Origin of the sequence: Kitasatospora albolonga (assembly GCF_039535905.1) — a bacterium.
Taxonomy (GTDB): Bacteria; Actinomycetota; Actinomycetes; order Streptomycetales; family Streptomycetaceae; genus Kitasatospora; species Kitasatospora albolonga.
The window spans coordinates 1-56,723 of record NZ_BAAAYB010000075.1 but is presented as its reverse complement, the minus strand read 5'-3'; the positions used below and the strand labels follow the sequence as shown (position 1 = coordinate 56,723).

The 56,723-nt window shown below is 69.1% G+C and carries 30 protein-coding genes and 8 pseudogenes; 13 read left to right on the top strand and 25 right to left on the bottom strand.

Annotated elements, in window-relative coordinates:
- The first annotated feature begins 5,061 nt into the window (after positions 1-5,061).
- Positions 5,062-5,781 carry a helicase-related protein gene (locus ABD946_RS18210; protein WP_345284827.1) on the top strand — a complete coding sequence of 240 codons (720 nt, stop codon included), beginning with the start codon at positions 5,062-5,064 and terminating at the stop codon, positions 5,779-5,781.
- Positions 5,782-7,241: 1,460 nt separating this feature from the next.
- Complete coding sequence (locus tag ABD946_RS18205) at positions 7,242-7,577, top strand: hypothetical protein (RefSeq protein ID WP_345284825.1); 336 nt, start codon at positions 7,242-7,244, stop codon at positions 7,575-7,577.
- A 4,961-nt stretch (positions 7,578-12,538) separates the two neighbouring features.
- Here the strand turns inward: ABD946_RS18205 and ABD946_RS18200 are convergent.
- On the bottom strand, positions 12,539-13,807 hold the full coding sequence (locus ABD946_RS18200; RefSeq protein ID WP_345284823.1) for a TolB-like translocation protein: 1,269 nt from the start codon (positions 13,805-13,807) through the stop codon (positions 12,539-12,541).
- A gap of 197 nt (positions 13,808-14,004) precedes the next feature.
- Between ABD946_RS18200 and ABD946_RS18195 the strand changes: the two genes are divergently transcribed.
- A complete protein-coding gene (locus ABD946_RS18195) occupies positions 14,005-14,646 on the top strand; it encodes a hypothetical protein (protein WP_345284822.1) in 642 nt (213 codons plus the stop codon).
- A 399-nt stretch (positions 14,647-15,045) separates the two neighbouring features.
- Here the strand turns inward: ABD946_RS18195 and ABD946_RS18190 are convergent, their stop codons facing one another.
- The 4 genes from ABD946_RS18190 to ABD946_RS18175 are packed head-to-tail and all read right to left on the bottom strand — an operon-like array spanning position 15,046 to position 22,803.
- Complete coding sequence (locus tag ABD946_RS18190; protein ID WP_345284820.1) at positions 15,046-16,146, bottom strand: hypothetical protein; 1,101 nt, start codon at positions 16,144-16,146, stop codon at positions 15,046-15,048.
- Positions 16,143-18,026 carry a DrmB family protein gene (drmB, locus tag ABD946_RS18185; RefSeq protein ID WP_345284818.1) on the bottom strand — a complete coding sequence of 628 codons (1,884 nt, stop codon included), beginning with the start codon at positions 18,024-18,026 and terminating at the stop codon, positions 16,143-16,145. Before drmB ends, ABD946_RS18190 begins: the two co-directional genes overlap by 4 nt.
- A gap of 5 nt (positions 18,027-18,031) precedes the next feature.
- Complete coding sequence (locus ABD946_RS18180) at positions 18,032-21,190, bottom strand: helicase-related protein (protein ID WP_345284816.1); 3,159 nt, start codon at positions 21,188-21,190, stop codon at positions 18,032-18,034.
- The gene (locus ABD946_RS18175; RefSeq protein WP_345284814.1) at positions 21,187-22,803 is read right to left on the bottom strand and encodes an NERD domain-containing protein; all 1,617 of its coding nucleotides are present in this window, start codon (positions 22,801-22,803) and stop codon (positions 21,187-21,189) included. The genes ABD946_RS18180 and ABD946_RS18175 overlap by 4 nt, the downstream gene beginning before the upstream one ends.
- Before the next feature lie 146 nt (positions 22,804-22,949).
- On the opposite strand from ABD946_RS18175, the pseudogene ABD946_RS18170 reads away from it, so the two are divergent.
- The 4 genes and pseudogenes from ABD946_RS18170 to ABD946_RS18155 all read left to right on the top strand — a co-directional run.
- Positions 22,950-24,164, top strand: a pseudogene (locus tag ABD946_RS18170) (sigma-70 family RNA polymerase sigma factor); the annotation flags it as partial.
- 309 nt (positions 24,165-24,473) lie between these two features.
- Positions 24,474-26,378, top strand: a pseudogene (locus ABD946_RS18165) (transcriptional regulator); the annotation flags it as partial.
- Positions 26,375-27,367 carry a hypothetical protein gene (locus ABD946_RS18160; protein WP_345284813.1) on the top strand — a complete coding sequence of 331 codons (993 nt, stop codon included), beginning with the start codon at positions 26,375-26,377 and terminating at the stop codon, positions 27,365-27,367. The pseudogene ABD946_RS18165 and the gene ABD946_RS18160, both read left to right, overlap by 4 nt.
- Positions 27,364-28,251 (top strand): DUF6339 family protein, encoded by an 888-nt coding sequence (locus tag ABD946_RS18155; RefSeq protein ID WP_345284811.1) that lies wholly within the window; start codon positions 27,364-27,366, stop codon positions 28,249-28,251. The genes ABD946_RS18160 and ABD946_RS18155 overlap by 4 nt, the downstream gene beginning before the upstream one ends.
- Here ABD946_RS18155 and ABD946_RS18150 read toward each other — a convergent pair.
- The 3 genes from ABD946_RS18150 to glnA form a co-directional block, all read right to left on the bottom strand.
- On the bottom strand, positions 28,220-29,530 hold the full coding sequence (locus ABD946_RS18150; protein WP_380150190.1) for a DNA cytosine methyltransferase: 1,311 nt from the start codon (positions 29,528-29,530) through the stop codon (positions 28,220-28,222). The two genes, ABD946_RS18155 and ABD946_RS18150, sit on opposite strands and share 32 nt — an antisense overlap.
- A 121-nt stretch (positions 29,531-29,651) precedes the next feature.
- Positions 29,652-30,155 carry a very short patch repair endonuclease gene (locus tag ABD946_RS18145; RefSeq protein WP_380150191.1) on the bottom strand — a complete coding sequence of 168 codons (504 nt, stop codon included), beginning with the start codon at positions 30,153-30,155 and terminating at the stop codon, positions 29,652-29,654.
- A gap of 719 nt (positions 30,156-30,874) precedes the next feature.
- Complete coding sequence (gene glnA, locus ABD946_RS18140) at positions 30,875-32,287, bottom strand: type I glutamate--ammonia ligase (protein WP_345284807.1); 1,413 nt, start codon at positions 32,285-32,287, stop codon at positions 30,875-30,877.
- A gap of 260 nt (positions 32,288-32,547) precedes the next feature.
- On the opposite strand from glnA, the gene ABD946_RS18135 reads away from it, so the two are divergent.
- The gene (locus tag ABD946_RS18135; protein WP_345284805.1) at positions 32,548-33,015 is read left to right on the top strand and encodes an RDD family protein; all 468 of its coding nucleotides are present in this window, start codon (positions 32,548-32,550) and stop codon (positions 33,013-33,015) included.
- Between the two features lie 74 nt (positions 33,016-33,089).
- Here the strand turns inward: ABD946_RS18135 and ABD946_RS18130 are convergent, their stop codons facing one another.
- The 7 genes and pseudogenes from ABD946_RS18130 to ABD946_RS18100 all read right to left on the bottom strand — a co-directional run bounded on the left by ABD946_RS18130 (position 33,090) and on the right by ABD946_RS18100 (position 40,463).
- The gene (locus ABD946_RS18130) at positions 33,090-33,779 is read right to left on the bottom strand and encodes a DUF4191 domain-containing protein (RefSeq protein ID WP_345284803.1); all 690 of its coding nucleotides are present in this window, start codon (positions 33,777-33,779) and stop codon (positions 33,090-33,092) included.
- Positions 33,780-33,887: 108 nt separating this feature from the next.
- Positions 33,888-34,079 carry a hypothetical protein gene (locus ABD946_RS18125; protein WP_345284801.1) on the bottom strand — a complete coding sequence of 64 codons (192 nt, stop codon included), beginning with the start codon at positions 34,077-34,079 and terminating at the stop codon, positions 33,888-33,890.
- A 150-nt stretch (positions 34,080-34,229) separates the two neighbouring features.
- Positions 34,230-35,183, bottom strand: coding sequence for a lipoyl synthase (gene lipA / locus ABD946_RS18120; RefSeq protein ID WP_345284799.1), 954 nt, complete (start codon positions 35,181-35,183; stop codon positions 34,230-34,232).
- Positions 35,184-35,327: 144 nt separating this feature from the next.
- Entirely contained in the window at positions 35,328-36,098 is a 771-nt protein-coding gene (lipB, locus tag ABD946_RS18115; protein ID WP_380150215.1) for a lipoyl(octanoyl) transferase LipB, read from the bottom strand.
- A 224-nt stretch (positions 36,099-36,322) separates the two neighbouring features.
- Positions 36,323-38,237 (bottom strand): annotated as a pseudogene (locus ABD946_RS18110) (helix-turn-helix domain-containing protein).
- 69 nt (positions 38,238-38,306) lie between these two features.
- On the bottom strand, positions 38,307-39,662 hold the full coding sequence (locus tag ABD946_RS18105) for an MFS transporter (RefSeq protein WP_345284795.1): 1,356 nt from the start codon (positions 39,660-39,662) through the stop codon (positions 38,307-38,309).
- A 39-nt stretch (positions 39,663-39,701) separates the two neighbouring features.
- The gene (locus ABD946_RS18100; protein WP_345284793.1) at positions 39,702-40,463 is read right to left on the bottom strand and encodes a 3-hydroxybutyrate dehydrogenase; all 762 of its coding nucleotides are present in this window, start codon (positions 40,461-40,463) and stop codon (positions 39,702-39,704) included.
- Between the two features lie 297 nt (positions 40,464-40,760).
- On the opposite strand from ABD946_RS18100, the gene ABD946_RS18095 reads away from it, so the two are divergent.
- On the top strand, positions 40,761-42,458 hold the full coding sequence (locus tag ABD946_RS18095; protein ID WP_345284791.1) for an NsdA family TPR-like regulatory protein: 1,698 nt from the start codon (positions 40,761-40,763) through the stop codon (positions 42,456-42,458).
- A gap of 278 nt (positions 42,459-42,736) precedes the next feature.
- Here ABD946_RS18095 and ABD946_RS18090 read toward each other — a convergent pair whose 3' ends face one another.
- From ABD946_RS18090 to ABD946_RS18075, 4 genes are all read right to left on the bottom strand, one after another.
- Positions 42,737-42,907: a hypothetical protein gene (locus ABD946_RS18090; RefSeq protein WP_345284789.1), complete on the bottom strand. Its 171-nt coding sequence runs from the start codon at positions 42,905-42,907 to the stop codon at positions 42,737-42,739.
- Between the two features lie 74 nt (positions 42,908-42,981).
- Entirely contained in the window at positions 42,982-44,205 is a 1,224-nt protein-coding gene (locus ABD946_RS18085) for a cation:proton antiporter (protein ID WP_345284787.1), read from the bottom strand.
- A 340-nt stretch (positions 44,206-44,545) separates the two neighbouring features.
- Entirely contained in the window at positions 44,546-45,868 is a 1,323-nt protein-coding gene (locus tag ABD946_RS18080) for an FAD-dependent oxidoreductase (protein WP_345284785.1), read from the bottom strand.
- Positions 45,869-46,220: 352 nt separating this feature from the next.
- Positions 46,221-47,129: a TIGR01777 family oxidoreductase gene (locus ABD946_RS18075; protein WP_345284783.1), complete on the bottom strand. Its 909-nt coding sequence runs from the start codon at positions 47,127-47,129 to the stop codon at positions 46,221-46,223.
- Positions 47,130-47,261: 132 nt separating this feature from the next.
- Between ABD946_RS18075 and ABD946_RS18070 the strand changes: the two genes are divergently transcribed.
- The 3 genes from ABD946_RS18070 to pdxR all read left to right on the top strand — a co-directional run bounded on the left by ABD946_RS18070 (position 47,262) and on the right by pdxR (position 50,516).
- A complete protein-coding gene (locus tag ABD946_RS18070) occupies positions 47,262-47,759 on the top strand; it encodes a GNAT family N-acetyltransferase (protein ID WP_345284781.1) in 498 nt (165 codons plus the stop codon).
- Positions 47,760-47,833: 74 nt separating this feature from the next.
- Positions 47,834-48,748: a DUF2510 domain-containing protein gene (locus tag ABD946_RS18065; protein WP_345284779.1), complete on the top strand. Its 915-nt coding sequence runs from the start codon at positions 47,834-47,836 to the stop codon at positions 48,746-48,748.
- A gap of 172 nt (positions 48,749-48,920) precedes the next feature.
- The gene (pdxR, locus tag ABD946_RS18060; RefSeq protein ID WP_345284778.1) at positions 48,921-50,516 is read left to right on the top strand and encodes a MocR-like pyridoxine biosynthesis transcription factor PdxR; all 1,596 of its coding nucleotides are present in this window, start codon (positions 48,921-48,923) and stop codon (positions 50,514-50,516) included.
- On the opposite strand, the gene ABD946_RS18055 is transcribed toward pdxR, so the two are convergent.
- Both ABD946_RS18055 and ABD946_RS18050 read right to left on the bottom strand, forming a co-directional pair.
- Complete coding sequence (locus ABD946_RS18055; protein WP_345284776.1) at positions 50,482-50,793, bottom strand: phosphoribosylanthranilate isomerase; 312 nt, start codon at positions 50,791-50,793, stop codon at positions 50,482-50,484. The genes pdxR and ABD946_RS18055 overlap by 35 nt on opposite strands.
- Positions 50,784-51,047 carry a hypothetical protein gene (locus tag ABD946_RS18050; RefSeq protein ID WP_345284774.1) on the bottom strand — a complete coding sequence of 88 codons (264 nt, stop codon included), beginning with the start codon at positions 51,045-51,047 and terminating at the stop codon, positions 50,784-50,786. The genes ABD946_RS18055 and ABD946_RS18050 overlap by 10 nt, the downstream gene beginning before the upstream one ends.
- 167 nt (positions 51,048-51,214) lie before the next feature.
- Between ABD946_RS18050 and ABD946_RS18045 the strand changes: the two are divergent.
- A pseudogene (locus ABD946_RS18045) lies at positions 51,215-52,057 on the top strand (DMT family transporter); the annotation flags it as partial.
- An 83-nt stretch (positions 52,058-52,140) separates the two neighbouring features.
- Here the strand turns inward: ABD946_RS18045 and ABD946_RS18040 are convergent.
- The 4 pseudogenes from ABD946_RS18040 to ABD946_RS18025 form a co-directional block, all read right to left on the bottom strand.
- Positions 52,141-52,657 (bottom strand): annotated as a pseudogene (locus ABD946_RS18040) (DUF4240 domain-containing protein).
- Positions 52,658-52,813: 156 nt separating this feature from the next.
- Positions 52,814-54,527 (bottom strand): annotated as a pseudogene (gene sucB / locus ABD946_RS18035) (2-oxoglutarate dehydrogenase, E2 component, dihydrolipoamide succinyltransferase).
- Positions 54,528-54,590: 63 nt separating this feature from the next.
- Positions 54,591-55,983 (bottom strand): annotated as a pseudogene (gene lpdA, locus ABD946_RS18030) (dihydrolipoyl dehydrogenase).
- 379 nt (positions 55,984-56,362) lie between these two features.
- A pseudogene (locus ABD946_RS18025) lies at positions 56,363-56,723 on the bottom strand (leucyl aminopeptidase); the annotation flags it as partial.

Here is a 56,723-nt window from a genome sequence, read left to right as displayed (position 1 = left end):
GGTCGGGGGACGGCGCCCGAACCAGCTCCTCCTCGTCGGGGGCCCAGAGTCCACCCGGCTCTTGGCAACCGACATTCACCCATGTCGACAGCCTGTTCTGGTTGAGGGTGCGCGGCCTTATACAACCTTTGCCAGCCGCCCTGCCCTGGGCAGTCCACCCTCTTCCGCTTCGAACTCGGCTGATCAGACCGGCGAGGAAGGCCCATGTACGATGTCAGGCACGCGCTCTAACAGCGATCACCGCCGTTACACACCATAGATCGCCTCGTCACGTCGCGTCGGTGCCGCTGGCTGCCCTGTAGTTCATCACTCAAACGACCACTACTGACCAGCGACTCCTCGCCACGAGCCCCGCACGTCGAGGCCGGAACAGGAAGAAGTCGGTATAGTTGCAAGATCTGTCAGTGAGGGTGGGGTGAGAGTTGATGCGGATCATCCCTGAGTGAGATCTCGAACATGCAGGCGCATGCCAGGGCGCCGCAGAGCGCGCGAGCGTCTTCGCGGCGCTCAAGCGATCCCGCGAACGCCCAGAGCGTCGCGTTGCACTCGCGGTCCACCTCCACGACACGCCGGAAGCGCGCGTCCGTGAGATCGACTTCGTCTGTCATCACATGCCCGTGACAGCGTTGCTCCTCCTTCATCGAGTCAAGCGGCGGCCGCGCCGATCCGCCGAACAGTGACGGTCAGTGGTACTACGGGCGTCCGGAGGTGCCGATGAGCACGCCTGCCGTGAGAGCCTTTCGGCCCAGAGCCAGAGCGCATGCACAGCGTAATAACGCAGCAGTGTCAGCTCGGCGCGAGACGCGTCGGCAGATCGCATACGCACCCTCAAGGTCCCCGAGCGCGATACCCGGTGGATCACGCGCGACATCTCGACGACCGCGACGCACCGCACTTCTCTCATCCTCCTGATTCGAGCCCGGCCGAGTACCTGCGGCAGCAGGCCTACGACAGCGGGCGCTGGGCCTCGTGCTGAGGGCATGCGCCCGAGGCCACCCGCTTCTGGCGCACACGCAACGATGTGAAACGTACCGTGTCGTCGCATGACCGTGCAGAGAAGATTATGCTCAAGTGCGCGTGATACGACCCGACTTCGCACCTGGGTCGTACCGAACCGAGCGCCCCACGACTCGACCAAGAGCTGCGGACGTGGACCTCGAGCAGTTTCGCATCACCGAGGAACAGGCTGGACAGGACGGGCTACATGAGCTTGCCGGAGTCGTAACCCACCGTCCTCGATCTGGACGGAGGCGCCGGCACCGGCAAGACCTTCACTAGCGAGCTGAGGCTAGCACGTACGCAGCTTCTCCGCACACCGGCCAGCGTTTCTTCTCATCACGCCGTGAGCCCACCCTGACCACCCACCTGCGCCGCAGATCCTCTCCGACACGCCGGCTCACCGTCCTGACCGTGTATTCGATCGGTGGCAGGAGCGTCCGGAGTCGGACCTTCGACCACCCCATGATCGCTCGACGAAGCCAGGACCTGATGACGCTCGGACAATCATCCCTCGGTGTCACTGCGACAGGTCTTGGTCGACGGAGGGCGGGACTCTGAACAAACAAAACAGATGGCCCTAGGTGGCAATCTTCATGCTGAGACGGCATGAACAACCAGGTGCTCGCTCGAGCGTACGACCTTCGACCCCGAGGCGTGTGGACTATCACTGCCAGCCAGCGACACCCCGTACGGGCCTATGAAGCGAGCAACTGTCCGCACACAACACCGTGCTTAGATCGTCAGGGAAGTCAGGCGTACACGGCGCCGTACCTCGGTGTCGCGCCTCGGCCGGTGAAGGGAGCGCACCCTTGTTCGCAGAACTGCATCCAGGATGTCCGAAGACGAGGCTGCGCTCCTCGATGCCCTACAGCTCAACGACCTACCTGGAGCCGGAGATCGCCCCACAGGACATCACACTGCCTGTCGGTCGCATGAGCGACCTGGGAGTCGGGCTACACAAGCCGCCTCTCCAGCGTGCGCTCCAAGATCGAACGCCTTCACACCGAGACGTGGTCGGCTCCACACGTACCAGGCGCAGACTCACCTGCGTCCGTAATGACCGTCGCCGGCTTCAAGGCGACACTGAGAACACCACGTCGTCTGATCTCATCGACCTCGAGCCTCTCGCATCCGAGCACCTGGACGCTCGGCTCAGACAGCGACTCTACGTCCAGCCTGTAACCAGCGGGCCCCGCGCCCAAAGCTCTGCGAGATCGCCAATGCCGGTCCGACCAGGCGTCCGTCAGGAAGAGGCTCTCGGCGATCTGCGGGCATGGACGCTGATCACGCGAGGCGGGTAGCACCGCAACGTGACCGACGCCAGCAGCCGCGTCGCTCGATACCACCACCGCGGACACCATACGTCTCCTATCTTCGCCGTACAACTGGTCGGTCTTCGGCCCGAGGAGGAGAACACATTGTCGATCGCCCTGCGACTCGCCGCTACCTGCATGACGACACCCCACGCTGTACCCGCGTGTGTTCCTAACCATGCTCGATACACTGCGAGGCCCGAAGCGGGCTAGAGCTGTGACGTAGAGCGTCGACGAGTACGAGGCCGCGGTCGTGGCAGCAGAGAGCGTACTGAGCTTCGCCGACGATCCGCGTCCGCCAGAGGCCAACGCCTGCGCTCCACTCCTCACACGAGCCCTCGCTTCTACTCTTCTCACCCGATGCCACAGTCGTGGGATCGAGACCTCGATGAGTCACTGCGATGGCCTCGCGCTACCTGACGCTCACGTGAAGGCAGGGCACGACGACGCAGCTGGAAGCGCACCAAGCGCCCGGCTCACTCGACGACCGTGTGAGACCGTGGCAGCTCGGCACCCTCCGATTACTCCGATTTCCTGCTGAACGCGACACGGCCTGCTCCACGTACGCTGGGCCCGCCACCTCGGCGCCGGTCACCATTCGTCACCTGCGTTGCTGTGTCCACAGTGTCGCACAGGAGGAGGGAGCGTCACACAAGGACGCGGTTAGCGATGCTGCATGCTCTGTCAGGTCTCGCGCTCCGCGACCCACACGAGCGACGTGCCCACACGTGCTCGATACCCGAGCACTCGCTTCCGCAATTCTCAACAGCCGGGACAGAGAGGAGCAGGAGCTGGCGTGTCTCAGTACCGCGGCACCTCATCACCCGCCTGCAGTGGGCCACGGAGGTGCCAATGTCGTGTGCGGAAGCGACAGCTCGGCCGCTGACCACTCCTGCGTACGGAGCGTGATGCCGGACCAACAGGTCGCTCGCACACATCAAGTCCCCGACGGCAGGGACGCTAGCCGGCTCCTCAACCTCGGACCTCGCTACACTGTCTGAATCGACACGTCACGGTCGCACAGCCGCATCTACGGGACGGGCACTGAACTACTCTGGTTCATCCTCGGGTACGGCAAGTGGTTCGAGACCCAGCGACCAGTCCGACAAGACCGTCTGAGTCGTATGCCGAAGCGCGGTGAGGGCCGCCGCTCAGCAGCCGGCGCTCGCCTGCGCACCGGACTCGCGGCGCGGCGCGCATCGACGGATGGCGCTAGCCGGAGTGACCGCTGCCTCCTTACGTCGACGCCCACCGAACGTGGCCGGACAGCCTCGCCGGCCAAAGCGGTACGTATGCGCGCTCCAGATGCACTCCACAGCCGAGACCGAGCTGCAGCCAGCGCAGCAGAGTCGCAGGAACAGCGACGTCGGCTCAGCTCACCAGAACCTCCAGCCGGACTACGCCTGGCACCCGTTTCAGCTGCGCGCGCCTACTTCCTGCTCGTGCGTCGAGAGTCTGATGCATCCCGAGACCACGAGGACCGACGGACGGTCGCCCTCATCTGGTTCCTCGACGCGGCTTGGTGAAAGACCGACGAGACCTACGCTGCACTACTATCTCGCCTGTTGTTTCGAGATCCTCCGCCGTCGCTCCAGTACGGCTCTTTGTCGGGGCCAGCGTGGCACTGCCCCGTCGTACTCCGGCTACTGAGCCGGTACATCGCTCAGTCTGTTGACCACGCAGCAGATGTTCCAGCGCAACAGCCACTGCGAACTGCGCGCTGGAGTACATCAGAGCCGGACAACGACGGTGGGAACTGCGCCATGACCCGCGCGCAGGAACACATCAGTATCGGGAAACCGTGCCCCTATGGGCTTCACGGCCACTGGAGACGCCACGCCCCACAGAGCTCTTCCGCGACCGGACCGAACAGGAAACATCGACGCACGCCTGAAGCAGTCGCGCCCGAGCCGATGACACCGCTTCTCCGATGAGAGCGCTGCGCTGGTGCGGGATACCACGCTTTTAATAATATTTATTTACTACCGAGACTCGTCCGGAACGCAGCGGTCAGGGCCAGGACTTCGCCATCTCACGCGGACGGGGTGCATGAAACCTGGTTCTTCTTTGTCGCGCCAGTCATGTGCGTCTTCACGACCGGCTGTCCCGTCGCCGTGTGGTCGAGCAGATCTATCGGGAACCCGCCGACGTTCGTGCTAGGCACCGTGGACAAGTTCGCCCGGCTGGCTTGGGAGTCCGAGGCCGGCAACCTCTTCGGCAGGAACGCAGGCGAGCGCCGTCCTTGTGGATCCAGGACGAGTTGCACCTGCTGGCGGGTCCCTGGGGCCACGGTCGGTCTGTACGGAGTCCGCCGTCCTCGAACTCTGCTCCTGGCAGGGCCCACGGACCGAAGGTCATCGCGTCCACGGCGACGATCCGGCGCTCGCAGGACCAGATCCGAAGCCTCTATGCACGTCCCGTGCAGCTTTTCCCGCCTGCGGGTCTCGTGGCGGGTCACTCCTACTTCGCCTCACCCGACACGAAAGGCCCGGGCGCCTGTACGTCGGTGTGATGGCACAGGGCCACACCGCTTCCACTTCGCCGTCCACGTGGGCGCCGCTGGCCTCCAGGCTCCGATGGACCTGGGGGACGACGAGGCACGGCGAGATGCCTACTGGACCATGGTGGCCTACCACAACAGCCTCAGGGAACTCGGCCGGACCGTCACAATCGCGAGGGACGACATCCCGGCCCGACTGGAACACCTGACCAAGGACGACTCCGACGCCGCCGCTGGGACGACGACTCGGTGGTCGAACTCACCAGCAACGTTCCGCGAGCCGAGCAGCCGCGGCTGCTCGATCGGTTGGGAAGGCGGTTCGGGGAGAAAGGCAGTGTCTCCTTCCTCGCCACCACCAACATGCTGTCGGTCGGTGTCGACGTTCCCCGACTCGGCCTGATGCTCATGAACGGACAGCCCAAGACGACTTCCGAGTACATCCAGGCCACCAGTCGTGTGGGCCGACGCGACGTACCAGGACTGATCGTCACGTTGTTCCGATCGACCAAGCCTCGCGACCGCTCCCACTATGAGTCGTTCGGTGTCTACCACCGTTCGCTCTACCGGCACGTCGAACCCACCAGCGTCACCCCGTGGTCGCTCCCTCCCCGCGATCGCGCTCTGCACGCCGTGCTCACCATCCTCGTGACGCCCACTTGGGATCGGGCTTCGCCGCCGAGAATAGGTGCCGTGAGAAATCTGAGACACATGACGAGTCGCCCGGATCCGTGGATCTCATCATCGCCACGGACGGCGTGCCGACCCAGACGAGGCGAAGCCACGCGAGCACCTGGACCGGCGGATCGACGAGTGGCAGTCAGGAGCGAGAGAGCGCGCGGGTCGACGTGCGCGGCGTGCTGTAACTATCCGTCCGCCCCAGGGCCGCACCTTCAGCTCCCTCCTGACCGACTTCGGCAAGCAGGAGGGTCTGTGGGAGACGGCCCAATCGATGCGCAATGTCGACCGTGACTGCCTCGTCGTCGTCAGAGGAGCTTGAACGCTGTGAAGGACATCCGTCGCAAGGTCCGCAGGACACAGACCATCGTTCCGTTCGGGGTCGGCGGGATCATCGATCTCCGGGGCGAATCGTTCGTGGCTGCGACAACGGAGCTGGGCCAGGAGCGCCGAACCGGTGGACTCACCCCGGCTCGCGGCGAAGCTGCGAGTGGACGGATTCCGTTCGGCCCCCGTCATCCCGGCAGGGAAGGCGGCCTACACGAGCCGCAACGGACCGACGTACGTGCGTTTCCCGAGTGGCTCTCTGCCCCGTCTGCCGGGCAATGGCGTTCCTGGATAGACCATCAACTCGAGGAGAGGGACCGATTCCCACCTGTGGGCGGCTGGACGTGGCAGGCGAAGCTGGCGCCCAAGCGTTTTCATACCAGGTCTGATCGCGCGCGGCCACCTAAGGCCGACATCACTGGTTCCAGCTGGGCTCATTCGGCGCGCGAGAGGCGACGATGCAGCGACAGTGATTCGGTCGGCCAGCTCCGCTTCCTACGCAGCTACGTCCCACGAGTCGTCCGGTCTCGCAGCCCTGCACGTCGTGTGCGAGCACCTGCCACGCCCGGGGAGTCTACGCGGAGATCCAGCGGGTGAGGCCACAAGAGCGTCCTGCGAGTTGGGGATGAACGCTGTCCTGCGGAGACCCTACCCTTGGGCAGGACGAGACCCGACGAGACCACGGTTTCCTGCGAGGCGGACGCCTCGGCTGAGCACAGTCGCGGTGCTGCAAACGTCCTACTTACTGGTCGTTGCCCACTCCGCGATCGACATCCGGGCCCCGAGCGGCCCGTCGGAGCGACGACCCCGCGGACCCCAAGCGGTCGATCACAGCAGCTTCTGGCCCAACTACCGAGACCACACACGGCAGTCCGATCGCCGACCATTTCCGGCATCATCGCTGCCGAGTCAGGGTCTCGGAGAGGTTGTCGAAGCAATCGGGCGCCGCACCAATCGAGCAGGGCGACCCCGTCGTGTCGCCGTTCGCGCTCGGACGAGGCACCTCAGCATCCGGCCGCATGGGCGCCTTCTCCGTCTCCGGAGAGTCTGTGCCCGGGTCGAAGAGACGTTCTCCGGTCGCCGGACGCGTGTCACGACGTCGACAGCACCGGTCCCGTCTCTCGATGCAGGAGCTGGACAGACGGTCGGCCCAATCCGTCGTCGTGGCGGACACGAGTAGGCGCTGAGGCTCGGCGCTCGAAGGACTGCTCCCGACTACGAACCCACTCCGCGACCACGACGAGGGCGGTCGAGCTGTCCTCACGGTCGACCCGCGAGGCGGGCGAATGGCTTGCACCGACCGTGGAGACGCTGACGGCTGGATGGGAGTCTTCGTCTCCACTGGAACGACAGGATCCGCGCGTGGCGCGCCTAGGGAGCGACTGAGTCGAACCGTCAACTGCCTCTGCGAGCCCGACGGATCGAGCGTGGGAATCTGGTACGCTTCGTTCAAGGTAGACCGGCTGAGAGGACACAGTCGCGGACCGTTGCGTGCTGCTAAAATGGCGAAGTGCCAGCGCTTCGTCGATGTGACCTGTGCCATGGCACGCTGGCCCACCACTTCATCCGTCAGCTCGTCCTACGACAGCGGCTACAACGCGCGCATCCTGCGAGAGCGTGTCTCTGCCCGGAGCATCCCACAGGACAGCACGTATCCGCCGCAGGCCGGCGTGTTCATCTACACGGCCGCCGGGGACGCCGAGGGGACGCTCGGCGGGCTCGTCCGTCAGGGTCGGCCACCGTATCTGGGGGAGAGACTCTGACTCGCCTGCTCGAATCAGCCCAGTGTGTTCGCAGGTCCGCTGTGCGCCGACTCGACGGCCGGTCGCTGGCCAACCTGAAACCGCGCGGCGTGCCACGCGTGCACCTTGCTCCCGGAACCTGCTGCGAGATCGACAACTCCCTCCTGGACCGGACTCTGCTGATCGGCGACAACGAGGTTCCCGGCTTCTTCCAGGAGGTTCTGCGGGCGCCCTGCTGGAGTCGGCCGAGGCAGTAGAAGGATCATGACATTCCTTCACTGCTGGAACTCGGTGGCGACCAGCGCGCAGTGGTCGAACTGCCGTTTCGGGGAAACCACGTCGTCACCGGTCCTCCTGGCGGAGGAAAGACTGTGATGGCCGTCTACCGTGCTTGGGCACTGGCCACGGCCGGTCGAGACGTCGTCCTCCTCACCCGCTACAACTGCTGCACCAGTACATCGTGCAACTGGCCCCGAGCTGACCGGGACGCCACGCGTGACCACGTGCGCCCGGTGGCTCAAGGCCTTGTGGCGGAGAAAATTCGAAAGCGAACCGCCACGGTCCGCCGAGGACGAGCGGTGCTACGACTGGGTCGAGATGCAGCGGAGCTGCGTGTTGCGGGGCGTCGGGGTGATGGCACACTCGTCGTCGACGAAGGCCAGAATCTACCGCTCGGCTTCTACCGCCTCTGCCGCGTCCTCGGTGTCGACGTCACAGTCTTCGCGGACGAGAACCAACGCATCGGCACTGAGGAGACGACGCTGTCCGAGATCTGTCGAACACTCGGCGCGCCCGGCTGCTCCGATGGAATTGCGAGAGGATCACCGGAGCAGCCGTGAGATCGCCAATGCTGGCGTCGGAGTTCCGCGTGGAGGACCGAACCGGGTTGCCCTTGCCGACGCGTTTCCGGCAGCCTGCCCGTTGTCATGCCGATTCCGTCCCTCGAAGGTCTCCTCACCGGAATCGTGCAGTACTTCAACGCCCATAAGGACCGAAGCATCGGAATCATCTGCAGGTCGGTCCAGATGATCCGAGAGATCCAGGCGGGCTGCGTCCTCCCCGTGGGCTCGATAAAAAGACCCAGGCGTACGTCTTCGACGACCACTACCGCAACTCCATGGACTTCTCGACCCATCCCATCAGAATCGTCAGCACGATGAGCATGAAGGGCCTGGAGTTCGACAGTGTTTTCGTTCGACCTGGACAGCTACACGGAGGACCCGACTGGTGTCGAGGCACGCCTCCGCTTCCTCGTGCTCTGCACCCGAGCCCGCGAGGATTTGCACTTCGCTCATCGTGGAACTCATGAACCCCCATCACGGCAGCGGTCCCCGACGCCCTGCTGGCACGTCACCACGGTTGACAGCGCCCGTTCCCTCCGGCTCTCTACCAGAGCCGTACGGATTGCCCTGGAAATCGATGGCGAGCAGCACCTCGTCCGAAGGCGACGTTACGTCTCCGCACCTGTTACTTGAGGATGGTCGCCGAGGACCAGGCTCTCCGGCTCCTCGCGGTTTCCGCTAGACGCTTCTCACCACATCTCATCGTCAAGGACTCGAGTGTGCATGGTGTGTAAATGATCTTCCACGCGCCCATAATCTGAGCAGGTCAGAGGCATGTTCGATCAGAACTACGACCTTGTAGAGGCGCTTTCGGGCTGCTGGGACGCAGTTCGCCGTGACGTTTCCGCAGTGCAGGGACTTACTGTGTCTGCGGAAATGCATTATCGTGGGGCAGTGGCCGTGCCCGTTGCTGCGGCTGCCACTTCCGAGGCTCGCTTCGGCCTTGTTGGGGGAAGCGGTCCACGCGGGCGGTGTGAGTCCCAGCCGCGAGGAACTCGTCGCGTGCCCGGACCTGCGAGGAGGACCGCGTCGGGCGTGCGCGGTCGTCCGGGTCCGGGTCGGTCCTGAGCGGAGCTCGAGGGGTTGTTTTTTTGATGGTATAGCGCGACTGTATGTGGTGGCCGCGGGATTAGTCGGTGGTTGTAGCTGAGTGGTCTTTTGGTGCCTGGTGCGGTGTTCTCGGCGGATTTCGTTACGGTGACGGAAGGCGTGCCGATATTTCGGCATGGTTATCGTCGGGCATGGGAGCGTGGGCGTTTCTCCGTCCTAGGTTCATGTGACCGCGACGACGGGCTTTGGCGTGCTCGGCGGGTCGTCAGGCTTTGTTCGGGTCAGCGGGAGCCTGTCTCTCCGGCGTGTGGGCGTACCTCGCGTCCGTACTGGGGACGCTGATCAAGTATGTGTGTCGGTGTCGGGGAACGAGCCCACGCGGCAGTCGCCGACGGGGCAGCGGGCTGTGGGTCGGGGATCCTACATCTATGACATATCGAGGTTGACTGCCAGCTCCTTCTGCTACACGCTGCGAGTCTCCGGTCGGGAGTCGCTGCTAACTATACACCGGCATGGCCGCCTATTACTCTCTTCTCGGCCGGCGCACCTTGTCCATTGTGTGTATCGCCAATCTCTACACGCTAGCCCGTGCCATACTATGTATTCTCGTTAGACTCCACGCTTACGGCAGGAAAAACTCATCGGGCAGCCAGTAGCAGTAAAGGCTACGCCCGTGATTTCCTGTTGTGACACAGAAACGTCAGACACCACTTGGCGGCAATGTTCTAACAGTAGCCTTCCAGTGAGGGTTTTTACGTGCCAAAGTATACTCATCATACTCGCATAGGGCACTAATTCCGCAGGTATATGCGCGTCTCAGGTGAGGGCCCGTCGTCTCCCACGAGCGGCTAGACACGATTCTGCACATGTAGTAGTGTTGTTCGATCACGTCTGATCTGGTGTACCACCGTTTTGCGTGTTCTGTATTTGCTCGTTGTTTTTACAGCGCTCCGGGAATGGTACACTTCCATCGTGTCGGTGGCCCAAGCGCGTGGTTTAGCGGCGGGTCTGTCCGGTTTGGAGCGGTTGTGTCGCTTGTCATCCAGCGGCTGCCGTGTTTTGGTGGACAGTTTTTCTTTCTTCTCGTGGGAGTCCGAAGCCACGGTTGGTGCGGGTTGCTGGGATTCCCACGAGCGTGGGCGCAGTATGCGGGCAGCCAGGTTTGCCGTTCTTCGGGCGCCGGGGAGAGGGTCTACGGTCGATGCCGTGTATTGGGTGTTGGTTCCTTGTGATGGAGTTTGTATGACACGGGGTACGGCTCGTGGCATTTATTCACGGAGATCGAGCGCGTTCCTTCCTTTGCCTCTGCGTCTTGTTGTCTGACCGTGGGCGACAGATTGCTGTCGGACTAGTGCGCACTCCCTTTTGCAGGGGGTTGGTTAGCTTTACCGTGTGCGGGATTCCTGTTCATGATGTCTGGATGTTGTCACCTAGTGCCACGACGGGCGGGCGCCTGTGGGTCTATCGCCCCGTCGTGACCGCTGCGACGGCGGCCAGCGCGATTCTGCCGGATGAGCATAGTGTAACATGTGTTCGTATTCATGTTCGGGTCTGCGGGCAGTCCTGCGTGCGGGCCGAGGGAGTGAACACGGGTTGTCACACGCGCTGCGCATACGGCGGTTGGTCGCCATGGTTCGGCCAACCATGGCCACGCTCTTGCTATATTACAGTTGGGGCCTTACTCTTCATGCGTGTTCGCCTCACCGGGAGCGCGGACGGTGACGCGCCGTCTTTCGCATTTGATCCGCATCTCGCGTCCTGGCTGCACGGTACACGCGCTGATGTTCCTTACTCGACTTGCACGACAGGTACACGAGGCACCCAACGGTTCTTCTATGTTATGTATTGGACTCGGCCTGCCACCTTTCGCGATCTTTATCCGCATGCGACAAAATGTCCGTTACGCGCAATACGTGGTAGGTCTTGTTCCGAGTTTATCTCGTTAATGCCGAGTTGATGTCCGCACGGACGCTGTCGGCCCTCGCATCCAAGACACCTAGTGTCATTTCTTTATCACGTTTATTAACGCCAGTGCTGTGTGTGACTCGAGACAGATGGCCAGTCCTGGACTGTGTTTGGTCCCACAACCCCTGGATCACTTCTGCACGAGCGAACCGTGTTGCTCGTTGCTCTCTGTGTCGGCATTATGCTTTCTTACTACCCATTGACGGTTGTCCATATTGCTAGAGCGTATTTGGATGGTATGTCAGAGCTTGGTGCTCTTAAGACCGGCAGCACAGGCGCGCCAGTTAACCTTGGGGCCCGGCCGACCTGCGCTCGCGTGTCGTTATCACCCGGCGTGGTAGAGCTCCTCACCCCTCCCACTCACGTGTGTGGTTGGTCTGCTCCTGACTCCTAGTGCTGACCGACGCCGCGACGGCGGACATGGACACTATGCGTACACGCCAAGGAGCTAGACTGTGCTCCAGCCGACCGCGTTGAGTACCCATGCTGTTCCAGGCGTACAACGCACTCGAGTGTTACCACTTGAGAGTTGCGCGACCCCAGTGCTGAGGCCAGGCCCTCGTCTTAGGATTTCCCATGACGGCACCCGCGACTATGGGATGTCGACGATGACCTGCACTGTACGCGTTGTGAGGATGGCCGATTCCCGTTCTTATTCGGATCACGAGCATTCGTCCGTATTCCTGATACTACGGGTCGCGGTTCAACAGATTTCGGACGTGTCCGAGGGCGACGGCGATTTCCGGCCATCTTAAGTCTTCCATGTCGAGCTGATACTCGTGGCGCTGACGTGGCCGTTCGCGCGGATGTGTAGCACGAGTGGATTGTCGTTGACGTGGTTTTGCATGTTGTCGTTTGTGCGGTGTTCTCGTCCTGCCTCGTGTACGGATTCAGCACCCACTGTGAGTGTGTATATATCTCTTCCTCGTCATATGTACCTCCGTTTTGTTCGTTGGTGTTGTAGATGAGATCTACTTCTACGTGTGATAGCTATTTGCCATCATCAACAATCACATTTTCACTATCACTACTTTGCCTTGACATTAATTCTGTCAAACGACGCCCTCGGCTACCTCCCCACCCACGTCGCCCACGAGTACCAGCTCGACCTGGGCTGAGGACCGGTCACGCGCCCTCGGCCGTCATCTTGTTGACCGCGGCCCGGAGTCGGAGCCAGCTCGGATCCGTCGGGTCGGCCTCCTCCACCGTCGACAGGTCATCGTCCTCCCAGGTCCGGGTGCCGTCGGTCAGGACGAGGCCGGCCTCCGGGTCGCCCTCGGCGGGAACCTCGGAGGTGGCCGCCAGGAACGCGGCGACCGCGGCTCCGGCGAGCTCCTTGCTGTCCACGGTGGCCGCCGCCGTCGCGGCGTCGGTCAGCACGGAGAGCAGGAGCAGCCCACCACCATCGGTGGCGGTGAGGAGCTCGCCCGCCGGGGTCGCCGCGAGCGCGGTCAGCCGGGCCCCGGGCGGGCCGCCGTGCTCCGTCGTGGCGCCGCTCTCGACCTCCACCTCGAGCAGGGAACCGTCGGGAGTGGCGATCCAGAGCACGCCCGGGCGCTCGGCGAAGGCCAGGTTGTACCCCGCCCAGGACTCCATCTGCGCGAGCCACCCGGGCGGATACGGGAAGCCGGGGTCGGGGTCGCCCAGCGGCGCGGACAGCACGCGCCGGAGCGAGGGGAACGCGAAGACCTCCACGTAGTTGCCGTACGCGTTGCCGCGGATCGCGAAGTGGCGGCCGTCCGCGCTGAAGACCGGGGCCTCGTAGCCGTCGCAGTCCAGGATCAGCGCGTGCCGCAGCCACCTCATCGCGGACGGCGCGTCACCGTCGCCGCTCCCGGTGGAGGCGAACACGCAGAAGGTGGCCCCCTGGTCACTGGCCAGGGTGGCCACCAGCCCGCCGCCGGGATGCACCGTGACCCCGGTGTCCCACCTCGGCCCGCCGCCGACGGCCCCGGACCCGAGGTCGATCACGTCCGAGCTCTCCCAGTCCTCGGCCCCGTCCCGGTACGACGGCGAGGCCCACAGCGCCCGCCCGTCCGGACTGAACGCCAGACAGCGGTACGAGGAGCCCCCACCGATGACGGACACCCCGTCAGGAGTCCACTGCCACAGCTCTTCCCCCGTCGCCACGACCAGCAGCGCCCGCTCCGGATGCCACGCCGCCGCCGGCATCAACTCCATCCGGTCCCACCCGACGGCATCGCCGTAACCCTCGTCCCCGGCGCCCACGAACCCGAGCTCCCGCAGCTGCGCCCCCTCGTGGTCCCACACCCGCACCACCGGGCGTTCGGACTCCCACACGGCCACCAACGGCAGCCGCGGATGACACACCAACCGCTCCACCGAAGACCCGCCGCCGACCAACGCCCTTGCCACGACCTGGAGATCCGTCACGCCGACACGCTAACCAGCGTCACCGACAGCGGCACCCCGACGGCGATCGAGCCCTCGGGGCCCGGGCACCCACCTCCGCAGGTCCTGCGAACGCCCGGTGCGGATGATCGTTGCCGACCTCCTGGAGGCGCTGGGAGACTGGCGCCATGGTGTCTGACGTTTCGTCACGGTCCCGAGCCTGTCGCGCGGCGCCCGAGGTGGTCCTGCCGGAGCGGGTCGACGGGGATGGTGGACGGCTGCGGGAGGAGTTCAACCAGGCGGTGCGCCGGCCCGAGGAGTTCGGCGGCCTGCCGGAGGTGGCGCGCCTCCTCGACCGGCTCGCAGCGGGCGAGCGGCGTCCCTCGGGTCAGGTGTGGATCCCCGACACCAACGCCCGCCTGGCCCCGTCGGCGCTGCTGCGGGGCTCGTTCCCCGACTCCGACACCTACGTGATCGCGTCCCAGTACGGCGAGGACGCCCACCGCCGGGGCTGGCTCCGGCTGGACCGAAGCCTGACGCCCGCCGAGCACGCCGCCGTCGTCGACCGGGCCGTGACCTGGACGGAGAGCGACCGCTCCCTGCCCGACGTCCTGGCCGAATTCGGCCCGCCGTCCGTCACGTTCGGTCCGCCGGACCCGCACCGGCCCAAGACCCTCAGCTACGCCACCGACGATCCCGCGGCCCCCGTCGTCGCCTTCCACCTCGGCTCCGCGCGGACCGACCCGGACCCGGACGACCGGACGCCGCCCGACGCGGTCCTCCTCGCGGTCCGGGTCCGCGACGAGTTCCTCGGCGGCTGGGAACTCACACCGACCGGCGTGGACCGCTTCCACCAAAGGCCGGAGCGAGCCTCGGAGTGAGCGCCGCAGCACGGGCCGGCCACTGCCCCACGACATGCATTTCCGCAGGCCAGGAGAGTCCCTGACCTGCGGAAACGTCAACGGGCCCGAACTGCGTCCAGCAGCCCGGAGGCGCCTCTACAGGTCGTAGTTCTGATCGAACATGCCTCTGACCTGCTCAGATGATGGGCGCGTGGAAGATCATTTCACAACCAGTGCACACTCGGAGTCCTTGACGATGAGATGTGGTGAGAAGCGTCTAGCGGAAACCGCGAGGAGCCGGAGAGCCTGGTCCTCGGCGACCATCCTCAAGTAACAGGTGCGGAGACGTAACGTCGCCTTCGACGAGGTGCTGCTCGCCATCGATTTCCAGGGCAATCCGTACGGCTCTGGTAGAGGAGCCGGAGGGAACGGGCGCTGTCAACCGTGGTGACGTGCCAGCAGGGCGTCGGGGACCGCTGCCGTGATGGGGGGTTCATGAGTTCCACGATGAGCGAAGTGCAAATCCTCGCGGGCTCGGGTGCAGAGCACGAGGAAGCGGAGGCGTGCCTCGACACCAGTCGGGTCCTCCGTGTAGCTGTCCAGGTCGGGAACGAAAACACTGTCGAACTCCAGGCCCTTCATGCTCATCGTGCTGACGATTCTGATGGGATGGGTCGAGAAGTCCATGGAGTTGCGGTAGTGGTCGTCGAAGACGTACGCCTGGGTCTTTTTATCGAGCCCACGGGACGCCAGCCCGCCCTGGATCTCTCGGATCATCTGGACCGACCTGCAGATGATTCCGATGCTTCGGTCCTTATGGGCGTTGAAGTACTGCACGATTCCGGTGAGGAGACCTTCGAGGGACGGAATCCGCATGACAACGGGCAGGCTGCCGGAACGCGTCGGCAAGGGCAACCCGGTTCGGTCCTCCACGCGGAACTCCGACGCCAGCATGGCGATCTCACGGCTGCTCCGGTGATCCTCTCGCAATTCCATCGGAGCAGCCGGCGCGCCGAGTGTTCGACAGATCTCGGACAGCGTCGTCTCCTCAGTGCCGATGCGTTGGTTCTCGTCCGCGAAGACTGTGACGTCGACACCGAGGACGCGGCAGAGGCGGTAGAAGCCGAGCGGTAGATTCTGGCCTTCGTCGACGACGAGGTGTGCCATCACCCCGACGCCCCGCAACACGCAGCTCCGCTGCATCTCGACCCAGTCGTAGCACCGCTCGTCCTCGGCGGACCGTGGCGGTTCGCTTTCGAATTTCTCCCGCCACAAGGCCTTGAGCCACCGGGCGCACGTGGTCACGCGTGGCGTCCCGGTCAGCTCCGGGGCCAGTTGCACGATGTACTGGTGCAGCAGGTTGTAGCGGGTGAGGAGGACGACGTCTCGACCGGCCGTGGCCAGTGCCCAAGCACGGTAGACGGCCATCACAGTCTTTCCTCCGCCAGGAGGACCGGTGACGACGTGGTTTCCCCGAAACGGCAGTTCGACCACTGCGCGCTGGTCGCCACCGAGTTCCAGCAGTGAAGGGAATGTCATGATCCTTCTACTGCCTCGGCCGACTCCAGCAGGGCCGCCCGCAGAACCTCCTGGAAGAAGCCGGGAACCTCGTTGTCGCCGATCAGCAGAGTCCGGTCCAGGAGGGAGTTGTCGATCTCGCAGCAGGTCTCCGGGAGCAAGGTGCACGCGTGGCACGCCGCGCGGTTCAGGTTGGCCAGCGACCGGCCCGTCGAGTCGGCGCACAGCGGATCCTGCGAACACCACTGGGCTGATTCGAGCAGGCGAGTCAGAGTCTCCCCCAGATACGGTGGCCGACCCTGACGGACGAGCCCGCCGAGCGTCCCCTCGGCGTCCCCGGCGGCCGTGTAGATGAACACGCCGGCCTGCGGCGGATACGTGCTGTCTGTGGGATGGCTCCGGGCATAGACACGCTCTCGCAAGGATGCCGCGTTGTAGCCGCTGTCGTAGGACAGCTGACGGATGAAGTGGTGGGCCAGCGTGTGCAGCATGACGAAGCGCGGCAGCAGCACCGGTCCCGACTTGTCCCTCAGCCGGTCTACCTTGAACGAAGCGTCCAGATCCCGCTCGATCCGTCGGGTCCAGAGGCGGACCGGTTCGAGTCGCTCCCAGGCGCTCACGCGGTCCTCGTCCAGGGAGACGAAGATCCCTTCGCCGTAGGTCTCCACGGCGGGCAGCCATTTCGCCCGCCTCGCGGTGTCGACCGAGACCAGTCGACCGCCCTCGTCGTTGTCGCCGGAGTGGGGTTCGTAGCGGGAGAAGCCTTCGAGCGCCCGGACCTCGCGCACCTTGTCCGCCACGACGACGGAGGCGACCGTCTTGTCCAGCTCCTGCATCGAGAGCGGGGCGGTGCTGTCGACGTCGAGACGCGTCCGGCGAACGGAGAACGTCTTCGACCCGGGCACAGACTCCGGAACGGAGAAGGCCGCCCATTCGGCGATGCTGAGGTGCTCGTCCGAGCCGAACGGCGACGACGGGGTGCCCTGCTCGGAGGTGCGGCGCCCGATTGCTTCGACAACCTCCTCCGAGACCCCTGACTCGGCAGCGATGATGGCCCGGAAATGGTCGGCGATCGGACTGCCGTAGTGGTCTCGGTAGTTGGGCCAGAAGCTGCTGTTGACGACCGCTTGGGTCGCGGGGTCGTGCTCCGACGGGCCGCTCGGGGCCGGGATGTCGATCGCGGAGTGGACGACCGGGAAGTAGACGTTGGCAGCACCGCGCTGTACTGCCTGAGGGGTCTCCTCGCAGGAAACCGGCTCGTCGGTCTCGTCCTGCCAGGGATGGGTCCCGCGGCAGTTCATCCCCAACCTCCGCAGGACGCTCTTGTGGCTGATCTCCGCGAGATCCCGCCGGGCGTGGCAGGTCTCGCACACGACGTGCAGGGCTTCGAGACCGGACGACTCGGGGGTGGCGAGGAAGCGGAGCTGGCCGGACCGACACTGTCGCTGATCGTGCCTCTCGCTCGCCGAATGAGCCCAGCGGAACCAGTTGATGTCGGCCAGGTGGCCGGCGCGACAGACCTGGATGAAACGCATGGGCGCCAGCTTCGGCCTGCCGGGGCAGCGCCCACAGGTGGGAATCCGGTCCTTCTCCTCGAGTGAGGTCTTCCAGAACGCCATTGCCCGGCAGACGGGGCAGAAGAGCCACTTCGGGAAACGCACGTACGTCGGTCCGTTGCGGCTCGTGTAGGCCGCCTTCCCTGCCGGGATGACGGGGGCCGAACGGAATCCGTCCACTCGCAGCTTCGCCGCGAGCCGGGGTGAGTCCACCGGTTCGGCGCTCCTGGCCCAGCTCCGGGTGTCCGCAGCCACGAACGATTCGCCCCGGAGATCGATGATCCCGCCGACCCCGAACGGAACGATGGTCTGTGTCCTGCGGACCTTGCGACGGATGTCCTTCACAGCGTTCAAGCTCCTCTGACGACGACGAGGCAGTCACGGTCGACATTGCGCATCGATTGGGCCGTCTCCCACAGACCCTCCTGCTTGCCGAAGTCGGTCAGGAGGGAGCTGAAGGTGCGGCCCTGGGGACGGTAGTACAGCCGCCCGCCGTCGCCCCGCGCGCTCTCGGCTTCCTGCTGCCACTCGTCGATCCGCCTGTCCAGGTGCTCCGCCGTGGCTTCGGCCTCGTCTGGGTCGGCACGCCGTACGTGGTCGATGATGAGATCCCGGATCCGGGCGACCTCGTCCATGTGCTCCAGGATTTCCCCGGCCCTATTCTCGGCGGCGAGCCCGATCCCGTGGCGCACGAGGATGGTGAGCACGGCGTGCAGAGCGCGATCGCGGGACGGGAGCGACCACGGGGTGACGCTGGTGGGTTCGACGTGCCGGTAGAGCGAACGGTGGTAGACACCGAACGACTCATAGTGGGAGCGGTCGCGAGGCTTGGTCGATCGGAACAACGTGACGATCAGTCCTGGTACGTCGCGTCGGCCCACACGACTGGTGGCCTGGATGTACTCGGAAGTCGTCTTGGGCTGTCCGTTCATGAGCATCAGGCCGAGTCGGGGAACGTCGACACCGACCGACAGCATGTTGGTGGTGGCGAGGAAGGAGACACTGCCTTTCTCCCCGAACCGCCTTCCCAACCGATCGAGCAGCCGCGGCTGCTCGGCTCGCGGAACGTTGCTGGTGAGTTCGACCACCGAGTCGTCGTCCAGCCGGCGGCGTCGGGAGTCGTCCTTGGTCAGGTGTTCCAGTCGGGCCGGGATGTCGTCCCTCGCGATTGTGACGGTCCGGCCGAGTTCCCTGAGGCTGTTGTGGTAGGCCACCATGGTCCAGTAGGCATCTCGCCGTGCCTCGTCGTCCCCCAGGTCCATCGGAGCCTGGAGGCCAGCGGCGCCCACGTGGACGGTCGAAGTGGAAGCGGTGTGGCCCTGTGCCATCACACCGACGTACAGGCGCCCGGGCCTTTCGTGGTCGGGTGAGGCGAAGTAGGAGTGACCCGCCACGAGACCCGCAGGCGGGAAAAGCTGCACGGGACGTGCATAGAGGCTTCGGATCTGGTCCTGCGAGCGCCGGATCGTCGCCGTGGACGCGATGACCTTCGGTGCCGTGCCCTGCCAGGAGCAGAGTTCGAGGACGGCGGACTCGTACAGACCGACCGTGGTCCCCAGGGGACCCGCCAGCAGGTGCAACTCGTCCTGGATCACCAAGGACGGCGCTCGCCTGCCGTTCCTGCCGAAGAGGTTGCCGGCCTCGGACTCCCAAGCCAGCCGGGCGAACTTGTCCACGGTGCCTAGCACGAACGTCGGCGGTTCCCGATAGATCTGCTCGTCCACCACGGCGACGGGCAGCCGGTCGTGGAAGACGCACGACTGGCGCGGACAGAAGAACCAGGTTTCACCCCCGTCCGCGTGGATGCCGAAGTCCTGGCCCTGACCGCTGCGTTCAGGGACGATCTCGGTACCGCACCAGGGGCAGCGCTCCAGCAGGAAGCGGTCATCCGGCTCGGGCGACTGCTTCAGGGTGTCGAGTTCCTGTTCGGCGGCGGAGATCCTGTTGGGCGTCGTCTCCTGGCCGACCCAGAGCCCGATACTGATGGGTTCCTGCCCGAGGTCATGGCGCAGCCCACCGTCGTGTCCGGCTCTGATGTACTCCAGCGCGCAGATCGCAGTGGCTGTGCGCTGGAACTGCTGCGTGGTCAACAGACTGAGCGTGTACCGGCTCAGTACCGCGGTGCCACCGCCCGCGACACCGTACTGGAGCCGACGGCGGAGGATCTCGAAACAGGCGGTGAGCAGGTAGGTCTCGGTCTTTCCACCACCGGTCGGGAACCAGATGAGGTCGACCGTCCGTCGGTCCTCGTGGTCCGGGATCATCAGACTCTCGACCACGAGCAGGAAGTAGGCGAGCTGAAACGGGTGCCAGGCGTAGTCGGTGGGAGGTTCTGTGAGCTGGACCGCGTCGCTGTTCCTGCGCCTGCGACTGCCTGCCAGCTCGGGTCGGCTGTGGAGCATCTGGAGCGCCATAGCCCGGTTGGCCAGGCGGAAGGCTTCCCGGGCCCGTTCCCCGGTGGGCGTCGACGAAGTGAGCGCGGTCACTCCGGAGGCCATCCGGTCGAGCGCCGCGCCGATCCGGGCCAGCAGACGCCCGGCTGGAGCGGCGGCCCACCGCGGCAACGACTCGGCTTCGGACTGCTGGGTCTCGAACCACTTGCGGTACCCGAGGATGAACGAGTTCAGCCCGTCCCGTAGATCCTCGACCGTGAGGTCGGGATTCGACAGGTACGCGAGGTTGAGGACCGGCAGGTCCCGGGGGCCGTCGGGCTTGATGTGTGCGACGACCTGTTCCGGCATCACCTCCGTACGCAGGGTGGTCACCGGGCCGGAGCTGTCGTCCCACACGACAGCACATCCGTGGCCCACTGCACGGGTGATGATGTGCCGGTACTGGACACGCAGCTCCTGCTCCTCCTCGTCCCGGCTGTTGAGGCGGGTGCTCGGGTATTCGAGCACGGTGCCGTCGCTCGTGGTGGCGCGGAGCGAGACCTGGAAGAGCATCAGCTCCCGGTCCTTGTGACGGCTCTCCTCCTCCCTGTGCGCATTGGACAGCACGCAGGTGACGAGGTGACCGGCGCCGAAGGTGCGCCAGCGGACGTGGAGCAGGCCGTGTCCGTTCAAGCAGGAAATCGGAGAATCGGAGCCGAGCTCCACGGTCTCGGTCGTCGAGAGCCGCCGCTGGCGCTTCCAGCTGCGTCGCCCGCCTTCACGGAGCGTCAGGTAGCGCGAGGCCTCGCAGACGATCTCGATCCGACTGGCATCGGTGAAGAAGGAGAAGCCGAGGGAGGAAGGGAGCCAGGCGTTGGCCTCGGCGACCGGATCGTCGGCGAAGCCGTCCTCCTCGCCCGACCCGGCCTCGGACTCGTCGAAGCTCTCCTCACCCTCGGCCACCGCGTGTTCGAGCATGGAGGAACCACGCGGGTACAGCGTGCCCATCAGGTAGCGGCGGTCCGGCGGATCGACAATGTGTTCCTCCTCCTCGGGCCCGGGGCCGACCAGTTGACGGCGAAGATAGGAGACGTAGGTGTCCCGGTGGGTGGAGAGCGACGGCTCGGCGTCGGTCACTTCGGTGCTCCCCCTCGCGTGATCACGGCCATCCCCAGATCGCCGAGCCTCTTCCTGACGCCTGGTCGGCATGCGACCCAGAGTTGGGCGCGGGCCCTGGTACAGGCGACGTAGAGCGCGTCGAGCCGGCCGTCCAGGTGCTCGGGCTCGAGGTCGATGAGACAGACGACGTGGTTCTCGTGTCCCTTGAAGTCGGCGACGGACGACCAGGTGAGTCTGCGCCTGGTACGTGTGGAGCCGACCACGTCGGTGAAGCGTTCGATCTTGGACGCACGCTGGGAGAGGCGGGCGGAGCCCGACTCCCAGTCGCCTGCGACCGACAGCAGTGTGATGTCCTGTGGGGCGATCTCCTGCTCCAGGAGGTCGTTGACGTAGGCATCGAGGAGCGCGGCCTCGTCTTGGACATCCTGGACGTTCTGGAACAAGGGGCGCTCCCCTTCACCGGCCGAGGCGACACCGAGGTCGGCGCCCGTGTACGCCTGGACCTCCTTGACGATCTGCACGGTGTTGCGGCAGTTTCGCTTCATAGGCCCGTACGGTGTGCCCATGCCCAGCAGGAAGTCCCACGCCTCGGGGTCGAAGGTCGTCGGAGCGAGCACCTGGTTGTTCTGGTCCAGCATGAAGATCCACCGGCCCTGTTCGAGCCCGCCCGTCGACAGACCGTCCAGGACACCGAGATTGTCGAAGGTCATCAGGTCCTGGGCTTCGTCGACGATCAGGTGGTCGAAGGTCCGACTCCGGACCTCCGCCAACCGATCGAACGGCAGGACGGTGACCGGGTGGTCGGAGAGGATCTGGGCCAGGTGGGTGGTCAGGGTGGGGCTCACGGCGGTGAAGAGAACGCTGCCGGTGGCGGAGCTGCGTCGTGCAGCCTCAGCTGCTAGGAAGGTCTTGCCGGTGCCGGCGCCTCCGGTCCAGACGAGGCGGGGGTTCGACTCCAGCTCGTCCAGCCTGTCCAGCTGTTCCTCGGTGAGGCGCTCGAAGGCCACGTCCAGGTCGGTCAGTCGGGCGCGCAGGTTCGGTACGAGGTCGAAGTCCGGGCGTACCGCCTTGAGCATCTTCTCGCGCAGCGACGCCGGTACGGGGGTTTCCCCCCACCAGTTGCGTGTGCGCCAGAAGCGGGTGGCCCGGGCGATGCCCTCAGCGAGCCCGCGCCCGCTGTCGTAGGCCTTGCTGCCCAGGTACTGCCCGGGCTCGAATTCGGTGGTCCGGTCGAGGTCGATGTCCGGCGTGATCACCAGGTATCCGCTCGGGACCTTGAGGGTGCGTAGATCGCCGACGCGCTCGCCGAGCTGCCGCTCGAACGCGTGCATGCCCCCGCTGGCCTGGGCGAAAGGGCTCTCACCGGCGTGCTCATCGGCACCGGACGGCCCGTAGTACCACTTACCGTCCTGTTGGCGGACCCGGCCGCCCTTGACTTCGATGAAGAGGAGCAGCTCCGGCATGATGACGACGAAGTCGATCTCACCGACGCGCTTCCGGGCGTGTCGTGGGAGGTGGACCGAGTGCAACGCGACGCTCTGGGCGTCCGGGATCGCCTTGAGCGCCGCGAAGACGCTCCGCTCCGCCCGGCTGCGCGTGCTGTTCGAGATCTCACTCGGGATGATCCGCATCAACTCTCCCCACCCTCACCGACAGATCTTCAACATACCGACTTCCGGCCCTCGAGTGCGGGCCGTGGCGAGGAGTCGCTGGCAGTAGTGGTCGTTTGAGTGATGAACTACGGGCAGACACGGACGGACGGACGGACGAGGCGATCATGGTGAACGGCGGTGGATCCGGTGAGCGCGTGCCTGACATCGACTGGGCCTTCCTCGCCGGTCTGATCAGTCGGTTCGAAGCGGAAGGGGTGGACGCCCGGCAGGCGCTGGCAAAGGTTGTAAAGGCCGCGCACCTCAACCAGGAACAGGCTGTCGACCTGTGGAAGTCGGTTGCCAAGAGCCGGGTGGACTCTGCCCCCGACGAGGAGGAGCGGTTCGGGCCCGGGCCCGCCGACCGATCCGAAGCGGCGTTCGTCGAGGATGCGGAGGACGCCGACCTAGTCGGCCCCGATGACGAGGAGGAGACTCCGGACCTCGATCAGTTCCGGGGTACGGTGCGTGTGCACGACTTGGAAGCGGCACGCCACCTGGCCCGGCTCGTGCTCCGCGTCGATCGAAGGCACCCGGATCCGGATGCGCGTCTGTTGAGCGCAGAGGAGGAGGTGGGACTCTCCCTTCTCTTCCGCGACGGCATCGCGGCGGAGGAAGAACTGCCGGAGGGTTATGTTGCTTCTCTCGCACGCGACGATGAGCCGTATCAGGCCTTTTCCGCGATGATTGCCCACAACCGCCGGTTGGTCGTGAAGACGGCGCTGACGCTGGGATACCGGGCGGATCACCCCGATCACGACGATCTCGTGCAACACGGCATGATCGGTCTGATCCGGGCTGTCGAGAAGTTCGACATATCCGTCGGATGCAAGTTCTCGACCTACGCCACCTGGTGGATCCGTCAGCGCATCACCCGTGCAGTGGCCGACGAAGGGTCGGCCATCCGGCTTCCGGTCTACATCTGGACCGAGATCGACAAGCTTCGGAGGAGAGAGCGGGAGTTCCTCGAGCGAGGAGCCCGACCGACCGCCCTCGATCTCTCGCTCGCATGTGACTTGCCCCTGGAAAAGGTGAACGAGTACCTGGGACTCAGTCGACGAATGGTCTTCTCGATGGACCAGCCCGCCGGTGAGGGCGTGACGCTCGGACAGTTGATGGTCCTCGACACGGCATCGGTCCCGGGGCCGGAGCACGCGCTGTGGTCGCGGTTCCAACGCCAGGAGCTCCTTCAGTGGTTCGAGGACTGCGGACTGGAGGAACGGGACCGCGAAGTGCTGTTTCTGAGGTTCGGATTCGTCGACGGCCGGCAGTGGATCCTGGACGATATCGGCAAACGCTTCAATGTCACACGCGAGCGCATTCGACAGATCGAGAGCAGGGCACTGAAGGACCTCGGGGTCCTGCTCGGCCTGCGGCCGGATAATGCCGCTTCTGAGCGGCGGCGGTCGAGGGCGGCCGCGAAGCGCGCAGCCCTCGAACACGCCGCGCGGGGCGGAACCCGGGGGCGTCGCGGCACGGTCGGCAAAGCGGGAGCAAAGCGCAGTTCCGAGGGAAGAGAGGGAACGGTGATCTCGAAGGAGACCGAGTCCGGTCCGCAGACGGCCGGGCCGGCAGGCGAGCACGGAGTCGATGCCACGGACCTCAGGGTGGCGATGTCGCCGACCGGGGTCGAGGGTTCTTCGGGTGGCACCGGTGTGTCGCCTGTCTGGTACCACCGTCCTGGTCACAAGGACGGTGGGCGGGAGTTCGGCAACGCAGCTGCGTTCGCCTTCGAGGCGGATCTGGAAGTACTGGCACGCGAAGCCACGCAGAACAGTCTGGATGAGCGTGATCGGCGGAACGATCGCCCGGTCAGGGTCCGTTACACGCTCCACGAGCTGACCGGGGACCATCTGGCCCGATTCCGCGACGCGATCGGTTGGGACGACCTTAGGCCTCACTACGAGGCCGCCGCAGCACAGGACCAGAAGGTCGGACGTGTCATCAGCACTGGCCTGCGCGAGATGTCCGAGCGGGAACGGCTGGTCCTGCTCCGCATCGACGACTACAACGCGAGCGGCCTGACCGGCGACGACTACGAGGACGGCCGGTTTGCCGCCGTGGTCCGGCGCCAGCTCGACAGCCGGAAGGCGGACGCCTCGGCCGGCGGATCGTACGGCCTTGGGAAGGCGACCTTGTGGGCCACCAGTCGGCTCGGCCTCGTGCTCATGAACTCGACGCTTTCCGAACCGCACGAGGGACACACCAGGCGTAGGTTGATCGGACGGCTCGACTTGCCGTGGCGGGAGGTGGCTGGTGAGAGATTTGCGGGTCCCGCCTGGTTGGGGCAGCCCGACCAGGCGGCGGAGAACACGAGTGTCGTCCGCTCCTGGTGGGCGGACGAGGAGACGGCCGAAAGCCTGCACCTCACCAGGGAGCACGACGACCCAGGGACGTCCTTCCTGATCGTGGGAGCGCACGATGTGGCCAGCCTCGTCGGTGCCGGACCGGACGGTGACGGCGACCCGGGTGACGACGAGGACAGTCTGGAGCGCATGCATCAGCGTCTGGTCGGTGCGCTGGGGCGCAACTTCTGGGCCGCGATGACGGCGGGAGGGAATCGTCCCCCGCTTCTGGAGGCGTCGGTCCGAACGCTGCGCAACGGCGTGGCACACATCGCGGAAGAGCGGGTCGATCCCCAGTTGCACCAGCCCGCTCGTACCCGCGCGCTCCAGGCCTTCCTGGCCGGTACCACGGTGGACCGGCTCACCGCGGCGGGGCAGGTGGCTCTCACCACGGTGCGGTTGAACCTCCCCGACCGAGAGGGTCTCGCCGGCGCCGCGGGCGAGCACCGAGCGGTCCTGCTGGTCACCGATGCCACGGACGCCGATGGCAGGATCAACCAGGTCACCGCGATGCGCGGAAACCGTATGACGGTCAGGACCAGCCGGGTGCCGGGGCTCCCGATCGGGACCAATCCGTTCCAGGCTGTGCTGCTTGCGGGTCGGGCGGCAGGGGAGGATGCACCGTTCGCCGTCGAGGCGGAGGAGTTCCTGCGTGCCTCGGAGCCGCCGGAGCACAACAAGTGGGGTCAGACCGACGAACTGAGAACGCGCTACTCGCCGTCCGCGCACCGGCGGATCGCGGCGATGACGTCGGAGATCAACAAGGCGGTGCAGCAGCTCGTGGCAGTCGCCAGGAAGGACAAGCGCGACGGCACGAGCAGGGTGAGCAAACGACTGAAGATCTCGGGAAAGCCCGCCACCAAGGTCAGGGGCACGGTCACGCCGCCCAGGCTCGACGATCTGGAAGCCGTCATCGACTCCTCCGGAGCCTGGCAGATCACCGCGGTGGTCAAGGTGTCGCCGGGCGAGATGGCGTGGGCCATGAGCCCCGTGGCAAAGGTGGAAGTGCGTTCCGGACCGCGCCCGTTGATCCGATGGTCCGAGCTGGCCGCCGTCAGCAACTGCGAACTGGTCGACGGTGTCCTGCACTTCGCAGCGGGTGCGCGCCGCGCGGTGTTCCGCGGCGTCACCGACGTGTCGACGCATCCGGTACGAGCCGGGCTGGCCGGACTCGTCGTCGAACTTCAGGAGAGCAAGGAGGCCGAGGTATGAGGGCTTATGCCTACCCCCGGTTGACCGGTCCGGTGGCAACCAGGGTCACGGCGGTTCGGCTGCGCGGTCCAGGCGATGGCCGGGAACACCTGGAGTCCCGTGGGTGGTCGGTGGTCGAGCAGGTCGTCGCGCTCGGTATGGCGGAGCGGGACGACTGGCACACGGCCAGACTCTCACTGGCGGTGACAGTGCCCGCTCGGGAGATCGAGACGAAGAAGCACTGGTCGGACATCGCCGTTGTCGCGGTACTGGCGGAAGGGGTCACCAACGCCCGAACGGTGGCCCGGTTGATGCCCGGCACGGATGGCGGCCAGGAATGGACCGGCGAGATCGAACTCGACCGGGACAGCCACGTCGACCGGGCATCCCTTTCCGTGCATGTGGTTGCCACGGTGGGAGGTGTGGCAGGCAGGATTATCGGGTCCACAGCTCAGGACTGGCTCGTCGACGTGATCTCCGACGCACCGCTGAGAGATCGTCAACTGGACGTCACCACCGTCAGCTTCGCTCGCGGCAAGGAGTGGTTGAGGCCCTTCAGGGAAGTTCCCTGGATAGTGGATATTTCCGGGCGGATGCCCGCAGTGCGTCTGAACTCCGACTTCGAAGGGTTCGCGGCACTCGTTCAGAGCCCGGGTTCGAAGATGGAGACCATGGTGGGCGAGATGCTGCTAGCGCAGATGTGTGCAGATGTGTGGACAGCGGTGTTTCATACGGCCATCGGCGACCTGGAGATCGAGGAGGACGGGACCCCCCTCTTCCCGCCGGACTGGCGGGGCGCGGTTCTCCGGGAGATGCTTCCGGACGTCGTCCCCGGGCGATCGGCCGAGGCGGCCCTGCGCGAAGTCCACGACAGGCGTATCGGCGAGGGAAGCTGGACCGATCTGCAACCGCGGATCCAATACGCCGCGGCTCGTCGCGCCGATGTTCCCAAGGTCCTGACCTCTGCTGTCCGTGATATCGAACGATTCGAGCAGGAGACCCACGCGTGACTTCCCGACCGGAGCACCTGCCGGAGCGGCTTGCTCTGATCTCCGATGCGCAGGCTTCCGAGTTCCTGACGGCAGGGGTGCTCGAGGGGCAGGACGACATTCGTTCCATCGCCCTGAACAAGGCGGCGGAGCCGCTGCCTGGCGATGACATGCGAGCGGAGTTGTACCGTGTCCGGGACCTGATCGACGACGCGATGAGCATGTTCCGCTCCGAGCGGCCGACTGCGGCGGACGCGTGGTTGGCGCCGAGACTGCACGAAACCCTTCGACTGACTCGCAGGGAAGCCGCGGAGAAGGGATTCTGGACCTACCTGGCCCTCGGAGTGGCACCCGACTACGTCGTGTGGCGTCATCTGCCCGACCCGAGGGCTGACGGGGCACCCCGCGCCGTGGCCAGGGACAGGTTTGTCGGCCCGCACTACAAGCAGGCATTCGCCAGGCTCTGGTGGACAGCCGAGTTGTTCCGTGACGGCCCGGACTATCGGCCGGTTGTCGTCGCGTGCGGTAACCAGGACATGCTCAATTCCGCGGTGCGGCTCGATGTCATCGACCATCGCCCGACCGCTCAGGCCCTGGTCCGACTCCTGGAGCGGGGAACAGTGCGGACCGGCCGAGAGATCAATGCGTTGATGCCGGCGATCAACGCCGCAGCGGCCACCCTGATGTACGACGTCATCGCCCCCGACGTCGATCGTGACGGAGAGGCCGTGCGTGAGTGGATCGAGGGAGCGGCCTCCGCTCTTCCCGCTCCGCGGAACACCTTGCCCGACGGACCAGAGGAGGAGCGGGTCCCGGACGATGCGGTGCGGCACCTGGTCGCTCAATTCGAGGATCTGTTCTCCGACGTCTCGGTCAGGGGGCGGGCTTCCGGCGAGTCCGGCTGACCTTGTGGCTGTCCTCGGGGCATCGGGCCCGGTCACCGCATCCGATGTCACGTAGAAGGGCGGTCAGGTCGTCGCTCGCCTCCGGCCAGGTCGTCGAGTCCGCCAACTGTGCGTCCGAGGGAGCAGTGCCACGCAGTGCATGGCTGAGGACGTGCATTCCGAGCCGGGGCGGCACGGCGTTTCCGACTTGCTGCGCCTGGTCGTTGCCCGACCAGGGGAAGTTGTGCGGGAAGGTCTGCAACACTCCGGACTCGGCGATCGTGAAACGATCGAATTTGTTCTCTTCGTAGTCCATGGGTGTCCGGTAGATCTTGTTGCGGGATACCTTTCCGGTGACGGTGAAGGCGGGTTCGGAGGACAACCGCTGACCACGCTTCTTCGGGTTGCCATTGGAGCCGTAGTTGGATACGACGAAGAAATTCGTCCGACCCTTGGAGTGGAACCTGGACATGTCGATCGACGATCCTGGCAGCATGTCAGCGGCATCGAGCGCTTCCGCCATGGAGACCCACTTGTCTGTGGGACGGGAATCGATCGTGAATGCCTCTTCCTGACCTGTCTTGTTCCTTCCACGACGTACGTCGAAGGAACGGTGCGTCGTGCTGGGCCGTGAGACGGCACCGGCGCCCACGAGGCGCGCGATGAGCACCGCTCGAGTGCGTGTCTGGGGGACCCCGAACTGCTCGGTTTTCAACTCCCAGCAGTCCGCCTCGTACTTGACGCCTGCGAGCCGTCCCTCGCCACTGCGCAGAAGTTGGGCGTAGACGTCCCACAAGGGCAGCACCGCTGGCACCTGTTCCAGGACGATCACCCGATAGGGGTCACGGCCCTCGGTCTCTATCGCCTTGAGCAGCCAGCGGAGAGGCTCCAACACCAGTGCAGTGCGTGGATCCACCTTCAGGGAATGCAGGTCCTCGTCGATTCGGGCTTCGTTCTCGCCGGAGACGAGTCGGTGGATGAACTCCTTCACCGTGTCGAGTGCTGCCCTTCCGGCACCGCGTCCCGCCACGGAGAAGGACTGGCACGGGGGGCCGCCGGCCAACACGTCGACCGACCGAGGGATCTCGTCGAAGCGTGTCCGGCGCATGACGCTGACATCGGCGTGGAACGTCGGCAGACCGGCCGCATAACGGGTTTCGCAGGCGTTCCGATCCCATTCGATGCCGATGCTCTTGTGCCCCAGGAAGTGCGCGGCCACATCAAGACCGCCGGGACCTGCGAAGAGGTCCAAGATGCGGACTCCATCAAGAGGGTCGATCTGTGTTCCTGGGCTGCTCATGGGGCTGAAGTCTATCCGGCCGCAGTGACGGAGCCGACGGTGCGGGCCGGTGCGTCGATCGGCCAGCTGTGCGCACAGGGGTACGCCGAGCGTCAGGCGCCCTTGGCCTGTCGAGTCCGCACTACCGGGGCCGCTTCTCCGCGTGCTGTCCCCTTGCCGCGGCGGTGTTGTCCAAGGTCCGAGGGCTCTTTGCGAGGAGTCGTGCGGCTGCCTTCTCCTCCTCCACGGCCGTGGCGACCGCGCACGCGACGGTGTCCGGTGACTCGTGCTCCCAGAAGCGCATGACCGTCCAACCTTCGGATATCAGCTGGGCGTTCGTCTCCAGATCCCGTGCGATGTTGCGGTCGAGCTTCTGCCGCCACCAGTCTGCGTTCGCCTTGGGGCTCGTGGCGTGCTCCGGGCAACCGTGCCAGAAGCAGCCGTCGATGAGAACGGCCAACCTGGCTCGCGTGAACGCGATGTCGATCTTGCGTCGGCGCATGCCGGGCACGGGAAAGTGGGTGCGATAGCGGTAACCCGAGGCATGGAGGAGCTTTCGTACGGCTTGCTCGGCCGCGGTGTCGCGGTTGGTCTGGCGACTCATCCGGGCCGAGGCGTCAGGACTGGAGGGCGGTACAGCTGGCATGCCTCCATTGTCCCGTTCTCATGGCGTGCGCCAGCACCGCGTGCCCCACGGTTGCCGAGATGCCTCACCCCAATGCCGCCAGCACGATCGCGAAGCAGACCACCGCGACGGTGTAGCCCAGCGGGCCGGCCCCGCCGCCGGGGGTGTGGAGCGGGGACGCAGACCGAAGGCGAAGAGGGTGGAGAGGCCGACGGCGATGATTTTCCACCGTTCGGGAATCGTGCGCCGAGGCCCGGTCGGCCGGTTGGAATTGGTTCGCTGGCGGGCCGCGGTGACGGGCAGACCCGGCAGGCGAGGCTGGTGCGGGGCGGCTCTGGCGTACGAGTGGGCAGCCTGGAGCGCTTGCTTGCCCTCGTCGATGAGTTGGACTACTGCTACGCAATGCGCTCGACGGGGAGACCCGGCCGAGCGCAGGCGCGGGCTACTCGCGTCTTGATCAACCACGTGATGCAGTGGTTCCTCGGGTCGGTTCGCCAAGCGGCAGTCCGGACGACGACGCACAGGCAACGCCTATTCATCGTCAAGTCGCTGACGGCTGTGCGGTGGCGGTTCAGGCCGCTGAGGGGGTTTGCGTCGAGATCGAACTCGGTGCACTCTCATTTCACGCCGCGAGCCTTCGACGGCAGCTTTTCCCGTTGAGGTTTCCGCAGGTCAGGACTGTGCCTGACCTGCGGAAACAGTGAGAGATCAACCTGCGTTTCCGCAGGTCGGAGCGGGTCCTACAGGTCGTAGTACAGCTCGAACTCGTGCGGGTGCGGGCGCAGCGCGATCGGGGCGATCTCGTGGGTGCGCTTGTAGTCGATCCAGGTCTCGATCAGGTCGGGCGTGAAGACGCCGCCCGCGAGCAGGTACTCGTGGTCGGCCTCCAGGGCGTCGAGGACGGCGCCGAGGGAGTTGGGGACCTGGGGGACGGAGGCGTGCTCGTCGGGGGCCAGCTCGTAGAGGTCCTTGTCGACGGGCTCGAGGGGCTCGATCTTGTTCTTGATGCCGTCGAGGCCGGCCATCAGCATGGCGGCGAAGGCCAGGTACGGGTTGGAGGCCGGGTCGGGGGCGCGGAACTCGATGCGCTTGGCCTTGGCGTTGGAGCCGGTGATCGGGATGCGGATCGCGGCGGAGCGGTTGCGCTGGGAGTAGACCAGGTTGACCGGGGCCTCGAAGCCGGGGACCAGGCGGTGGTAGGAGTTCACCGAGGGGTTGGTGAAGGCGAGCAGCGAGGCGGCGTGCTTGAGGATGCCGCCGATGTAGTAGCGGGCGGTGTCGGAGAGGCCCGCGTAGCCCTGCTCGTCGTAGAAGAGTGGGGAGCCGTCGCTCCACAGGGACTGGTGGACGTGCATGCCGGAGCCGTTGTCGCCGAAGATCGGCTTGGGCATGAAGGTGGCGGTCTTGCCGTTCCGCCAGGCCACGTTCTTGATGATGTACTTGAACAGCATCAGGTCGTCGGCGGAGTGCAGCAGGGTGTTGAACTTGTAGTTGATCTCGGCCTGGCCGGCGGTGCCCACCTCGTGGTGCTGGCGCTCCACCTCCAGCCCGGCGGCGGCGAGTTCGAGCGACATCTCGGCGCGCAGGTCGGCGAAGTGGTCGACCGGCGGGGTGGGGAAGTAGCCGCCCTTGTACTTGACCTTGTAGCCGCGCACGTCGCCGGTCTCGGAGCCGGAGTTCCAGGCGCCGGCCTCGGAGTCGATGTGGTAGTACGAGGCGTTCGCGCTGGTCTCGAAGCGGACCGAGTCGAAGACGTAGAACTCGGCCTCGGGCCCGAAGTAGGCGGTGTCGGCGATGCCGGAGGAGGCCAGGTAGGCCTCGGCCTTGCGGGCGACGTTGCGCGGGTCGCGGCTGTAGGCCTCGCCGGTGATCGGGTCCTGGATGAAGAAGTTGATGTTGAGGTGCTTGTCCTTGCGGAACGGGTCCAGCCGGGCGGTGGCCAGGTCGGGGACGAGCGCCATGTCGGACTCGTGGATGGCCTGGAAGCCGCGGATCGACGAGCCGTCGAACATCAGGGTCTCGGACGGGTCGAAGGTCGCCGCTGGCACGGAGAAGTGCTGCATGACGCCCGGCAGGTCGCAGAACCTCACGTCGACGAACTTGATGTCGTTGTCCGCGATGTACTGCTTGACCTCGGCGGCGTTGTTGAACATCCATCCTCCTCAGCGAGCGCGTTTTAGGGGTCAACCCTAGGAATCGGCCGTTTCCGGCTGGTGACCCTTTCGTTTCCTAGATGTTAACCGGGCTGCTCAAGGGGGAGTCAAAGGCGTACGGTTCCGGGCAAATCAGCACCCGTGGACGGCAGGTGCCCGACAAGTGGTCCAGACCACTCAGTGAAGGCCGCCGAGAGCGATTCACCCGCTCGGGGGGAGGGGCCCGAAGATCGCCGGGACTGCCCGGATAGTGTGGATTCGTGGACACCAGAGAAGCGTTGGGATCGTGGATCGACGGACCGAAGGCCGCCGCCGAGAAGATGGGCGCCGACTTCGGGTACCGGGGTGAGCGCCTCGGGCTGCCCAAGGAGGGCCCCGGCTCGCTGGCCGGCCCGGGCCGGCGGATCGGCGCGCTGTTCGTGGACGGCTGGCTGTGCAGCCTGGTCTCCTTCGGGCTGATCGCCCAGGGCGCCCCGGGGTCGGCCAACATGTGGACCACCCCGCTCTACTACGCCGTCGCCGTGCTCCTGCTCTCCACCACCGGGACGACGGTCGGCAAGCGGCTGTTCGGCCTGCGGGTGGTCCGGCTGGACGGCGGGCGGGCGAGCATCCCCCAGGTGCTGCTGCGCACCCTGCTGCTCGTCCTGGTGATCCCGGCGGTGGTCTGGGACCGCGACACCCGAGGGCTGCACGACAAGGCCGTGCGCACCGTCGAGGTGCGGATCTGACCGGACGCCGGAGCAAGTGAACGGCCCCGCCGCGAGAGTCTCGCGGCGGGGCCGTGGCGTTGGTGGGGGAGCGGTCAGCGGACCTGGCCGCCCTTGGGCATCCGTGCGCCCTTGGGCATCGGGCCCTTGGGGATCGGAGCCTTGGAGAGCAGGTCGCCCAGCGCGCGCAGGCGGTCGTTGGTCTCGGTGACCTGGCCCGGGGTGATGGAGCGCGGCAGGCGCATCAGGTGCACCTGGAGCTTCTTCAGCGGCACCTCGCCCTCGCCGTTGCCCACCACGATGTCGTGCACCGGGATGTCGCCGACCACGCGGGCCATCTTCTTCTTCTCGGCGGCCAGCAGGGCGCGCACCCGGTTCGGGTTGCCCTCGCCGATCAGCGCGATGCCGGGGCGGCCGATCGCGCGGTAGACGGCGTCCTGGTTGCGGGTGACCGCGACCGGGGTCGGGTTGGCGCTCCAGCCGCGGCGGATGTTGTTCAGCACGGCCGCGACGGCGCCCGGCTGACCCTCCATCTGGCCGAAGGCGGCCCGCTCGGCGCGTCGCCCGAAGACGATCGCCATGGCCAGGAAGGCCACGATGAAGCCGAGGATGCCCAGGTAGATCGGGTGGTCGATCGCAAAGCCGATGGCGAGGAACACGCCGAAGGTGAGCAGACCGACGGCCGCGATGATCAGGCCGATCTTGGTGTCGACCTTCTTGGTCATGGTGTACGCCTGGCGGATCTGCTTGAGCCGCCCAGGGGTTTCGGATGTTTGCCTCGCCATACCGCTCATGGTACGTGGCGGGAGCACGGGATATCCAAGGGCGCCCCCAAACTGCAACCCGGACGCGCCCCCGACGGGTGCCCGCCGGCCGTCCGGCGACCGCGCAGGTCAGGCGTGGCGGCGCTGTCCGTCGGCCTCGGCGGGGAAGAGCCCGGCCACCTCGGCGCGGTCCGCGGCGTGCTGCCGGTTCTCCACGACCGCCGACCAGGCGTTGCGGCGGGCCCTCAGCTGGCCGCCGGCCAGCAGGGCACGCTCGGTGCGACGCAGTGCGTAAACCAGGACTCCGGTCTTCTTCTGCATGCTGTCAGGGTCCCCCTCCTGTGTTGCCGGGCGGTGACCGAACGGTCAAAGCCCGATGAAAAGCCCGCAGGAACGGACCTGAACGGTCCGCGGTGCTCCGGAACGGCGGGAGGCCGGGGCGTTCGCCCCGGCCTCCCGCCGTACGTCCGATCAGACCGCCGCGCGCTCGCGGTGCTCCAGCGCCTGCCGGTACAGCCGCCCGGCGCGGTACGAGGAGCGGACCAGCGGGCCCGACATGACGCCGGCGAAGCCCAGCTCCTCGGCCTCCTCCTGGAGCTCGACGAACTCCTGCGGCTTCACCCAGCGCTCGACGGGGTGGTGCCGCACCGAGGGGCGCAGGTACTGGGTGATGGTGATCAGCTCGCAGCCGGCCCCGACCAGGTCGGCCAGCGCCTGGCTGACCTCCTCGCGGGTCTCGCCCATGCCCAGGATGAGGTTGGACTTGGTGACCAGCCCGGCCGCGCGGGCCTGGGTGATGACGTCCAGCGAGCGCTCGTAGCGGAAGGCGGGGCGGATCCGCTTGAAGATCCGGGGCACCGTCTCGACGTTGTGCGCGAGCACCTCGGGGCGGGAGGAGAAGACCTCGGCCAGCTGCTCGGGCACGGCGTTGAAGTCCGGGATGAGCAGCTCGACGCCGGTGCGGCCGGCCTCGCGGCCGGCGGTCATCGCGTGCACCTGGCGGACGGTCTCGGCGTACAGCCAGGCGCCGCCGTCCTCCAGGTCGTCGCGGGCGACGCCGGTGATGGTGGCGTAGTTGAGGTCCATCGTGACGATGGACTCGGCGACCCGGCGCGGCTCGTCCCGGTCGAAGTCGGCGGGCTTGCCGGTGTCGATCTGGCAGAAGTCGCAGCGGCGGGTGCACTGGTCACCGCCGATGAGGAAGGTGGCCTCGCGGTCCTCCCAGCACTCGAAGATGTTGGGGCAGCCGGCCTCCTGGCAGACCGTGTGCAGCCCCTCCTTCTTCACCAGCGACTGGAGGGCGTTGTACTCGGGCCCCATCTTGGCTCGGGTCTTGATCCACTCGGGCTTCCGCTCGATGGGGGTCTCGCTGTTGCGGACCTCCAGGCGGAGGAGCTTCCTGCCGTCGGGCGCGACAGCGGACACGTGCGACTCCTAGAACTAGACGGGGTACCCCTAGGGTACGCCTGTGCTTGTGCGGGTTTCACCGGGCGCGGGCCCTGTATTCGCAGGGACGACAGCGCGTGACGGGCGGGTGGCATTCCCGCGCGGAGCGGGGTGCCGGGGGCCTCAGCGGGCCAGGGCGGGCTCCGGCAGCTCGGCCAGCACCTCGCGCAGGTGCCGCTCCACCACCGGCAGGGCTGCGGCGACGCCGAAGTCGCGGCCCAGTTCGGAACTGATCGAACCGACCCCGGCGTCCCGGATCCCGCAGGGCACGATCCGGTCGAACCATGTCATGTCGGGGTCGCAGTTGAGCGCGAAGCCGTGCATCGTGACGCCCCGGGCGACCCGGACGCCGATCGCCGCCAGCTTGCGGTCGTCGCCGCGCTGGCCCGCGTTGGAGGGCGCGTACTCGGGGCCCGCCAGGCGCGGGTCGATGCCGAGCGGCAGGCCCATCCGCAGGGTCAGCTTGCCGATCTCGACCACCTCGGACGGGTCCACCACCGCGCCGGGGATCTCGGCGCCGAGCTTCCAGACGCCGCTGCGGCCCTCGATCCGGGTGGTGGCGATGCCGACCTCGCCGCAGGCGCGGATCAGTGCCTCCTCCAGGCGGCGCACGTACGCGACCACGTCGATCGGGTCCGGCAGCTTCACGATCGGGTAGCCGACCAGCTGGCCCGGGCCGTGCCAGGTGATCTCGCCGCCCCGGTTGACCTGCACCACGGGGGTGCCGTCCAGGGGGTAGTCCTCGGGGTTGGTGCGCTTGCCGGCGGTGTACACCGGCTGGTGCTCCAGCAGCAGCACGGTGTCGGGGATCTCGTCGGCGACGCGGAGCTCGTGGAGCCGCTGCTGCTCGGCCCAGGCTTCCTCGTAGGGGACCGAGCGCTCGCCTATGCCCATGTGCACGAACCGTACGTGCTCGCTCACCGCTGCTCCTTGCCAGGCGTCAAAACCGACCACGCCACTGTACGCCGCCGGCTCATGGTGCCTGGAGGGCACCAGGGGCGCGAGGAACTGCGCGAGTCCGGAAGGCGGACCAGCGTGAGATCGGGGCAGGTGAGCCAGTTGCACGTGCTGCCGTTCCCCCGCGCGCAGTTCCTCGCGCCCCTGGGCGCCGCGGGCGGTTACTCGCTTGCCAGGAGCTGCAGGCGGAGCGCGAGCTGGAGCTCCAGGCTGCGTTCCGGGTGGTTCCAGTCCGGGCCCAGCAGGACCTCGACGCGGTCGAGGCGTTGGACGACGGTGTTGACGTGGACGTGGAGCTCGTCCTTGGCGCGGGTGAGGCTGCCGCCGCAGTCGAAGTAGGAGCGCAGGGTGCGGACCAGCTCCGTGCCGCGCCGGGCGTCGTAGTCGAGCAGCGGCCCGAGGGTGGCCCGGACGAAGGCGGCCACGTCGTGCCCGTCGCCGAGCAGGACGCCCAGGAAGCCGAGGTCGGCGGCGGAGGCGCCGTCCCCGTCCCGCCCGAGCACCCGCAGGGCCCGGACGCAGCGCAGCCCCTCCCCGTACGCGGCGGCCAGTTCGACCGGCCCGGTGGCGACCCGTCCGGCGCCGACCGTCACCGGCGTGCCGGTGAGCCGGGCCAGGCGTTCGGCGGCCTGGGCGGCGGCCTCGCCCGCGCTCGGTGACCCTTCGTCGGGGAGCAGCAGCAGCACCACGGCCTCGCCGTGCTCCGCGCTGAGGCCGCGGGCGCCGAACAGGTAGCGGGCGGCGGCTCCGGCGAGCCGGGCCCGTTCGGCGGGCGGGGCGGCGGCGACCAGCACCAGGTGCGGGCGGTTCAGGTCGACGCCCAGGCGTCGGCCGCGGGCGACCAGGCCCGCCGGGTCGCGGCCGGGGGCGGTGAGCAGGTCGGCGACCAGTTCGCCGCGGACCCGGTTCTCGGCCTCGGCGACCGAGCGGCGCAGGAGCAGCAGCAGGGCGGTGACCACCCCGGCCCGTTCGAACAGGCGGCGGTCGGCGTCGTCCAGCCCCGGCCGGCCCGAGCAGCACGATGGCGCCGAGCGGCTCCTGGCCGGCCAGCACCGCGCAGATCCAGGCGTCGCCGTGCCGGACGGCGCGCCCCTCGGCGCGCGAGGCGGCGGCGAGCTCCGACAGTCCGTCAGGCCCCGGCGCGCGCCCGGACAGTACGAGCCCCTCGGCGTCGTACACGCCCACCTCGCCACCCAGCAGGGCGGCCACCGCGGCGGCCACGTCCGGGACCTCCGCGCCGCGCAGCACCAGGTCGGTGAGGCGGTCGTGGGCCCGTTCGGCGCGCTGGACGGCCTCGGAGTGGGCCTGGATGACGGCGTTGGCGGTGTTCAGCTCGGCCAGTGCGGCCCGGGTCTCGGCCAGGGAGTTGGCGGTGTCCAGGGCGATGGCGGCGTGCGCGGCCAGGGTGCAGAGCAGGGCCACCTCGTCGGGGGAGAAGGCCCGGGCCGAGCGGTCGGCGGCGAACAGCACGCCGATCACCTGGCCGCCGAGCAGCAGCGGCACGCCGATGATGGCGACCAGGCCCTCGTCCAGCACGCCCGCGTCGATGGTGCCGGTGTGGTGGAAGCGCTCGTCGGTCCGGTAGTCCGGGGTGGCGTACGGGCGGGCGCTCTGCGCGACCAGGCCGCCGAGGCCGTCGCCGAGGCTGAGCCGCAGGTTCTGGAAGAGCGCGGAGACGGAGCCGTCGGTGACCCGCATGTAGGTGTCCCCGGCGGCCCGGTCCGGCAGGGTCAGGTAGGCGGTGTCGGTGCCGAGCAGCATCCGGGCCCGGCGGACGATGGCCTGCAGGACGGAGTCCAGGTCCCGGGAGGCGGCCAGGTCCCCGGCGGTGTCGAAGAGCGCCGTCAGTTCGGCCTCCCGGCGCCGGTGCTGACGCAGCGTCCGGTGCACCCGCAGGGCCAGCCAGGTGGCGTCGTCGATCTCGGCCAGCACCGCCGCCGGGGCGCCCCGGCGGCGCGCCTCGGCGAGCACCTCGCCGAAGTCCTCGGTGGCGGCGCCGGAGGCGAGCAGGTCGAGCAGCCGCCGCAGGGCGGCGGCGCTGCTGGGGAGGGGCGGGTCGTCCATGGTGCGGGCCATCGTGCCAGTTCTCTGCCGGGTGCGCAGCGGCCGGTACCGCACTGGTACCGGCCGCCGCGTGACGAACGATCAGACCTTGGCCAGGGCGGGGGCCTCGTCGGCACCCACCTCGGCGAGGTCGCGGCCGCGGGTCTCGCGGGCGCAGAGGACGGCGACCACGGTGATCACGGCGGCGATCGCCACGTAGACCGAGATCGGGGTGGAGCTGCCGTAGTCCTTGAGCAGGGCGGTGGCGATCAGCGGTGCGGGGGCGCCGGCCGCCACCGAGGCGAACTGGGCGCCGATGGAGGCGCCGGAGTACCGCATCCGGGTGGCGAACAGCTCGGAGAAGAAGGCCGCCTGCGGGGCGTACATCGCCGAGTGGAAGACCAGCCCGACGGTGACCGCGAGCAGCAGCGAGCCGAAGCTCTTGGTGTCCACCAGTCCGAAGAAGACGAAGGCCCAGACGCCGACCCCGACCGCGCCGACCAGGTAGACCGGCTTGCGGCCGACCCGGTCGGAGAGCGCTCCGAAGAGCGGGATCAGCGCGAACTGGACGGCCGAGGCGATCAGCACCGCGTTGAGCGCGGTCTGCTTGGGCAGGTGCACGTGGCCCACCGCGTAGGCCAGCACGAAGGTGGTCATCACGTAGTAGGAGATGTTCTCCGCCATCCGCGCGCCCACCGCGGTGAGCACCTCGCGCCAGTGGTGGCGCAGCACCGCGACCAGCGGCGGCTGCTCGGGCGCCTGCGCCTCGCGCGCCGCGGCCGCGGCCAGCGCCTGCTGGAACAGCGGGGACTCGTCCACCGCCAGCCGGATCCACAGGCCGACCATCACCAGCAGCGCGGAGAGCAGGAACGGCACCCGCCAGCCCCAGGACACGAAGGCCTCGTCCGACAGCACCGCGGTCATCAGCGAGAGCACGCCGGCCGCCAGCAGGTTGCCCGCCGGGGCGCCGCCCTGCGGCCAGGAGGCCCAGAAGCCGCGCCGCTTCGCGTCCCCGTGCTCGGAGACCAGCAGCACCGCGCCGCCCCACTCGCCGCCGAGCGCGAAGCCCTGCACCAGCCGCAGCGCGGTCAGCAGCAGCGGTGCGGCCACGCCGATCTGGTGGTACGTCGGCAGCACGCCGATCAGGGTGGTCGAGCCACCCATCAGCAGCAGGCTCAGCACCAGCAGCTTCTTGCGGCCGATCCGGTCGCCGAAGTGGCCGAAGACCAGCGCGCCGATCGGGCGGGCGGCGAAGCCGATGGCGTAGGTGAGGAAGGAGAGCAGGGTGCCGGTCAGCGGGTCGCTGTTCGGGAAGAAGACCTTGTTGAAGACCAGCGCGGCGGCGGTGCCGTACAGGAAGTAGTCGTACCACTCGATGGTGGTACCTATCAGGCTCGCGCCGACGACCTTCTTGAGGGAGGCGCCGGAGGTTCTCGCGGCGTCGGGAGAACTGGGCATGCGTCACCACTTCTTGGGGGGAGGGGAGTTGCAGGGGGATCAGTGTGCGGTCCAGCCGCCGTCCACCGGGAGGGAGGCCCCGGTGATGTAGGAGGCGGTCGGGGAGCAGAGCCAGACGGCGAGCTGGGCCACCTCGTCGGGCTCGATCAGGCGCTTGACGGCGGTGCGTTCGAGCATGATCTGCTCCACCACCTCGTCCTCGTGGATGCCGTGGGCCAGCGCCTGGGCGGCGATCTGCTTCTCCACCAGGGCGGTGCGGACGTAGGCCGGGTTGATGCAGTTGCTGGTGACGCCGTACGGGGCGCCCTCCAGGGCGACGGTCTTGCTCAGGCCCTCCAAGCCGTGCTTGGCCGTCACGTAGGCGGACTTGAAGGGGCTGGCGCGCAGGCCGTGCACCGAGGAGATGTTGACCACCCGTCCCCACCCCTGCTCGTACATGTGCGGCAGGGTCCGGCGCAGGATGCGGAACGGCGCCTCCACCATCACCCGCTGGATCAGGGCGAAGCGGTCCGGCGGGAACTCGTGCACCGGCGCGACGTGCTGGAGGCCCGCGTTGTTGACGACGATGTCGGCGTCGTCCGGCAGCGCGTCGGCGGCCGCCGGGTCGCCCAGGTCGGCGACCACCGGGACGCCGCCGATCCGGGCGGCGAGCTCCTCGGCCGGGGCCGCGGCCAGGTCGACGACGTAGACCCGGGCGCCGGCCGCCGCCAGGGCCTCGGCGCAGGCCCGGCCGATGCCCGAGGCGGCGCCGGTGACCAGTGCCGTACGGCCGTCCAGCGGCCGGGCTGAAGAGGTGTCCATGGCCGAGAACGGTAGGAAGTGGCGGCCCTCGCTGATATGTGCCGGGACCACACAGGGTGGCGCGGGGCCGTGGTGGACGAAACCAGGTGGTCCATTCGGCGACAGGCTCGGTCCAAGCCAAACACCCACCGACGCACCTTCCCTACAACGGGCGCCATTGCATCACCCGTTCGGAGGATTGCCCGCCCAGATCCACCCATAGCGGCGAAATGCTCGCTACATTCGCGCCGATTCCCGACAGGGGGCGCACCTCCAGACAGGTGGGGGCTGGTGGGGCGCTCGAGAGGTGAGACAGATATGCCCCAACGGCCTGCAACCGACAGCCCGGCGTACGGACAGCTCGACCCGCACGATCCGCACGACCCGCACCTCGACGATCCGCACGAGCGGGCCGCCGGGGCCGAGGCGCTGCCCGGGGACCGGGCCCGCGCCGCTGACACCACCTCAGGGGACCGGACCCAGAACCCACGTCTCGCCGCACTGATCGAGGAGGCCGGCTTCTCGCACGCCGGGCTGGCCCGCCGGGTCGACCAACTCGGCCTGGAGCACGGCCTGGACCTCCGCTACGACAAGACCTCCGTCACCCGCTGGCTGCGCGGGCAGCAGCCGCGCGGCGCCACCCCCGCGCTGATCGCCGAGGTCTTCACCCGCCGCCTGGGCCGCCGGCTCACCGCCCAGGACATCGGCCTGGACGCCTGCGCCCCGGTCTACGCCGGGCTGGAGTTCGCCGAATCGCCGCAGGAGGCGGTCGACATCGTCGCCTCCATGTGGCGCAAGGACACCGGCCTGCAGTCCGAGCTGCGCCGGATCGCCTTCACCCCGGCCGGTCTGGTGGTGCCCAGCCGGGACTGGCTGATCGGCCGCACCGACGAACGGGTGGCCCGGGACGGCTCGGTGCCCGGCCTGCCCGACGCACCGCCGGCCGGCCGTCCGCCCGCGCCCGGAGCGCCGCCGGCCGGTGCGCGCGGCGTGGTGCCGCCCGCCCGGGGCGCGGCCGTCCCCCGGGTGCCCGGCCGGGTCCCCGCCCAGAGCCGCGGCGGCCTGCCGCCGCTCGGTGAGCAGGAGACCCGCGAGCAGCGTCCGACGCTGCGGGTCGGCCGGGGCGACATCGCCGCCATCCGCGCCGTCGGGGACCTCTTCCGCGCCCTCGACCACGCCTACGGCGGCGGCCACGCCCGGCAGGCCCTGGTGCGCTACCTGGAGAGCGAGGCCGAGCCGATGCTGCGCGGCCGGTACGGCGAGCAGATCGGCCGCGCGCTGTTCGGCGCCGTCGCCGACCTGACCAGGCTGGCCGGCTGGACCTCCTTCGACATCGCTGCCCACGGCCTGGCCCAGCGCTACTTCGTCCAGGCGCTGCGGCTCTCCCAGGCCGCGGGGGACCGCGTGCTCGGCGGCTACGTGCTCACCACCATGAGCCAGCAGGCCGTCCACCTCGGCCACGGCCGGGAGGCGATCCAGCTGGCGCGCGTCGCCCAGCAGGGTGTCGGCACCGCCGCCGCGCCCACCGTCCAGGCCCTGATGCACGCCGCCGAGGCCCGCGGCCACGCCCTGCTCGGCGACGTCCGGGCCTGCACCACCGCCCTGGTGCGCTGCGAACGGGCCCTGGGCATCGCCCGCCCCAGCGACGAACTCCCCTCCTGGGCGCGGTACTTCGACGAGGCCCAGCTGGCCGACGAGTTCGCCCACTGCTACCGCGACCTCCAGCAGTGGCGGCCCGCCGCCCAGCACGCCGAGAAGTCCCTGAGGCTGCGCACCCCGGCCTTCGCCCGCAGCCGCATCCTCTGCCGCCTGGTCCTCGCGAGCTCGCGCCTCGGCCTCGGCGAGGTGGACGAGGCCTGCGGCCTGGCCACCGAGGCGCTCCGCGCGGCGGGTGAGATGCGCTCCGCCCGCACGGTGGAGTACCTCCGCGACTTCCACCGCCGCCTCACCCCGTACCGGGCCGGCCAGGCCGCCCGCGCCTTCGACGAGGCCGCCCGCCAGGCGGGGGTGATCTGACCGGCCGTCAGGTGCGGGCCCCGTACGCCGCAGGCCCCGGCCGGGGGAGGGCCGGGGCCTGCGGGATGGGAAGGGCGAGCCTGACCGGCGTGGGGGAGTCCTGTCGGTCTCGCCGTGGTCGGTGGGGCCGGGGGAAGGGAGGGGTGCGCCCGTGCGGACGGGCCGGTGCTGTGCTGCCTCGCGGTGGTGCCGGTTCGGTGCCGGTGCGGTTCGGTGCCGGTGCCGGTGCGGTTCGGTGCCGTGCGGTCGGGCCGGGTGGCGCTGGGTGGCGCTGGACGTCAGGCCGGGTCGCGCGGGCGGCCGGTCTCGCGGAGGAGCCGGTCCGGTGCCGCGTGCCAGAGCGGGACCACTGGTATCGGGTGCACGGGCGGAGCGGGCGGGATCACGACGACGGGCGGCACCGCCTCGGTGCTGTGGGAGGCGAGGATCGCCAGGCCGTCGGTTGCCATGCATAGACGGTAGGCCCGCGCGCCGGGGCGCCGCCCGGTGGTGACCGACACTCCGTCACCTCCGGCCGCGCGCCTCACCAGCTCTCGGCCCGCACCCGGGGAGCTCCTTCCGGCGGGGGCGGCGTGCCCTGTCCGCGCAGCCGCTGCGCCAGCAGCGGGAAGAGCAGCACCGAGAGCATCCCGGCCCCCACCAGGGCCGCCGCCGTGGACGAGGGCAGCCGCCCGTCGTCCACCTCGATGGTGGTGATCACCACGACCAGCGGCAGCGCCGTGGCCCCGAACAGCCCGAGCGCGGCCCTGTCCCGCCGGCCCAGCTCCGGCGGGGCCAGCAGGGCGGCCGGCACTCCGCGCAGCACCAGCAGCAGGAGCAGGAAGAGCGGCACCAGCAGGAGGGTCCCCGGGTCGTCGAGGAGGGCCTTCAGGTCGAAGTTCATCCCGCTCACCACGAAGAAGACCGGCACCAGGAAGCCGAATCCGATGCTCTCCAGCTTGGCCTCGATCACCTCCTCCTCGGCCTCCGCCACTTCGGAGAGCAGCAACCTGGAGACGATCCCGGCGGTGAACGCGCCCAGCAGCATGTCCAGGCTCAGCCAGATCGCCGCCCCCACCATCGTGGCCAGCACCAGCATCACCAGACGGATCGCGAACTGCCCCGAGGTCCGCATGGTCCGCCGGATCAGCCGGGTCGCCCAGTCCGGGCGCGGACGGCGCGCGTAGCCCACCGCCGCGACCGTGATGAGGGCGAACGCGCCGAGGATGACCGCCGACTTGGCGGGCGTGTTGCCGCTCAGCAGCACCGCGATGGCCACGATCGGGCCGAACTCGCCGACCGCCCCGGTGGCCATCGTCATCGACCCGAACGGCGTCGGCAGCACCCCCGAGTCGCGCAGGATCGGCAGGATGGTGCCGAGCGCGGTGGTGGTCAGTGCGAGGCCGGCGAAGGCGCCGTTCAGCGGGCTCGGGTTGATCAGCGCACCGAAGCCGAGCGCCAGCACGACGGTGACCAGCCAGGCGGCGACCGCCCGCTTGAGCGGGCCGCCGCGCAGCCGGGCGAAGTCGATCTCGTAGCCGGCGAGGAACATCAGCATCGCCAGGCCGAACTGCGACAGCGCGTCCACCAGGTCGCCGACGTCGGCCCAGTGCAGCACGTCCGGGCCGATCAGCACGCCGAGCACGATCTCGAACACCACGGTCGGGACGGCGAGCCACCGTTGGAGGCGGTCCGCCAGCAGCGGCGCGGCGACGGCACAGGCCGGGATCAGGACCAGCGCGACGGCATCGGCGTCCTCGGCCGTCATGGGCGATATGCCCGACTCTGCGTCATATCGTCATCCTGGCACGACCCCCGGCGAAAAGAGGTGAGGCCGGGGGTGCGAGGAACTGCGCGGGTCGGAAGGCGGCTCGCCTGCAACTTGACCGCCGTCAGCCAGTCGCACGTGCTGCTGTTCCCCCGCGCGCCGTTCCTCGCGCCCCTGCGGGGCGCTGCTCTGCCGGGCCGGGAGGCCCGGGGGCGCGGGGAACTGCGCGGGTCGGAAGGCGGCCCACCGGCAACTGAACCGCCGTCAGCCAGTCGCACGTGCTGCTGTTCCACCCCGCGCCGTTCCCCGCGCCCCCGGCATCGCCACCGTCGGCGGTGCGTCAGGCGGCCTCCGCCGCGCGGGCCGTGGCCGGGAGGCCGAGGTCGCGCAGGACGGCGTGGGCGGCGCGGCGGGCGGAGACCAGGGCGCCCTGGAGGGTGCTGGTGTCGCGGTGGTCGCCGCAGACGTAGAGGCCCGCCAGGACCCGGACGGGCCGTCGGAGGTTGTGCGGCGGCGGCATCGCCGGTACCGCGTCCGGAAGGTGCCGCACCGTCAGGAACTCCCACCGCGAGGCCTCCGCCCCGTACAGCTCGGCGAGGCGCCGCCGCAGGACCGGCTCGTACCCGGCCGCCCCGCCGTGGTCGAAGTGCCGGGCGCCGAGCACGGTGGTGGCGATCAGCGCCCGCCCGGCCGGGGCGTACCCCTCGGAGACGTCGCTGAGCACCAGCGAGTGCGAGAGCACCGCCCGTCCGCCCGTCCGGTCCCCGTCGAGCAGCAGGACCGGTTCGCCCAGCGGGGAGTGGTCGGCCACGTGGTAGTAGGTGGTGACGGGGTGGAAGGCGGGCAGCCGCAGCCCCGGGAGGAGGTCGGCGGCGGAGCGGGCGTCGGTGGCGAGCACCACCGCGCGGGCGGCGATCCGGCCGTGGGCGGCCGTTTCGACGCCGTCGGCGGAGACCGAGGTGGCCCGGACGCCGAGCCGCAGCGTCCCGGCGGGCAGGCCCTCGGCGAGCTGTTCGGGGACGGCGGCCAGTCCGGCCGCCGGGAGACAGAGGCGGCCGCGGGCGTAGGAGCGCAGCACCAGGTCGGCGACCCGGCTGCTGGTGCCGAGTTCGGGGTCGCTGAGCAGGGCGCCGAGCAGGGGCCGCAGCAGGCCGTCCACCGTGCGCGGGGAGTGGCCGCGGTCGGCGAGGGCGCGGGCGGTGGTGGTCTCCGGGCGGGCCAGCAGCCGGGCGGCCGGGGTGGCGGCGAGCCGGCCGAGGGCGGAGGTGAGCCGGGCCCGGTCCAGCGGACTGCCGAACGGGCCGCGCACGCTCGCCGTCCTGGTGGCGCCCTGCGGGTCCCCGAACCGGTGCCGTCGGCCGCCGCTGTGCACCAGGACGCCGGGCGCGAGCGGTCGCAGCTCCAGCCGGTCCAGGTCGAGCCGCCGCCCGGGCTCCGGGAAGTCGGTGTTGAGCAGTTGGCCGCCGTGGTCGAGCCGGAAGCCGTCCAGCTCGTGGGCGGCCAGCCGGCCGCCGAGCCGTTCGGTGGCCTCCAGGACCTGGACGGCGAGGCCGTGGCCCGTCAGCGTGCGGGCGGTGGCCAGTCCGGCGAGTCCGGCGCCGACCACGATCACGTCCGGGTCGGTCCGGCGACGGGTGCGGCGGTTGAAGTCGTGTGCGGGCACGGGTGTGCTCCCTCCCTGGTCCCGGGGCTGCGGCCGGGCAGGCCGCAGGGTGCCGGGACACGGTCCGGGGAGGTGATGCCCCGTCAGTCGACGGATCAGGCCGCGACTTCGGTTCGAATCCCGAGGAGTGGGGACAGGAGGTGGGGCACGGTCACGGAGCGTGCGCCTGAAGGGCGCATCGGACGGATTCGTGGGCGCGTTCCGTCACCGGGGGCGCGCAATGCGCTGCGGCAGTGCTGCCGTGCGCCCCCTGCGACCACCCTCCCGTGACCTGCCCGCGCCACCTCGGAACGACCCGGAACCACCACGACCGGAGCCCCGCCCGCCGCAAGCACAAGCCCCCTGCGGGGTACTAGGCGACCGCCGCCCGGACCACCGCCTCCGCCGTCGGCTGCCGGAACCGGAAGCCCGCCTCCAGGAGCCGTTCGGGGACGACCCGGTGACTGCCCGTCACCTCGACCGCCATCTCGCCCAGTGCGGCCTTGAGCGCGAACTGCGGCACCGGGAAGGGCGTCGGCCGCCCCAGCGCCCGGCCGAGCAGTTCGGTCATCGCCCCGTTGGTCACCGGCTCCGGGCCGGTCAGGTTGAAGGAGCCGGAGAGCCCGGGCGTGTCGACTAGGTACCGCAACGCGGCCACCTCGTCCTCCAGCGAGATCAGGCTCCAGTACTGGTGCCCGTCGCCCAGCCGGCCGCCGAGGCCGAGCTTGAACAGCGGCAGCAGCCGCCCGCCCGCGCCGCCGCCCGGGGCCAGCACCAGCCCCGTCCGGGCGTGGGCGACCCGGATCCCGGCCGCCTCGGCCGGGGCGGTGGCCGCCTCCCACTCGACGCAGATCCGGGCCAGGAAGTCGTCGCCGGCCGGGGCCCGTTCGTCGATGACCTGCTCGCCGGTCTGCCCGTAGTAGCCGACCGCCGAGCCGCTGACCAGCACCCGGGGCGGCTCCTTCAGCTCGGCCAGCGCGGCCGCCAGGGTCTCGGTGCCGAGCACCCGGCTGTCCCGGATCTCGCGCTTGTACGCCTCGGTCCACCGCCGGTCGCCGACGCCCGCCCCGGCCAGGTGCACCACCGCCTCGACACCGGCCAGCCCGGCCCGGTCGATCTCCAGCCGGGTCGGGTTCCAGCCGACGCCCACCGTCCCGTCCGGCTGCACGCCGGTCCGGGACCGCTGCCGCACCAGCCGCACCACTTCGTGGCCGTCCCTCAGAAGCGAGCGGACGAGCGCCGAACCGATCAGTCCCGTGGATCCAGTCACCGCGATACGCATGGCCCCATCCTGGCAGGTCGCCCCGGACGCTCCGCACCGGCACGGCCGTGGCCGCAGCTCCGGCCGCACCGCCCAGGGTGAGCCGGGGGAATTCCCGGCCGGGCGGGCACCCCCGTCGTTACGATGACGACCATGGGAGCCGACGACCTGTTGATACGCACCGCCAGGGACGAGGACGAGGAGGTGATCGCCCGGATCGACCGCGAGGCCTGGTCCTGGCTGAGCGACGTCGTCCCGCGGCCGGAGGAGAACGCCGAGATCTTCGACGACCGCCGCCTGCCCGAGCAGTTCCTGGTCGCCGAACTCGACGGCGAGGTGGTCGGCCACATCCGCCAGGCCCCGCCCACCCCGCTGGTCAGCAACCGGCACGTGCGGCAGATCCAGGGCCTCGCGGTCTCGCCCGACGCCCGCGGGCGCGGCGTCGGCCAGGCCCTGGTCGAGGCGGCCTGCGCGGTGGCCAAGGCCGACGGCATCCGCAAGATGACCCTGCGCGTGCTGGGTCACAACGCCCCCGCCCGCCGCCTGTACGAGCGCTGCGGCTTCGTCGTGGACGGCGTGCTGCCGGATGAGTTCTGGATCGACGGCCGCTACGTGGACGACATCTGGATGGGCCGCCCGCTCGCCTCCTGAGCGGCCGCCCGCCGCGCACTGACGCTTCGTCAACTGCCCTGACAGCTCGAACGGCTGAGCGCTACCGTACCGGGATGAGCTACTCGACGCCGCCCGGCTGGTACCCCGTGCTCGAACCGGGGCCGGACGGCCTGCCCCGCGAGCGCTGGTGGGACGGCGCCGCCTGGACCGACGAGTACCGCCCGCCCGGCCAGGGCGGCGCCGCGGCACCGCAGGACGCGCTCCCGGACCGCCCGGCTCCGCCCGGTCGGCGCCGCACGGTGCTGGTGACCGCCGGTCTGGTGGTGCTGGCCCTGGCGGCGGGCACCGCCTTCTGGCTCGGCCGGGACGGCGGCGACGGGAAGCAGGCCCAACTCCCGCCCCCGAGCGCCACGGTGAGCACCTCCGCCACCCCCTCGCCCTCGTCCTCGCCCACCCCGAGCCCGACGCCGACGGAGACGTCCGCGCCCATCCCCTCCCCGGTGGTGCCGAGCAGCACGCCGCTGCAGTCCTTCGGCTCGCTCCCGGACACCACCCACGGCTGGCGGGTGCCGCTCCCGGCCGGCTGGAAGAACAACCGGCCCGACGGTGACTCCGTGCTGCTCAACTTCACCACCCGGCCCTACGACTGCTCGATCGGCGACGGCTCCTGCGCGCGCGGCGTCTTCGAGGTGATCGCCGACGCGTTCAGCGGCTCCAGTGCCCAGGCCGTGGCCGAGGAGCGGATGGAGGAGTACGCCCCGCTGATGTTCGGCAAGCTCAGCTCCCGCCGCCGCCTCGCCTCCGGCCCGGTCACCGTGGCCGGTGTCCCCGGCTACGCCGAACGCTGGCAGGTCGACCCGGCCACGGGCGTCAACGGCCAGGCCGTGGTGGTCGCGGTCCCCTCCGCGGGCGGCGGCTACGCCGTCCTGGTCGGCTCGGTCGACGAGCACCCGGACGCCCCACCCGCCGAGCTCCTCGACCAACTCATCGCCGCCATTCGCCCGTTGTCCACCCAGGGCGGCACCTGACCGCCGCTCGGCTGCCTGCCTGCCCGCTGCTTCGCCGCCCGCCGCCGTTCTGTCGCCTGCCTGCCCGCTTGTTGCTTCGCTGCCCCACTCGCTGCCCCGCCGCATCGTCGTCGGGACCCTGGCACGGCCGCTGTGACAGACTGGCCGCCCGGGAGCGAGGGGGAGGGTGGTCGTGGCCTGGCACCTGTCGGTCGAGGTCGACCGCAGCTCGGCCACCTCGCTGGCCGGGCAGCTCCAGGACGCACTGCGTCACCGGATCACCGACGGCGTCCTGCGCCCCGGCACCCGCCTGCCCTCCACCCGACGGCTCGCCGATGATCTCGGCGTCTCCCGCAGCGTCGCCGTCGAGGCGTACGAACAGCTCGCCGCCGAGGGGTGGTTGACCGGTCGGCACGGCTCCGGCACCTGCGTCTCCGAGCGGGCCGGCGGCACCGACTCCACCGCCCCGCCGCCCGCCGTCGCCCTCCGCGAGCCCGAACCGGCCGCCCCCGTCCGCTGGGACCTGCGCACCGGCCGTGCCGACCCCGGCAACTTCCCCCGCCAGGAGTGGCTCGCCAGCTACCGCACCGTCCTGGCCGCCGCCGGGCGGGAGGAGTTGGACTACCCGCCGGTCGCCGGACACCCGTCGCTGCGCCGGGCCCTCGCGGACTACCTCGGCCGGGTCCGCGGCGTCCGCACCGAGGCCGGTTCGGTGATGGTGACGGCCGGCTTCGCCCAGGGGCTCTCGCTGCTCTGCGAGGCGCTGCCCCGGCTCGGCATCCGCACCCTCGCGGTGGAGGACCCGGGGCACCGGAGCCAGCGCCGCTTCATCGAGGAGTGCGGGATGCGGGTGGTCCCCGTCCGGGTGGACCACGAGGGCATCGACGTAGGGGAGTTGGCCGCCAGCGGTGCCCGCGCCGTGCTCGTCACGCCCGCGCACCAGTACCCGACCGGCGTGGTGCTCTCATCCGCCCGGCGGCAGGCCCTGGTCCGCTGGGCCCGGGAGAGCGACGGCCTGGTGGTCGAGGACGACTACGACGGCGAGTTCTGGTTCGACCGCGAGGTCCGTCCGGCCGCCCTCCAGGAGCTCGCGCCCGAGCACGTGGTCTACGCGGGCACCGCCAGCAAGGCGCTGGTGCCCGGGCTGCGGATCGGCTGGCTCGCCGTCCCGCCGCCGCTCACGGCCGCGCTCGACCGGGTCCGCTCCCGGCGCGACCTCGGCACCGACGGCCTCACCCAGTGCGCCTTCGCCGAACTGATCACCAGCGGGCTGCTCGACCGCCACCTCCGCCGGGTCCGGGCCCGCTACCGCCGCCGCCGCGAGGCCTTCACCCGGGCCGCCGCCGAGCTCCTCCCCGAGGCCACCCTGCTCGGTGTCTCCGCCGGGCTCCACGGCTACCTCCAACTCCCGCCCACCACCGACGAGTCGGCCCTCACCTCGGCAGCGCTCACCCGCTCCGTCCTGGTCCACGGCGGCGCCCCACCACCAGGTCACCCCGGGCCCCCGTCCCCCCGCCCTGGTGATCGGCTACGCCCACCTTCCGCTCGCCGGCATCACCGACGCCCTGACCGCGCTCCGCGACGCCCTCGCCGAGCAGCATCGGGTGGTCACTCCGGGGGCGCGAGGAACTGCGCGCAGGGGCACGGCACCACGTGCAACTGGCTCACGTGCCCCGATCTAGCACTGGGCCGCCTTCCGGACTCGCGCAGTTCCTCGCGCCCCTGGGGCCGCTGCCCTGCCGAGCGTCAGTCCGTCAGTCCGCCTTCGCCGCCCGGACGAACTCGGTGATCAGCGCCGGGTCCTTCACCCCGCGCCGCACCTCCACCCCGCTCGACACGTCCACCCCCCACGGCCGGGCCGCCGCGATCGCCTCCCGCACGTTCCCCGGCGTCAGCCCGCCCGCCAGCAGCCACGTCCCGCCCGGCGGCTTCGCCCCCAACTCGGCCCAGTCCCACGCCTCCCCGGAGCCGGGCACCGGCGAGTCCAGCAGCAGCAGGTCCTCACCGAAGTCCCCGCAGGACGCCCCCGCCGCAGCCGCCGCCGAGGTCGCCCGGATCAGCGGCAACCCCGAGGTCGGCCAACTCCGCGAAGGCGGCGGGCGGATGGTTCCCGTGCAGCTGCGCCGCCCCGACCCCCGGAGGCCCGCACCATCTCCCGCACGTACGCGGCCGGCTCCTCCCGGAACACCGCCACCGACAGCACCCCCTCGGGCACTCCGGCCAGCAACTCCCGCACCAGCTCCGGCGTCACCCGCCGCGGGCTCTCGGTCAGCACGAACCCGACCGCGTCGGCCCCGGCCTCGACGGGCGGCCGCGACATCCGGCGCGGTGCTCAGACCGCAGATCTTGACGAACACGTCCCCCGCTCACTCCCACTCGACGGCCCTGCCAGCCTAGTGCCGTTCCCGGACGGCACCCCAAGTGGTCCGGTGCCCCCACCTCGAAGTGGTCGGGCGCACCGGACCACTCTCCCGCAGGCTGCTGCCCATGACCCCGGACTCCCGTACCCTGCGCGGCAGCCTCGCCGCCGCCACCGCGATGACCGCCGTCGGCAGCTCCGCCGCCGTCAGCCCGCTGCTCGCCGCCTACCCCCTCCTCGCCGGCCAGGGTTGGCGCTACCTGGCCGCCGGACTGATCCTCCTGCTCCCCGGCCGTCGCCTCCCACCGCCACCCCGCCTGACCACCCGTCAGCGGGGCCGTGTCCTGGCGCTCGCGGCCACCGGCATGGCCGGGTTCAACGTCTGCCTGCTCAACGCCGTCGCCCACGCCGACGCAGCGACCGTCGGAGCCGTGATCGGCGCCACCCCGGTCCTCCTCGCCGTCACCGGACCACTCCTCGACCGTCGCCGCCCCTCCGCCCGGATCGCCGTCAGCAGCCTGCTCACCGTCGCCGGCGTCCTGCTGATCCAGAACCACAGCACCGCCGCCACCCCCACCGGACTCCTCTACACGGCCGGGGCCCTCGCCTGCGAGTGCTGCTTCTCCCTGCTCGCGGTCCCGCTCCTCCCCCGTCCTCGGCCCGCGCCGCCTCTCCGCCCTCGCCTGCCTGACCGCCGCTCCGCTCCTGGCGGCCACCTCCGCCCTCCTCGAAGGAGGCCGCGCCCTCCACACCTCCCGACCCCCACCGAGGCCCTCGCCCTCTCCTACCTCACCCTCGTCGTCACCGCGCTCGCCTTCTTCCTCTGGTACGCGGGCGTCGCCCGCCTGGGCGTCGACCGCGCCGGCCTCTTCGCGGGCCTCGTCCCCCTCGCCGCCGTCCTCCTGGGCGCACTCCTCGGCACTACCCAGCTCACCCCGCCCGTCCTCCTCGGCGCGGCCCTGGTCGGCGCGGCGGTCGCCCTCGGAGTCACGCCCCCGCCGCAACGCCGCCCGGCCGACACCAGCTGGATCCGCCGCGCCCTCCTGAGCGGCCGTCAGTCCCCGAACCGCGCCCAGAGCATCGGGTACCGCTTCGCCATCTCCGTCGCGTCCTCGAAGTCGAAGGAGTCGCCCTCCGGACGCCGCGGCTGCTGCACGCCGAGGTCCGGGAGCGGAAGCCCCGTCAGCTGTTCGTGCGCCTCGTCGGCGGCGTAGCCGACGTCCTCGGCCTCGCCGTCCTCCTCCTCATCGAAGTCCGGGACCAGCTCGGCCAAGGCGTCGGGCTCGTGCAGCGCGCCCTCGAACACCTCCCGCCCCTGCGCGATCAGCCAGCAGCGGAAGTAGTCGAAGCTGTCCTCCGAAGCCCCGTCCAGCAACAGGTACGCCGCCCCCCACAGGTCGTACCGGTACGCCCGCTGGAAACCGCGCCTCGAACAGCCGGGCGAAGTCCACCACGTCATCGGGCGTCAGCTGGGCCAGCCGCTCCACCAGCGCGTCCGCCTGCTCGTCCGGATCGCCCTCGGCCGTGTCCCGGCTCTCGTCGATCAACTGCCAGAAGTCCGTCTCGTACATCACCGCTCCAGCATCCTCGTTCCCCGCATCGGACGCTAAACTCTGCCGTCCGACCGGCGGACGCGGCGGCGGAAACGCCAGGTGCCCCACCGGTCCGAAGACCGGTGGGGCACCTGTGCGTTCAGCGGAGCCGGAGCCCGTGAGGGGCCGTCAGGCTCAGAGGCCGAGCTCGACCTCGAACTCGCCCGCCTCGAGGATCTCCTTGACCGCGACCAGGTAGCGGGCGGCGTCGGCGCCGTCCACCAGGCGGTGGTCGTAGGAGAGCGAGAGGTAGGTCATGTCGCGGACGCCGACGGCGGTCGCGCCGTCGACCTCGATGACGACCGGGCGCTTCACGGTGGCGCCGATGCCGAGGATCGCCGCCTGGTTCGGCGGGACGACCACGGTGTCGAACAGCGCACCGCGCGAGCCGGTGTTGCTGATGGTGAAGGTCGCACCGGACAGCTCGTCCGGGCTGATCTTGCTGCTGCGGACCTTGCCGGCCAGCTCGGCGGTCTTCTTGGAGATGCCGGCGATGTTGAGGTCGCCCGCGCCCTTGATGACCGGGGTCATCAGACCCTTCTCCGAGTCCACCGCGATACCGATGTCCTCGGTGTCGAAGTAGGTGATGGTGCCCTCGGCGTCGTTCAGGCGGGAGTTGACGACCGGGTTGGTCTTCAGCGCCTGGGCCGCGGCCTTCACGAAGAACGGCATCGGGGAGAGCTTGACGCCCTCGCGGGCGAGGAAGGACTCCTTGGCCTTGCCGCGCAGGGTCATGATCTTGGTGACGTCCACCTCGACCACGGTGGTCAGCTGGGCCTGCTCGTGCAGGGCCTTCAGCATGTTGTCGCCGATGACCTTGCGCATGCGGGTCATCTTGACCGTCTGACCGCGCAGCGGGGACGGGGCGGCGGCGGCCTTCGGCGCGGCGGCCGGGGCGGCGGCGACCGGCGCCGGAGCGGCGGCAGCGGCCTTGGCGGCCTCGGCGGCGGCCAGGACGTCCTGCTTGCGGATGCGACCGCCGACACCGGTGCCGGTGACGGAGGAGAGCGCGACGCCCTGCTCGGCCGCGAGCTTGCGGACCAGCGGGGTCACGTACGCGTCCGAGCTGTCGGCGACCGGAGCGACCGGAGCGACCGGGGCGACCGGGGCCGGCGCGGCCACGGGGGCCGGGGCAGCGGCGACCGGGGCCGGAGCGGCGACCGGAGCGGCCGGAGCCACCGGAGCCGGAGCGGCGGCCGGGGCCGGAGCAGCGGCGGCCGGAGCCGCACCCGCCGCACCGATCAGCGCGAGCTGGGCGCCGACCTCGGCGGTCTCGTCCTCGCCGACCAGGATCTTCACCAGGACGCCGGCGACCGGCGACGGGATCTCGGTGTCGACCTTGTCGGTCGAGACCTCGAGCAGCGGCTCGTCGATCTCGACGGTGTCGCCCTCGGCCTTGAGCCAGCGGGTGACGGTGCCCTCGGTGACCGACTCGCCGAGCGCCGGCAGCAGCACCGGGGTGGCGTCGGCGGCCGGGGCGGCAGCGGCCGGAGCGGCGGCGGCCGGAGCCGGCGCGGCGGCGGGGGCCTCGGCCACGGGGGCCGGGGCGGCGGCCGGGGCAGCCGGAGCGGCCTCGGCGACGGGGGCGGCAGCGGCGACCGGGGCGCCGGAGCCGTCGTCGATGATGGCCAGCTCGGCGCCGACCTCGACCGTCTCGTCCTCGGCGACCTTGATGGACGCCAGGATGCCGGAGACGGGCGCGGGGGATCTCGGTGTCGACCTTGTCGGTCGACACCTCGAGCAGCGGCTCGTCGGCCTCGACGCGCTCGCCCTCGGCCTTCAGCCAACGGGTAACGGTGCCTTCGGAAACGCTCTCGCCCAGCGCGGGCAGTGTTACTGAGACCGCCATGGTTTCAGCGACTCCTATCAAGTCTTGCGTACAGGTATGGGGATACTGCCGGGGTGGGCGCGATCAGTCGTGCGCGTGCAGCGGCTTGCCCGCCAGCGCCAGGTGCGCCTCGCCGAGGGCCTCGGACTGCGACGGGTGCGCGTGGATGAGCTGGGCGACCCTCGGCCGGCAGCGCCTCCCAGTTGTAGATGAGCTGGGCTTCGCCGACCTGCTCACCCATGCGGGCGCCGACCATGTGCACACCGACCACGGCGCCGTCCTTGACCTGGACGAGCTTGATCTCGCCGGCGGTCTTCAGGATCTTGCTCTTGCCGTTGCCGGCCAGGTTGTACTTGAGGGTGACGACCTTGTCCTTGCCGTACAGCTCGACGGCCTTGGCCTCGGTCAGACCCACGGAGGCGACCTCCGGGTTGGAGTACGTCACGCGCGCGGGACGCCGTCGTAGTCGATCGGCACGGCCTTCAGGCCGGCCAGGCGCTCGGCGACCAGGATGCCCTCGGCGAAGCCGACGTGGGCCAGCTGCAGGGTCGGGACGAGGTCACCGACGGCCGAGATGGTCGGCACGTTGGTGCGCATGTACTCGTCGACCAGGACGTAGCCGCGGTCCATGGCGACGCCCTGCTCCTCGTAGCCGAGGCCGGCCGAGACCGGGCCGCGGCCGATGGCGACCAGCAGCAGGTCGGCGTCGATGGTCTTGCCGTTCTCGGTGGAGACGCGGACACCGGTCTCGGTGTACTCGACGCCGGAGAAGCGGGCCTTGAGCTCGAACTTGATGCCACGCCTTGCGGAAGGCCCGCTCCAGCAGCTTGGAGGAGTTCTCGTCCTCCAGCGGCGCCAGGTGCGGCAGGGCCTCGACGATGGTGACGTCGACGCCGAACGACTTCCAGACCGAGGCGAACTCGACGCCGATCACGCCACCGCCGAGGATGACGGCGGACTGCGGGATGCGGTCGAGCTTGAGCGCGTGGTCCGAGGAGATCACGCGGTCGCCGTCGATGTTCAGACCGGGGATCGACTTCGGCACCGAGCCGGTGGCCAGCACGATGTGCTTGCCCTGGACCCGCTGGCCGTTGACGTCCACCGAGGTCGGGGAGGACAGCCGGCCCTCGCCCTGGATGAAGGTGACCTTGCGGGAGGCGACCAGACCCTGGAGGCCCTTGTACAGGCCGGCGATGACGTCGTCCTTGTACTTGTGGACGCCGTTGATGTCGATGCCCTGGAAGGTGGCCAGCACGCCGAACTCGGCGGCCTCCTTGGTCTCGTCCGCGATCTCGGCCGCGTGCAGCAGGGCCTTGGTCGGGATGCAGCCGCGGTGCAGGCAGGTGCCGCCCAGCTCACCCTTCTCGATCAGCGCCACGCTCTGGCCGAGCTGCGCGGCACGGAGCGCCGCGGCGTAGCCGCCGCTTCCGCCTCCGAGAATGACTACGTCGAAAACGGTGCTGGCGTCGTTCGCCACGTCACGTCCTCCATGCAAAGGGGTGCGGTTCGCCGGGCCGGTCGCGGTCCGGTGAGCGTGCGCCCTCGTAAGGCGCCCACGTCTTCCGGAGAAACATCTTCGCACTTGTTCGCGGCGGCTGGTGGCCGGGGCCACCGAGGCGGCACCGGCGGACCGCGGCGAGCGGTGCCCGATGTCCCCTGTGTGAGGGTATCTCCGCAGCTCACGGATGGGTAACGGCGGGGGAGAAGGGGGTGCCCGGACCCCTGCCGCCCCAGTTGTTCCGCACTACGGAACAAAGTTTCGCCTATGGCGAACAGACGTTGTCAGAAACGGGCCCGGCGTATTACCAGCAGGTAACTGGCAATGCGCCGGGCCCGTGAGCGCGCTAGCGGAGGATTCAGGCCTTCGCGTTGGCGGTGTCCTCGGCGAAGCGCAGCAGGGTGCGGATGGCCGAACCGGTGCCGCCCTTCGGGGTGTAGCCGTGCGGCGCGCCCTCGTGGAAGGCCGGGCCGGCGATGTCCAGGTGCGCCCAGTCGATGCCCTCGGCGACGAACTCCTTCAGGAACAGACCGGCCACCAGGCCGCCGCCCATCCGCTCGCCCATGTTCGCCAGGTCGGCCACGGTGCTCTCGGTCATGCCCTTGCGCAGCTCGACCGGCAGCGGCATCGGCCAGGACTGCTCGCCGGCCGCCTCGGCGGTGGCGTGCAGGCGGTCGCGCAGCTCGTCGCTGTTGGACATCACACCGAAGATGCGGGTG

Bases quoted from the DNA above. Each gene is read 5' to 3' on its own strand.
- ABD946_RS18130 (WP_345284803.1), bottom strand. From the start codon at position 33,779: ATGGCGAGGCAAACATCCGAAACCCCTGGGCGGCTCAAGCAGATCCGC.
- glnA (WP_345284807.1), bottom strand. From the start codon at position 32,287: ATGTTCAACAACGCCGCCGAGGTCAAGCAGTACATCGCGGACAACGAC.
- ABD946_RS18100 (WP_345284793.1), bottom strand. From the start codon at position 40,463: ATGGACACCTCTTCAGCCCGGCCGCTGGACGGCCGTACGGCACTGGTC.
- ABD946_RS18095 (WP_345284791.1), top strand. From the start codon at position 40,761: ATGCCCCAACGGCCTGCAACCGACAGCCCGGCGTACGGACAGCTCGAC.
- lipB (WP_380150215.1), bottom strand. From the start codon at position 36,098: ATGGGCATAGGCGAGCGCTCGGTCCCCTACGAGGAAGCCTGGGCCGAG.
- ABD946_RS18085 (WP_345284787.1), bottom strand. From the start codon at position 44,205: ATGACGGCCGAGGACGCCGATGCCGTCGCGCTGGTCCTGATCCCGGCC.
- ABD946_RS18190 (WP_345284820.1), bottom strand. From the start codon at position 16,146: ATGACATTCCCTTCACTGCTGGAACTCGGTGGCGACCAGCGCGCAGTG.
- ABD946_RS18145 (WP_380150191.1), bottom strand. From the start codon at position 30,155: ATGCCAGCTGTACCGCCCTCCAGTCCTGACGCCTCGGCCCGGATGAGT.
- ABD946_RS18090 (WP_345284789.1), bottom strand. From the start codon at position 42,907: ATGGCAACCGACGGCCTGGCGATCCTCGCCTCCCACAGCACCGAGGCG.
- ABD946_RS18105 (WP_345284795.1), bottom strand. From the start codon at position 39,662: ATGCCCAGTTCTCCCGACGCCGCGAGAACCTCCGGCGCCTCCCTCAAG.
- ABD946_RS18160 (WP_345284813.1), top strand. From the start codon at position 26,375: ATGAGGGCTTATGCCTACCCCCGGTTGACCGGTCCGGTGGCAACCAGG.
- ABD946_RS18175 (WP_345284814.1), bottom strand. From the start codon at position 22,803: ATGCGGATCATCCCGAGTGAGATCTCGAACAGCACGCGCAGCCGGGCG.
- ABD946_RS18150 (WP_380150190.1), bottom strand. From the start codon at position 29,530: ATGAGCAGCCCAGGAACACAGATCGACCCTCTTGATGGAGTCCGCATC.
- ABD946_RS18050 (WP_345284774.1), bottom strand. From the start codon at position 51,047: ATGTCGCGGCCGCCCGTCGAGGCCGGGGCCGACGCGGTCGGGTTCGTG.
- ABD946_RS18070 (WP_345284781.1), top strand. From the start codon at position 47,262: ATGGGAGCCGACGACCTGTTGATACGCACCGCCAGGGACGAGGACGAG.
- ABD946_RS18075 (WP_345284783.1), bottom strand. From the start codon at position 47,129: ATGCGTATCGCGGTGACTGGATCCACGGGACTGATCGGTTCGGCGCTC.
- ABD946_RS18125 (WP_345284801.1), bottom strand. From the start codon at position 34,079: ATGCAGAAGAAGACCGGAGTCCTGGTTTACGCACTGCGTCGCACCGAG.
- ABD946_RS18065 (WP_345284779.1), top strand. From the start codon at position 47,834: ATGAGCTACTCGACGCCGCCCGGCTGGTACCCCGTGCTCGAACCGGGG.